The sequence below is a fragment of the Tenacibaculum sp. Cn5-46 genome (genome assembly GCF_022347705.1).
Taxonomy (GTDB): Bacteria; Bacteroidota; Bacteroidia; order Flavobacteriales; family Flavobacteriaceae; genus Polaribacter; species Polaribacter aiptasiae.
Window position 1 is genome coordinate 1 of sequence record NZ_JAKRGD010000011.1, and the last position, 57,671, is coordinate 57,671.

The following is a 57,671-nucleotide window of genomic DNA, read 5'->3' on the forward strand; positions in this document are numbered from 1 at the left end:
TTGTTAACGCCTTCGCTGTAACTGTTAAGTCACCATCTACATAACTAATCGTATAGTTACTTGCTGTAAAGGTTCCTCCGGTTGCTGCTGATAATTGAATCGCATCTGTATACGTACCAACTGCATCCGTAGCAGCTTCTCCATCTGCATAGGCTACTGTTACTGAACCAATCGTTTCGCTGTTGGCTAATCCTACTGAAGTAAAGGTAGTATAACCTGTACCGCCTGTTAAGCTACTTCCGTATTCTTTGTTCTGATCTGTAGCGGTAATTGTTAACGCCTTTGGATCTATTGTTAGCGTAATATCTTTAGTTCCTGAAGTATATATTCCGTTAGCTGCTACAGTTGCTCTTATGGTAACTGTACCAGCATCTCCTATGGTTACCGTTTCATTATTTGTACCTGACAAACTTGTTCCATTAGGTGATCCAACTATAGAATATGTAATTGTACCTCCAGAATTTGAAGTTGCTCCTAAATTAAAATTAGCATCTCCATAAGTAACTGTTATATCATTAAACGTAATTGTAGGATCATCATTTGTAATTGTTCCTATAGCTGTTCCTGTCAAAATACCAACATCAACTGGACTAGACAATGTTACTGTAAAGCCTTCATCTGGTTCAACAGTAGTATCTCCACTCACATTTATTGTGACTACTTTACTTGTTTCTGCTGCTGCAAAGTTTACTGTACCACTTGGAAAAGTTCCTCCAAAATCTGCTGCTGCCGCTGGATTCGCTCCACTTCCCGTTACAACATAATTCACAGCACTTGTTCCACTAGTATCTCCATTACGAGTAACCGTAAAAGTGAATGCTGTAGAACCTGTTGTTCCTTCTGCTTTTACTGCATCTGTTGCTGCTATAGAAACAGAAGTATCATCATCTGTAATTGTAACAGTAGATGTAGCATCTGCTACTTGTGGCTCTACAGAAAGATCATCTAAAATTAAACCTAGCGTTTGTGTTAATGTTGAAGTAAATAATACTCTAGAAGTTGTACCTGTTGCGGTAAATGAAAATGTACTTGAAGTATATTCAAAAGTAGTATTTGTTTTTGTTACTGTAGTACTATTTAAGTTAGTTAGTACTCCTCCATTATTATCTTGAACAGTAATTGTTCCATTAACAGATGCTGGTGAACCTCCTGCAGTTCTTCTTGATGTTATAAAACTTACATCGTAAGTAGTTCCTACTTTTGTTGGAAAATCCTGATATCCTTGAGATAAGCAATCAACTTCCAAAACTTGATTTGAAGCAACACTACCTCCATATACTGTTTCTGCATTTACTTCAAAAGAAAAACTTCCAGCACAGTTCGGCGTTCCCGATACTGTAGTCCATCCTGTAGTTCCATCTTGAAATCCTGCATTTATAATTAAATCTCTTGTAACTTGAACTGTAAAAGATTTATCTGCCTCTATTGTAGTGTCTCCTATAATTGGAATACTAATAGTTCCCGTACTACTACCTGCTGGAATAATTATTCTAGCATTTGCCGCTGGGGCTGTATAATCTACACCAGCTACTGCTGTTCCTGGCACCACGGTATAATATATTGTTGTTCCACCTGATGGTGCTGGTGAACTTAATGTTACCACAACATCTGCATTCGTTGTCCCACTATCTCCTTCTGTTATTGTCGGACTACTAACACTCACTCCTGAGTCATCATTTGTAATACTACCTGTAGCTGTAGCTGTTCCGATTTCTGTTCCTGTTGGATTTGATAAGGTTACTGTAAATTCTTCAGTTTGCTCAAATGCACTATCTCCATTTACGTTCACTGTAATTACCTTACTAGTTTCTGTAGCTGCGAAATTAACAGTTCCAGATGGTAATGCCCCACCAAAATCAGTTGCGTCAGCAGCATTAGCTCCACTTCCAGTTATTGCATAATCTACTGAACTTGTCCCCGTAGTAATTCCAGTACGAGTTACTGTAAAAGTAAAGGCTGTATTTCCTGAATTCCCCTCACTTTTTGTAGCATCTGTTGCTGCTATTGAAACAGACGTATCATTATCTGTTATAGATATTTCCGTGTCTGTATTTCCTAATACTGCATTTACAGGATTAGAAAGTCGGATAATTAATGTTTCCGTCGGTTCAACCTCAGCATCATCTTTTATTGTAATATTAGGAAGGCTAATAGTTTGTGTACTTGTACCACTAGGTGCTGTAAAAGAAGCTGTTCCAGAAGTTGTTCCTGATGCTAAAGTATAATCAGTTCCTAGTTGAGCCGTTCCAGCTATTACTTCCCAATCTACAGAAACATTAGAAGTACAATCTCCTTGAACTTCAACTTCGAAAGAGAATGATACCGCTGTTTCTCCTGCCGCATTTAATGGTTCGTTAAGAGTTGTAGATGCAATTCCACCTAACATAATACTTGATCCATCTACTGTTGCACTTGGTGGCGCTCCAAATCCTGCAAAGTATCCTGCTGCTCCTTTATTACCTGACGCACCTAAAAAGCCTACATTTATGGGATTTGTAGCTCCTACGGACTCATCTCCATTTCCTTTAATATTGATTGAAGTTACTCCAGAAGGAATCTGATATGTATGTGTAAACCATTCTGTATTACCTGTAACATTATTACTACTATTATCAACATCATCTCCTCCATCTGGTCCTATTACAAAAGTTGTTCCTCCTCCTGTAGGTGTTACAGTTGTATTAGTTCCTACTGGAACCGTAATATTTAAATACGCTGTTCCAAACTGTAATGGATTTGCAATAGTTACTTCTGAAACTTCAGAACATAAACTAATTGGCGGAATCAAATTCATACTCGATACATTAGACGCATTTGCTCCATTTGTCGTTTGATATACAAACGAAGGTTTATCTGTTCTAATATATGCATTATCATTACTACTAGTTGCTGTTTGCCAAAGACTGTTTGTACTATTTAAAAGAATATAATCTCCAACATTAGCAAGTGTTGTTACTGCTGTTCCACTTCCATTTAAAAACACTTGTGTATTAGCCTGAGTAGCAACTACTATTGCATATTCTAGTGCTGCAGATCCTTGTCCTCTTACTAAAATAAAATCGCTTCCAGCTTCACTCACTGGTACTAACTGATCATATCCAATATCTCTACCAGCACTTGAAGCATCTGGTCCTGCTAATCCTCCTGAAGCTATCGCAATATCTTTATCTGAAGTTACTGAGATACCATTAAAACTATTTCGTTCTGCCGCTGTATCATAATCAGCATCTGATCCATCTCCATCTACTACTTGAGCTATCACGTAAGTTTCTCCTTGACTCAAAGATTTATTAATTGTAGTTGATGTACCGTGACCTATAAACGTTCTTCCATTAAAATCTGTAAAAGTAACATTGGTAGTACCTGGCTGTGTTGCCATTACAGAAATAAATAAAACATTCTGATCATAAGTATTATTAGCAACTGGACTTCCTGTTATAAAACTTTGACCTAAACCAGCACTTCCTTTTCCTGTTAGGGAACCTCCTTGTGAACCTGAATCATGCCTTAGGTTTACATAAAAGTTATTGGATGCTGTTAATATCAAACCTTGATTACTTGGATCTTCATAACCTGGAGTTACAGAAGCGTTTAAATCTCCTGTAGAAGTATTAATGTCATTTGTTGTCAATACTCCTGTTCCTGCTACTGAATCACTAGAACGAACACCAATTCTAATTACCAATGGATTAGTGGCACTAATAGAAGCAACTCCTGTAGTTGAGTTGTATTGTCCTGGACTGGGAGAACCACTCGTAATAATAGATGTTCCTGCTCCTGCAGCCAATTGACCTGTTGGTAATTTAGTTGTTCCGTCTCCCAATGTAATAGTTACATCAAAAGCAGCTGACTCTAAAGTAGTTAATACTAAATACTGTTCATTTTGAGTATTACTTGCTTGCACTCCAGACACATATGGAGGCACGTAATGTGTATTTGAATATTGTGCATGGTTTTTATGCACAAATAGAAAAAAATTAAAAAATATGAGTAAACTCAGTATAAAAATTTTGTCAGGCTCTCTTTTTCTAGCCTCCTTAGTTTTGGAAAATTTACTAAATAGGGAATCTTTTTTTTTCATGTATGTAAGGTTAATTGTGTTTGTATAAAATGATTCTTGTGGATTTTTCTTGTTTATAAATTGTATTTATGTTTTCATTAAATATTTTTTGGTTATAGTCTTTCGTTGTTTGTTAATTATATCTTTTATAGCTGTTTTAAACTAAGTTTAACTGTATAGAAAATATCTCATCATTAAGCACCTGAATTTTTAGAACTCGTTTAAGTCCTACTTCATTAATTATTATTTTTTGGTAGATTTTATTTTCAAAAGACATTAATTAGAAGAAGTATTTTGTTGCCTTTTGACTTAAAAGAATCAGATTGTTTTTACACCTTTCTTGTTTGAAAGTACTGATTCCAAATATTTGTTTTTGAATTGAGTATTTTTTCCCCATGTTACATAGTGTTTTTCCTGTATCAAATAGTGTTTTTCTTTTACAGAATAGTGTTTTCCCCCTACAACAAATAGTGTTTATCTAATTTCAAATTCACTAAACATTTTAAATAAAAACATATACACTTATTAATAATTTAACTTAACGCAGAACCTCATCTCTTTCACACATTTAAAACAATATTTACTACACTCTTTTTTTGACACAATCACCATATAAAACTCAGAAAAGCTGCACTTTAACTTCATTTTTAATCTCACAAAATTCTGATGCACTCTCATAGCTTTGTAGTAAGTTTTATATCAAAAAAAATCGCTCTCTAAATGGAGAAAAAATTTTAATTCTACTTCTCTCTTTTAAATATAGTTTTTTAAACAAAATGAATTTCTTTGCTATTTTGAAGAGAGCTTAAAAACCAATTTTTATGTCTAAAATTTGTTTAGATTTTATAGCGATTTAGATAAGATATTTCTATTTATTGCTCATTTATTATTTACTTGAAATTTTACACATCAATAATATTCAAATAAATGCTTTGTTTCTTAAATACTAGTTTAAACCAGTTATTACTTCGTTGAATAACAGAAAAGTATCGACGAACGGTTTATAAATTGAATAAAAGGCAACTAATTCGTTTTTCTATCTGAGAAGATGACCTTATAAAACAAGCGAAAAGAAATCTTAATCTAAAGAAACTTTAGACACATTATACGTTTAAAAAAATGCTTCCCATAACAATGTAAATGGCTTTGCTTTAACCTAATAGAACTAGCTACCCAAATCACCATCAACACTTTTAACATTTAAACTGAAAAATTCATTAATTATTAAAACAATAAATATCAAAAAACCTAAATTTTCACATTTTATTTATTGATTAATTAAAAATTAATCAAATCTCAATCTTTCTTTTTTTATTTAGATTAAATACAAATAACTTTGTACCCAAATAAAATGAAGGATGGATTTAAAGTATATCCTATTAGTTCTTGTTTTAACCTTTTCAAGCTTAAGTTATTCTCAAATAAAAGGTACTGTGCTAGATACTGAAAGTAGTCTCCCGATTTCAGAAGCAGTAATAAATATAAAACCATATAACAAATGGACGGTAACTGATAAGAATGGACAATTTAACATTCAAGTTAAAACACTACCTGTAACCCTAGAATTTTCTTTTCTTGGAAAGAAAAAAGTTAGTTTATTGGTTAAGGAATTTAAGTCTGATATAATTATTCGCTTAGCAGATAATGACCTTAAACTAGACGAAGTTATTGTTACAGCTAAAAACAAAGAGGAAAGTACAGGTTCTAATTTAGTATTAGGTAAACAAGCCATAAACTTAGTACAAGCTCAAAGTGTTGCTGATGTAATGCAATTAATACCAGGTAATTCTATTTCTGAATCTAATTTACACGAAAGACAATTATTAAGTTTAAGAACAGCATTTTTTAGTGATGCTTCTAGAAGAAATGTAAACAATGGACTTCTTACAAATAATGATCCATATTTACTTAACAATACTTTTGGTGTTGGTTATGTTATAGATGATGTACCCATAGACAACGATGTAAATTTAAGTGGCTTTAGAGGTCTTAAGTTTGGTGGTTTTAATAATATTACCGAAAACAACACCGTTAACATGGGGTTAGATTTAAAAAACTTAAGTCTAAACAACATAGAATCTATTGATATTGTTCAAGGAATATCTTCTGCTAGATATGGTAATCATACTTCTGGATTAGTAAAAATTAATAGAGCTCATGGAACAGCTCCTTTTTCTTTAAACACAACTTTACGAGCTGGATCTTATAGTGTTTCTCTTTCAAAAGGATACAGATTACCCAAAGAAAAAGGTTTTTTAAACTTAGGATTAGACTACTTAAGATCTGATGCCGATCCTAGGTCAGCAATAGATAAGTATGATCGTTTAACCTTTAACGGTAGTTGGTCGTACAGAAAGCCTAACAAAACACGTAACTTATTAAGTTTTAGTTATGCTCAAAATATAAACTCATATAACACTCAAGAAACAACAACCAGTAGAAGGAAAAGAAAAAACGATAGTAGAAGATTTAGACTATCTAATACCAATACAACTTATTTTAGTAATTTCTTTATTGACAATATTACTAGCACTATTTCATTAGATTATAGTGAAAACAACAGTTTAAATTCTAACTTCACTAGTTATGGTGGTAATCCAATTTTAGGAGCTACAAGTGAAGGTACCTACGAAGCTAGTTATACTCCTATTTCTTATTGGGCTACTGAACAAGTAGATAACAAGCCTTTATCTTTTTTCAGCAGATTAGAAGCTCAAAAAGTATTTGACTTCAACAATACTATTTTTAAAATTGATTTAGGAGCTTCATTTAGTATTAATAAAAACTTTGGTAAAGGAAATACAAGTAGTTCGGACGAACCTCTTATTATTTATAGTGTTTCTAGTGGCGGAAGTAATGGATTTAGAAACATAAATTTTAACGATAATTTCCCGGCAGATAAACGTTTTAGCACTTATCTAACTACGAATATTAACAGCAAAATATTTGGTAAAAAATGGGTCACAGATTTAGGATTAAGATATGATAATTACAACAAACACTCCATCTTAAACCCTCGTATAAACACAAAATTATATTTATCTAAAAAATTAAAATTTAGAACTGGTGCTGGTCTATTTAGTAAAGCTCCTTCTTTACAATCTCTTTATCCTGGTAATCTTTATTACGATTACTTAATTGCTGATTACAGAACTAACTCATATTCGCTAGCTTTAGCTCATACTTTTGTTAGACAGTTTACAAACGAAAACTTAAAACCTTCTCGTACCTTTAAATATGAAGCCGGTATTGATTTTAACACAAAAGCAATAAACACATCTTTAACTTTTTATTACAATAAACTAAAAGACGGTTTTACTAATCAAAGTAATTTTGAAATAGCTCAATTACCAACCTATGATTTTACTTTTTATCCAGACAGAGCTCCTGACTACACTCTTAGCGGACACAAACCAGTTTTATTAAATTACAACTTACCTAGTAACGCTTTAGAAAGCGAAAATTACGGATTAGAATTATTAGTAAATACTGGAAAAATAAAGGAAATTAACACCTCTTTTAATTTAACAGCAGCTTATAGAAACACCTTAAACAATAACCCTTTAAATTCTTTTATTGTAAACAATGATGATTCATCAGATATTTTAATTGGAATTCATGAAGGCAGACCTACAAGGTTTCAAAAAATTAATAGTTCAATATCAGCAATTCATCATATTTCAAGTATAGGACTAGTCATAACCCTTACTGCAGAGCAATTTATTATGGCCAAGCAATCCAATTTCGGCAGATATATTTATCCAATTGCATACTATAATAGAAACCTCAACTACCACACTATTCCAGAAAGCGAGCAAAGCGACACCAAATATAGTGGAGTCAGAAAACTAGGAACTAATAGCGACTCCTCTTCTAATGATATTGATAGAGTTTATGGTAATTACCATTTAAGATTAAGCAAAGAATTTGATAACGGCTTACGATTCTCTTTTTATGCAGTTAATTTCTTAAACCATTTGCCTAAATCCAGAAAACTAAATAGTGATGGTTCATGGAGTTTTAGTCAATTAAACAGACCTATTTCCTTTGGGGGAAGTATATTTTATAAATTTTAGAAAACAATAAACATTAATCAAAAACAAAAAAAATGAAATCTTTTAATAAATTAATAGCTCTTCTTATTGTTGTTACTTTTACAATGATATCTTGTAGTGATGATCCTATAATTCAACCTGTGACTTATGGTATCAAAGCTAACTTTGGTGAGGCATTCAATAATCAATCTACTGCTGGAATTCAAGTAAAATTAAAAAGTATCAATTCTACAGATGAATACATTTCAACTACAGATACTGAAGGAAATGTAAATTTTGACGCTGTAAATCCAGGTACATACAACCTTACAGCTACTGCTAGTTTTACTTCTAATGAATACAAAAACTTTTTTGGTGTAGCCACAACCGAAACTACCGTTAACTTTAGCGGTACATTAGATAATATTGTAATAAACAATAGTTCTGACATGAACAAAACCGTAGTTTTAAAAACTTCTAAAATTGGCGACCTACTAATTAAACAAGTATACTATGCTGGTTCTGATATTTTTAATTCCGCTAGTTTTAGAGATTTATTTTTTGAACTTTACAACAATTCTAACGAAGTAATATACCTTGACGGTTTACACTTTGCTCAAGTATATGGTAGAACGACAAGCTCTGTTAAAACATATACTTTAACAAATGGACAATTCGACTGGACTAAATCTATTGATCAAACAAAAGGTGATAAATCAAATACAGATTACACATATGCTGATCATATTATTAAATTTCCTGGAACAGGAAAACAATACCCTTTAAATCCAGGTGAAAGTACTGTGGTTGCAGGTACTGCAATTAACCACAAACAACCTTTAGTTACACCTACTAAAACTTATCAAGTAGCAAAACCAGAATTGACAATTGATTTAAGTGGTGCAAATTTTGAAGTAAACTTTGTTGATTACTTTAACAGCATTGGTAAAACACCTCTTTCTACTGACATTGACAATCCATCTGTACAAAACATGGATATTGTTTACAACAATTATCAAAGAGAATTAATTTTAGATCCATCTGGTAGAGATTCTTTTGTAATTTTCCGAATAGATGACTTTAATACTTTAAATAAAATACCTAATCCTCAAACTACTAACATTACTTCTAAAACAAGAAAATTTGTACAAATACCTAATAATATTATTATTGATGGTGTTGAAGTACGTAAAGCGGATGCTGCAAAAGCTGCGCCTAGACGTTTAGACTCTTCTATAGATGCTGGACAAATGTTTGTACCTAAAGGACAATACTCATCTCAATCTATTATAAGAAAAGTAGCTCAAACTTTTGGAACTCGTAAAGTATTACAAGACACCAATAACTCTGAAAATGATTTTATCGCAATAGACATTCCTGTACCTGGAGGGTGGAATTAATATAACTCATAAAAAATAGAGAAGATCTTGTTACAAAACTAGATCTTTTCTTTTTAAAGGATATGAAAAAAGCTTTCACAACCATAATAATGTTACTCTCTTTTGCTAAGATAAATGCACAAGATAGTTTAAAAGTTCAACAAAACTTACAACACTTTTACTACGAAAATTTATTACAGAACTTTCATAAAACACCTTTTTTATTCTACATAAGCAAGGTCAACAATTATACTCACACTACCTTATCGTATCAAAATACACAAAACAACAAAGCTAAACAACAACAAGCTATTGAAGAAACAAATATTGATTTACAAACTGAAGGGATTTACAAAAAAAACAATACTCTTTTTACAGGTAATATAGGGTACACCCGTAATTATTTAGATGGTTTAGGCTGGAACACCACAAATCTACATCCATATAAAAACCCTGTAGAACTATCTCCTATTTATAATTTAGCTTATAAACGTGGAAATTGGGACAATCAATTTTATCGTCTCAACGGAAATTTAGTTCTACCTTTAATAAAAGATAAATTATTTACCACAATTAACATAAACTATAAAACACTTCAATTTTTTAGAAAAAAAATAAATCCAATTCCCAAATTAAATTTTTTAGATGTTTTTGTAAAAACTTCACTTTATTATAAAATTTCTCCTCAAAAATATATTGGAGCTTTTGGTGGTTACGGATCTGTAAATAATAAATCAGAAATATCATATTTAGGTGGAGGCCATGAAAATATTCCTAACAATACTGAAATCTACAGTAGAATATCATATGGATATGGACTTATTGAAACAGCTATCTTTTTAACAAACACAGAAAACGATATCAAATACAGCGGAGGTTTAAATTATATTTCAAATAAGAAAAACAAACTATTACACACCGAAATAAGATATGATAATACTACCACAAAATTTAACGCGGTAGATACTTCTGAAGAAATATTATTAGCCAAATACACAGTAAACAAAGTCTCTTCTAAAGTTAATTGGTATAATTTTAATAATGGTCATTCATTTTCTTTAAATGGAAATTATACTTCTGGAAGTAACTTCAAAATATCTACTAATGGTAAAAATTACGACGCTTCTTTAATTGATATTCAAGCAACCTATCAAATCTTAAAGCAAACAGACAATTTAATTAACCACAATTTTGGAATATATACTAACTACTATCAACTAGAAAAGAAGGATTATCAGGCAGTAAATAGTTTCAATTTCGTTAATGCAAGTTTGGGAGCTTTTTATGGTAAAGATTTTAAAATAAAAAACAATAAAATCTACCTAAAAGCTAAAACGGATGTTCTTTTCAATTTTAAAAAAGAAAAAATATTTAGTAATACTAACAGTCGTTTCATTACTGATGTTGCTCTGCCTGACTTTTATTTAAATACCACTAATAAATTAAATACAACATTACAAATTGGATATCAACGTAAAGTTAAATCAGCTACCTACCTTACTTTAGGTACCACCTTACAACAACATTTTTTTTTCAATTTAAACGAGAACATTACCTATAATAAAGGCTTCAATTATGGAGCAATGTTCTTTTTCAATATTACTTATTAATTTTTTAGCATGAGATATAGTATAATAGCTCTTATTATATTTAATTTATTAGCATCCTGTAAACAACAAAAATCAGAATATCAAGCTTTACAAGATATTTATAAAAAGAAACCTTCTGAATGGGTAAAACCGTGGGTAGACAGTACCGTTACATGGAAAGAACTAGGAGTATTACCAAAACCTAACTATCCAAATAATGAGAGCCCCTCAAAAGAACTCTTACAACTAGGTAAACAATTATTTTTTGATTCAAGATTATCACAAACAAAACAATTTGCTTGTGTTAGTTGCCATCATCCAATACAAAACTATACTGATAATAGAGAAAAATCTTTAGGTTTTATGCTTAAAGAAGGTAACAGAAATGCTCCAACTGTATTAAACCTATCTTATAACAAACATTTTTTTTGGGACGGAAGAGCTGCCTCACTTGAAGAACAAGCTTTAGGCCCATTTCAAAATCCTGTAGAAATGAATACACATCTAGACACAGTAGTCTCTAGAGTAAAAAGTATAAAAGGCTATAGAAAAGTTTTCAAAAATATTTTTAAAAAAGAAGATATTATTATAGAAGACATTGCTTATGCAATAGCAATGTTTGAGCGATCGTTAATTAGCCGTAAATCTAAATTCGATAATTTTTTACTAGGAAAAAAAGAACTCGATGAAAACGAATTAAAAGGATTACATTTATTTAGAACTAAAGGTCGTTGTTTAACATGTCATAACGGACCTTTATTCACCGATAATAAATTTCACAACTTAGGACTTACCTATTACGGTAGGAAATTTGAAGACTTAGGTAGATATAACGTTACTAAAAAAAAGGAAGATGTAGGAAAATTCAAGACACCTAGTCTACGAGATGTTATGCGTACAGGTCCATGGATGCATAATGGTTTATTTGGAAAAATGGATGGAATTTTAAACATGTATAGTAATGGAATGCCTAGACCTAGACGAAGAGAGCATCAAAAAAACGACAGTTTATTCCCTACAACTTCACCTCTAATACAAAAGTTAGATTTAACAGAAGAGGATAAAGAAAATATTATTGCTTTTTTAGAAAGCCTTTCCGCTCCTGCTTTTCGAATTTCAACACCAGAATTACCTAAAGAATAAATTTAAACCATATTTATAAAACTCAAAGAAATCCTCTCGGCCCTTAAAAATTGATATAATTTTAACTGAATCATATTTTTCAATATTTTTTTGAAAAAAAAATTAGCACTCAAAAAAAACTCAAGCTTTTAAAAAACAAACAGTTACAAACCTCAAAAAAAAACTTCTCAATTTTTACTCTAAAAAAAAGTGAAAAAAGTTTTTGGCAGTATCAAAAAACCTTCTATATTTGCAGCGCCTTAAAGGAAAAGGCCGATGTAGCTCAGCTGGCTAGAGCAGCTGATTTGTAATCAGCAGGTCGGGGGTTCGAGTCCCTTCATCGGCTCAGAAACAAAAAGCGTTAACTTAAGTTAGCGCTTTTTTTGTTTACATATTTTCCTAAATTTGTCTTGAAAATTTTATCTTAATTAAACTCAATGAAAAATATATTTGTTATCGGTATTGCTGGTGGAACTGGAAGCGGAAAAACTACTGTAGTAAATCAAATAATTAACGAACTTCCACAAGATGAAGTTTGTGTAATCTCACAAGATTCATACTACAACCAAACCGACAACTTAACATACGATGAGCGTACTAAGATAAACTTCGACCACCCAAGAGCTATTGACTTTGATTTATTAGTTCAACACCTAACAGATTTAAAGAACAATAAAATAATCGAACAACCCGTGTACTCTTTTGTAGCTCACAATAGAACCAAAGACACTATTAAAACACACCCACGTAAGGTTGTAATTATTGAAGGAATCCTAATTTTTAATAGTAAAGAATTAAGAAACCTTTGTGACATCAAAGTTTTTGTACATGCCGATGCAGACGAACGCTTAATTAGACGTGTAAGAAGAGACATAAAAGAACGTGGTAGAGACATTGACGAAGTTTTAAGCAGATACCAAAGCACCTTAAAACCTATGCACCAACAATTTATTGAACCAACAAAAAATTATGCAGATATTATAATACCTAACGACAGGTATAATACTGTAGCTATAGATATCGTTAGAACAGTAATTAACGACCGTTTATAAGATGAATTTAAAATCACTAAAAAACAAACCATCCTTTAAAATAGCGACTAACATATATGTTATTATCTTAACAATATTTGTTTTCTGGATGCTTTTTTTAGATGAAAATTCATATCTTACCCATAGAGAGTTCAACAAAGAAATCAAGGAACTTGAAACCTGGATTGACTACCACCAAAAAAAGATTAAGAAAGATAAAGAGACAATCGAAAAACTTAAAGATTCTCTTCAACTAGAACGCTATGCTCGTGAAAAATACTTGATGAAGAAAGAGAATGAAGACATATATATTATTGAATTTGATACCATACAGAAATAATGAGTAATTATTTATTTAATGAATTCAACGAAATTAGCCCTGCAGAATGGAAACAAAAAATCCAAGTAGACCTTAAAGGCGCTGATTACAACGAAACACTTCTTTGGAAAACTAACGAAGGAATTACCGTAAAGCCTTTTTATTCAAAAGAAGACCGAACACAATTAAAATCAAACACTTCTAGTGAAGGCTTTAAAGTATGCCAATCTATCTTCGTTGAAGATGAAAAAAAAGCAAATGCTTTCGCTTTAGATTCATTAAATAGAGGGGCTAAATCAATAGAATTTAAAGCTAAGAGTAAATTCAATTATAAAGTTCTACTGGATAAAATCGACATTCAAAACATTGCTATTTATTTCAATTTAAAATTTTTAGAATCAGATTTCATTATTGAATTATCAGAATTTGTCAATTCTAAAAGCTGTTATTTCAATATAGATATAATTGGAAACCTTGCTAATTCTGGAAATTGGTTTAGCAATCTAAACAATGATCATAAAGAACTAGAAAGAATTATCTCTTCTACCGATAACTCTATTTGCGTAAATGCTTCAATATATCAAAATGCAGGTGCAAATATTACTCAACAATTAGCTTATTCATTAGCCCATGCAAATGAGTATTTAAACCATTTTGGAAGTGATATAATCAATAAAATACATTTCAATTTTTCAGTTGGAAGTAATTACTTTTTTGAGATAGCTAAACTAAAAGCTTTTAGAACTCTATGGGACGCTCTTTTAAAAGAATACAATACTAAAAATCAAAAAGCACATATTTATGTTCAACCAAGCTCACGAAATAAAACATTATACGACTATAATGTAAACATGCTACGTACCACCTCAGAATGCATGAGTGCTATACTAGGAGGAGCCAACACGGTTAGCAACATATCTTATGATGATATTTTTCACCACTCAAACGAATTTGGTGAACGAATTTCAAGAAATCAGCTATTAATCTTACAGCAAGAAAGCGAATTAGCTAACGCTCAAAATTATGCCGATGGCGCTTATTATATAGAAGCAATCACACAACAATTAGCACAGAATGCTTTAGTTATTTTTAAGTCGATAGAACAAGGAGGAGGCTTCTTACAACAACTTAAAGAAGGAACTATTCAACGAAAAATAAAAGAATCAGCAGACAACGAACAAGAAAAGTTCGATTCAGGCGAATTAGTTTTACTAGGAACTAACAAAATTCAAAACGAAAAGGATTTAATGAAAAATGATTTAGAATTATTCCCTTTTGTAAAAACTAGAAACGAAAAAACTCTAATACATCCAATTATCCAAAAACGATTAGCTGAAAAGTTAGAACAAGAACGATTAAGTAATGAGTAGAAAAGACATTTCAAATATAAAACTAGCAGAAAGCCAAGATATAAAAAACAAAAGCTTTCCTCATGAAAATTTCGTTGCAGGGATTGCTCCAAATTTACGTGGCCCATACTCAACAATGTATGTCCGTAGACCATGGACTATTAGACAATACGCCGGTTTTTCAACAGCTGAAGAAAGTAATGCTTTTTACAGAAGAAATTTAGCTGCAGGACAAAAAGGACTTTCAGTTGCCTTTGATTTAGCAACGCACAGAGGTTACGATTCAGATCACGAACGCGTTCAAGGAGATGTAGGTAAAGCTGGAGTAGCTATAGATTCTGTGGAAGACATGAAGGTTTTATTTGACCAAATACCTTTAGATAAAATGTCGGTTTCTATGACAATGAATGGAGCCGTATTACCTATTCTTGCTTTTTATATTGTTGCTGCAGAGGAACAAGGAGTAGAACCTAAATTACTTACTGGAACTATTCAAAATGATATTCTAAAAGAATTTATGGTGCGTAACACCTATATCTACCCACCTACTCCATCCATGAAAATTATTGCAGATATTTTCAAGTATACTTCTGAAAATATGCCAAAATTCAATTCAATATCTATTTCTGGATACCACATGCAAGAGGCTGGTGCCACTGCAGAAATTGAATTGGCCTACACTTTAGCTGACGGATTAGAATACATCAAAAAAGGATTAGAAGCAGGAATGGATATTGACACCTTCGCTCCTCGCCTTTCTTTTTTCTGGGCCATTGGAATGAATCATTTTATGGAAATCGCAAAAATGCGAGCAGGTAGAATGTTATGGGCTAAGCTAGTAAAACAGTTCAACCCTAAAAACCCAAAATCACTAGCCTTAAGAACACATTGTCAAACAAGTGGATGGTCTTTAACAGAACAGGATCCATTTAACAATGTAGCAAGAACAACTATTGAGGCTATGGCGGCAGCTTTTGGAGGCACACAAAGCTTACACACCAACGCTTTAGATGAAGCAATAGCACTTCCTACAGATTTCTCTGCTAGAATTGCTCGAAACACACAAATATACTTACAACAAGAAACCAACATTACCAAAACTGTTGATCCTTGGGCTGGTAGTTATCATGTTGAACAACTGACTGAAGAAATCGCAAACAAAGCTTGGGACTTGATTAAAGAAGTTGAAGAACTAGGTGGAATGACCAAAGCTATTGAAAAAGGGATTCCTAAAATGCGTATCGAAGAAGCCGCTGCTAAAAAACAAGCAAAAATAGACAGCGGTCAAGATGTAATTGTTGGTGTAAATAAATATCAACTAGAACAAGAAGACCCTTTACATATTTTAGAAGTAGATAATGAAGCTGTAAGACAATCTCAAGTTGATAGGCTAAACGATTTAAAAGCTAAAAGAAATCAAACAGAAGTTGATGAGATTTTAACTGAATTAACCGAATGTGCTAAAACAGGCGAAGGTAATTTATTAGATTTAGCTGTAAAGGCTGCTAGAAAACGAGCAACTTTAGGCGAAATTTCCGATGCAATGGAAAGTATTTTCGGACGTCATAAAGCAGTTCACAAAACCATATCAGGCGTGTACAGTAAAGAAATAAAAGACGACAAATTATTTAAAAAAGCTACTGAACTAGCTGATCAATTTGCTGAATTAGAAGGTAGGCGACCTCGAATTATGATTGCCAAATTAGGACAAGATGGACATGATCGTGGAGCAAAAGTAGTAGCTACAGGATATGCCGACTTAGGTTTTGACGTAGACATAGGACCTCTTTTTCAAACTCCAATCGAAGCAACTAAGCAAGCCATTGAAAACGATGTTCATATTTTAGGAATATCCTCATTAGCAGCAGGTCATAAAACATTAGTACCACAAGTTATTGCTGAACTAAAAAAATATGGCCGTGAAGACATAATGGTTATTGTTGGAGGAGTAATTCCTGCACAAGACTACCAGTTCTTATTTGATGCTGGTGCAGTAGGTGTTTTTGGACCTGGAACCAAAATAGCACAAGCAGCTATTGATATGTTAACTATTTTAATTGACAGTATAGAAGAATAAAGCCATGCAAATAAAATTCATTGATAGAGAATCTGGTAACACAATTATAGAAACTCCTCCTGGAGAAGCTTTCTTAAAATTATTGTACAATAACCCATTCGGTAAAATGGCTATTTTACCTATAGCTAAACGTAAATTTTTATCATCTTGGTATGGTAAAAAAATGAACAAACCTAAGTCTACAAAAAAAATAGAAAGCTTTGTAGCACAATTAGGTATTGATATAAACGAAGCTGAAAAATCTATTTCTGAGTTTACTTCTTTCAATGATTTCTTTTATAGAAAATTAAAACCCAATGCCAGACCCATAAATTCTGGTTTTGTCTCTCCAGGTGATGGAAAAATGTTAGCTTTTGAAAACATTTCTGACATCCACAATTTCTTTATAAAAGGTAGGAAATTTACACTTAAAGAATTTTTAGGCAACGAAGAATTAGCAGAAAAACACAAAGATTCTTCTTTGATTATTTTAAGATTAGCTCCTAATGATTATCACAGATATCATTTTCCTTTTGATGGAGTTCCTTCTGAAATGACAAAAATAAAAGGTGATTATTTTTCTGTTTCTCCATATGCTTTAGCTTCCAATTTTACAAAGGTTTTTTGCGAAAACAAACGTGAGTACTGTATCTTATCAACAGAAGAAAAAGGAGACATCGTCATAGCTCCAGTCGGTGCAACAATGGTAGGTAGTATTATTGAAACTTATACTGCAAACACCCCAATAAAAAAGGGTGACGAAATGGGGTATTTTGCTTTTGGAGGTTCAACTATTGTTCTTTTAGTAAACAAAGAAAAATTAGCTATAGATCAAGACATTATAGAGAACACAAAAAACCGTATTGAGACTTTTGTTAAAATGGGAGAAACAATAGGAAAGTAATCTATTTACTTTAACACTCCCCTACCTTTAAAAATGATTGAAATCATAATTTTATTACAGCTTTAATCCGTAAATTTGCGAAGTTTTATACTTATCAGATTTACAGATGAAAAAAGTTCTTAATATTCTTTACTCAACTCGACTAATGGCCGTGTTGTTTTTTGCTATTTCAATTGCCATGGGAGTTGCTACTTTTATAGAAAACGATTATGGTACTCAAACCTCAAAAGCTTTAGTCTACAACACTTGGTGGTTTGAATTAATTATGATTTTTTTCACTATCAATTTCTTTGGAAATATTTTCAGGTACAAATTATACAAAAAAGAAAAGTGGTCTGTTTTATTGTTCCACGTAGCTTTCTTATTCATTTTAATTGGAGCTGGAATTACCCGTTATATCAGTTATGAAGGTTTAATGATTATTGATGAAGGAGAAACTACAAATACTTTTTTCTCAGACATCAATTACCTTAACGTAATTATAGACGACAATCAGTTTCAAAAAGAAACAAACAACAAACTTTTATTATCAGCTTGGGGAAGTAATTCAGCTAGTTTCACAGAATACTTTCAACCTAAAAAAGATGGTAAAAACCATCAAATAGACTTTAAACTTATTGATTATATTCCTTGGGTAGAAAAGAAATTTATTGAGGATGATAACGGAGTAGAACACATCAAATTTGTTGAGAGTTCTAGCGGAAGTAGGCATGAGCACTATATCAAACGTGGTCAAATTCAAAATATCCATAATATTTTAGTTGGTTTTGACGCTAAGGATGGAAATGCTAATATTAATATTTTTAAAAGAAACGATTCTTTAAAAATAATTACAAAATCTGCTGGTAACTATCAAGTAATGGTTACTCAACAAAAAGGTTTTGTTAAACAAGATACTATTCAAGACTTTAAACTACGTTCACTTTACAATGTTTCTGGTTTACCTTTTGTAGTTCCTCAGTACCCTACTAAAGGAGACATTAAAACTGTTAGAGGAAAAAAAGACAATAAAAAATACGATATGGTAATTTTTGATGTAACTACAGATGGAAAAACTGAACGCATCGAATTAACAGGGGGACAATTTAATGTAGATGGACAAAAACAATTTAAAATTGGAGATTTAAATTTTAGAGCTTGGTATGGTGCTAAACAGCGTGTAACTCCTTTTAGCGTAAAACTAAATGATTTTCAGTTAGAAAAATATCCTGGTTCAGAAAACGCTGCTTCTTTTGCTAGTGAAATTACTGTTTTCGATAAAGATGAAACTTTTGATTTTAGAATTTTTATGAATAATATTTTACACTATAAAGGATATCGTTTATTTCAATCAAGTTACTTAAATGCTGGTGAAAAAATTGAACAAACTCACCTTTCTATAAATCACGATTCTTGGGGTACAGCAATAACTTATATTGGTTACTTCCTATTGTTTTTTGGTTTAATCGCTTCTTTATTTGTGAAAAACACTCGTTTTTACGACTTAAAAAAATCGTTAGAAAAAATACGAACTAAAAAGGCTACACTTTCAATTATATTATTATTAATTAGTTCTATAACTTTTTCTCAACACAACACACATAAACCAAAAGAATTATCAGAAGCTCAAATTGATTCCATATTACAAAAATCAATAGTTGATAAAAAACATGCTGATTTATTTAGTCAATTAGTAATACAAGATGCAGGTGGAAGAATGAAACCCGCTCATACTTTTGCTTCTGAATTAGTGCGAAAAGTTGCACATACCGATAACTTTAAAGGTTTAACTCCTAGTCAAATTTTAGTTTCTATAACTGAAGCACCTATGTTTTGGTTAAATGTTCCTTTTATTTATTTAGAAAAAGGAAATACGCAAATTCGTGAAGTTCTTGGTTTACCAAAAGATACTAAATATGCTCGTTTTATTGATTTTTATGACGAAAATGGAACGTCAAAAATTAGTCATTTAGTAATTGAAGCTCAGAAAAAAAGAATACAAAGTAAATTAGAACAAGATGCTATAAAAATAGAACGTAGAGTTTGGTTATTATCTCAGGCTTTAGGTGGTGGTATCTTAAGAATATATCCCATTCCAAATGATGAAAATAACAAATGGGTATCGCAACCTGAAACTTCACAAGCCAATTTTAAAGGAACTGACTCTGTATTTGTTCGTCAATCTTTACCTGTGTATTTTCAATTATTACAAACTTCTAAAAAAACAGGAGATTACACAGAAACTAATAAAATTTTAGATGGTATTAAAAAGTTTCAAAGAAAATTTGGTTCAAAAGTAATTCCTGCTCAAGATAAAATACAATTAGAAATCGCTTATAATAAAGCTAATATTTTTGTTAAGCTAGCTAAATACTATGGCTATGTTAGTTTACTAATGATTATATTCGTTTTCTTTCAAATATTCAACAATAAGCCTTGGATTAATTATGCCATAAAAGCTTTTATAGGAATAATAATCATTCTTTTTATTACGCATGTATTAGGTTTAGCTGCGCGATGGTATATTAGTGGTAATGCTCCTTGGAGTAATGCATATGAAACCATAATTTTTGTCGGATTAGCGTCTATGCTCTTTGGTTTAATTTTAGGTAAGAGATCCTCTTTAACCATTGCTGCTACTACATTTTTAACTGCTATCATATTATCTTTTGCTCATCAAAACTGGCTAGATCCTGAAATAGCTAACTTAGTACCTGTATTAAACTCATGGTGGCTATATGTACATGTTTCTATTATTGTTTCTGGTTATGGCCCCTTTGCCTTAGGTATGATTTTAGGTATATTTTCGTTATTCCTAATCATTTTTACAAATGAAAAAAATAAAAAGAAAATGAAGTTACACCTAAGTGAACTAACAACCATAAATGAAATGGCTCTAACTGTTGGTTTAGTCTTATTCACTGTTGGTAACTTTTTAGGAGGAATGTGGGCAAATGAAAGTTGGGGAAGATACTGGGGATGGGATCCAAAAGAAACTTGGGCTTTAATATCAATTATGATATATGCGTTTGTATTACATATGCGCTTGATCCCTGGACTACGTAGTAAATATACATTTAATCTATGGTCAATTATTGCATTTGCATCTGTTATGATGACATACTTTGGAGTTAACTTCTACCTATCTGGTTTACATTCTTATGCAAGTGGAGATAAAGTAATCACTCCAAATTCAGTATACTACTCTGTATCTTTTGTCTTTATCATTGGTTTAATTGCATGGTTTAAACACAAGAAGTTTTACAAAAAATAATTATAAATAAATAAGAATAACGTACTTTTGCGCGTTGTTAAAAAAAAGAAATTATGTTCAATAAAAATATAAAATTAGTTTTAGCTGGATTAACTGTTATTTGGTCAATATATGAATTTACTCAAGGCCACATAATGAATGGTATATCTATATTACTATTAGCTGGAATATTCATCTTATTTTATTTTAAAAATGAATTTATCTTATTAGCCTTTCTAAAATTAAGAAAGCAAGATTTTGAAGGAGCAAAGAAATGGCTTAGCTATATTAAAAATCCATCAAGTGCTTTAATCAAAAAGCAAGAAGGATATTTCAATTACCTCCACGGTATTATGCTTTCTCAAACAAATATTACTCAAGCAGAAAAATTTTTAAGAAAAGCTGTAAAATTAGGATTAGCAATGGATCATGATTTAGCAATGGCTAAATTACAATTAGCAGGTATTGCTATGACCAAACGTAGAAAACGTGAAGCTACTAATTTAATGGCAGAAGCTAAAAAACTTGATAAGCATGGCATGTTAAAAGAGCAAATGCAAATGATGAAGCAACAAATGAAGAAAATTTAATTTTTTATTTTTTTGTACTTTTAACATCTAACAAATTATCAATGATTAAAAAACTAGTTTTAAAAGCCTTTGAGAAATATGCTTCTCGATGGGTTGTATTAATTATAGATATCATATTGGTATGTATATCTTTTTTGTTAGCATACACTGTTCGTTTCAATGCTAGTTTAAATTTTGATATTCAGAGTTTATATTATCAACTTCCATTTATAACTATTATATCTCTAGTAAGTTTTCTTATTGTTGGATCGTATAGAGGAATTATTAGACATACTGGAACTAGAGATGCTTTTAATGTTTTTGTTGGTGTAACATTACTTTCAATGATTACAATCAGTATTGTTTTAATAAATAATACTTTTAGAATCATTCCTAGTTTTACGATTCCAAAATCTATTGTAATAATTCATTATTTAATTTCTGTTCTTATTTTAGTAGTTAGTCGTTATGTATTTAAAGCTTTTTTTGAAATTATTTCTACAGAGCTAGATACTATTACTAACGTATTAATTTATGGCGCAGGCGATTCTGGTTTGATTACTTATGGTGCCCTAAACAGAGATACTAAAAACAAGTATGAAGTTATAGGTTTTGTTGATGATGATGAAAAGAAAGTCGGAAAAAAAATTAATCGAATTAAAATTTTTGATGGTAGAAGAATAGATCAAAATTTTATAGAATCTAAACAAATTGATGAAATCATCATTTCTATTCAAAATGCTAAACCGGAGAAATTACTCTATTTAACTGATACTTTATTAGCATTGGGAGTTAAAGTTAAAATTGTCCCACCTCTTTCAAAATGGATAGATGGAGATTTGGAAGCTAATCAAATAAAAAGTGTAAAAATAGAGGATTTACTAGATAGAAAACCTATATCAATAGATAACCCAATAGTTAAACGAGAAGTTAGTAATAAAATTATTTTAGTTACAGGAGCAGCAGGTTCTATAGGTTCAGAGATATCCAGACAATTAAGTTCTTATGAACTAAAACATTTAATTTTAATAGATCAAGCTGAATCTGCTTTATATGATTTGCAGCAAGAATTAATACAAAAAGATAAAAAGAAATTTACTTCTATCGTAGCAGACGTAAGAGATGAAAAAAGAATGACTGAGATATTTAATCAGTATAAACCTAATAAAGTTTTTCATGCTGCTGCCTACAAACATGTTCCTTTAATGGAGTTAAGCCCATACGAAGCTGTGAAAATAAATATAGGTGGAACCAAAAACATAGCTGATTTAGCAATAAAACATAATGTTGAACGTTTTGTAATGGTTTCTACAGATAAAGCAGTAAACCCTACTAATGTTATGGGAGCTTCAAAAAGAGTAGCAGAAATGTATATTAGTTGTTTAAGTAAAATTAACAATCATAATACTAAATTTACAACTACTCGTTTCGGAAATGTTTTAGGATCAAATGGTTCTGTTATACCGCTTTTCAAAAAACAAATTGAAAACGGTGGCCCTTTAACTGTTACGCATAAAGATATTACACGCTATTTTATGACAATCCCCGAAGCTTGTCGTTTAGTATTAGAAGCCGGGACAATGGGAAATGGTGGTGAAATTTACATTTTTGATATGGGGCAATCTGTTAAGATATATGATATTGCTAAAAGAATGATTCATTTATCTGGCTTAAATTTTCCCGAAGATATAGATATAAAAATTACAGGTCTACGTCCTGGTGAGAAATTATATGAGGAATTATTAGCTAATGGCGAAAATACTTCACCTACTTATCATGAAAAAATAATGATAGCAAAAAATCAAGAATTAAATTTTGAATTCATCAAAAACAAAATTATTGATTTATGCATAGCTAATAAAAAACATAATAATCAAGAAACTGTACAACTAATTAAAGAAATTGTACCCGAATATAAATCAAATAACTCTATCTACGAAAAATTAGATATTGTTAAAAAAAATTAAATTAGTACTTTCGCAAAAAAATTCAACAAATGCTTAGAGTTATTAAAATATTGTTAGCCCTATTTATGCTAACTATTACCTCATGTGTTTCGAAAAAGGAAATTGTTTACTTCCAAAATAATGAAACAAACCAATCACTCGTTAATAACACATACAAAATTGTTTTTAAACCAAGTGATTTGGTCCAAATAACAGTTTCTGCTTTAGACTTAGAAGCAGTAAAACCTTTTAATTTACCTGTTGTAACTTTCGCTACAACAACAAATAACGTAGTAGGAACCCCACAACAACAATCTTATATAATTGATAAAGAAGGCTTTATTGAATTCCCTCTTTTAGGTAAAATAAAAATAGGAGGATTAACCAGACAAGAAGCAATTACTCTTTTAAAAGAGAAATTATCCCCAGATTATGTTAAAAATCCTACTATCAATATAAAAATCTCAAATTTTTCTGTAACTGTTTTAGGAGATGTAAACAAACCCGGGAGATTTATTATTCCTAATGAAAGAGTTTCTGTTCTTGAAGCTATCGGTTTAGCAGGTGATTTAAATATATCTGGAATAAGAAACATAGAAGTAAAAAGAGAAGAAAACAATACTATTAATACTTATAAATTAGATTTACGTTCTAATAATATTTTCAAATCTCCGGCTTATTATCTTCAACAAAACGATGTTGTATACGTAAGACCAAATAAAGCCGCTTCCCAGTCAGCTTCTTATAATCAAAACACGGGATTATTTATTTCTATAGGCTCTGTAATTATTTCTCTTATTTCTATTTTAACAAGATAAATTAACATGAATAAAGAACAATATTCTCAACAACTTCAAGATAACAATACTATTAACATAAGAGCTGAGTTAGAAAAATATTTAATCCATTGGAAATGGTTTGTTTTAGGTATTATGGTTTCGATTGCAGTGGCTTTTTTATACTTAAGATATAGTACTCCTTTATATAATACAACAGCAACAATACTTATTAAAAATGATAAAAAAGGGAGTCTTCCTGATGAACTTGCTGCTTTTGCAGATCTTGGTATTGGGGGTAGTTCTAGTAAAAACATCGATAATGAAATTGAAATTATTAAATCTAGAAAACTAATACATAGTGTTATAAGTAAATTAAATTTAAACATTGAATATATAGTTGAAGGAAGAATTAAAGAGTCCGAAACTTATAATAATAGGGCAATTTCCTTTGTACCCAAAGATTCTTTATATTCAAAATTCGTTGAATTAGATACTGTTTTAAATATTAAAATTTTATCTGATAAAAAATTTAAGCTACTAGATGAGGATAATAATTTCATTTCAGAAAACTCATTTAATAAAGCTATTAAAAGTTCTAAAATAGGTGAGTTTAAAATTATAAAAAGTGATTTTTTTTTAGATGAAACTACAAATAAAACCATAAAAGTTTTTATTAAATCCATAGATAAAACAATTGATCTATATCAAAAAAAGATAAATATTTCTCCAATAAATAAAAAGTCAAGTGTTTTAATGTTATCCTTGGAATCTGCAATAAAAGAAAAAGCCGAGGATGTATTGGATGAATTGGTTATACAGTATAATAATGATGCTATTTTAGATAAAAAACTCGTTTCAGAAAGAACTAAGGATTTTATTATTGAACGCTTGAGCAGTGTTGGTAATGAATTGGCAGATATAGATGATAAAGTAAAAAAGTTTAAAAACAAACATAATATTACTGATATTCAATCTGAAGCAAAACTAACTTTAGAAACAAACACTTTAAATCATCAAAAATTAACCGAAGCTAATACTGAGTTAAACCTAGCTAAATCACTTAGTAAAGAATTAATTAACGATAATTATTTACCAGCAAACTTAGGTTTAACAGACCCTAATATAGCTAAATCAATTTCTGAATATAATTTATTAATTACACAATTAAAACGTTTGAAAAAAAGTGCTGGAGAAAAAAACACAATACTAATTGAAGTTAGAGATAATATATCAAGTTTAAAAAACTCTCTAAAAAGAAGTCTAGATAATACTGTTAAATCACTTCAATTAAAAGTAAACAGTTTGCAAAGAGAATCAGGTATTTTCAATTCGAAAATCTCATCAATACCAGCAAGAGAAAGAGAATTTTTAGACATAGCTCGTCAGCAAGAAATTATCGCTGGATTATATTCTTACCTACTAAAAAAGAAAGAAGAAACAGCTATCTCTTTAAGTGCTAATGCTGTTCCTAACGCTAAAATTATAGACAGGGCTTATGGTTCTAATATTCCTATAAGTCCAAAGAAAAAAATTATTTACGTAACGGCTTTTTTATTAGGGATAATTATACCTTTTATATTCATTTATTTAAGGGATCTTTTGGATACCAAAGTGCATACTAAAAAAGATATTGAAGAACATACCACAATCCCTTATCTTGGAGATATACCTCATTCTTTAACAAGAGAAAAAATTGTTATAAATTCAAGTGCTCGTTCAAGCACAGCTGAAGCTTTCAGGTTAATTAGAACGAACTTAGATTTTATGCTACCTGAAAAGTCAAAAGGAAAAGGTAGTACTATATTTGTTACTTCCACTACAAGTGGAGAAGGGAAATCATTTACTTCGATAAATCTAGCTGCTTCTTTATCTTTATCTGGTAAAAAAGTTATTCTAGTTGGAATGGATTTAAGGGCTCCTAAAATCACAGAGTATCTTGAAATCCCTGACAGAAAAGGTATTACCAACTTTTTAACTAATAATAATATCACCTTAGACTCTTTAAAATTTTCTATTGATGAAATACCTAGTTTAGACATTATTGCTTCTGGAGCTATCCCTCCTAATCCAGCAGAATTATTGATGTCTAAAAAAATTGGAGATATTTTCACAGAATTAGAAGAAAAGTATGATTATGTTATTATAGATACAGCTCCTGTAAATTTAGTAACTGATACAATGCTTATTTCTAAACATGCAGATTTAGTTATATATGTAACCAGAGCTAATTATTTAGATAAACGTATGCTTATAGTACCTCAGACTCTATATAAAGATAAAAAACTTCCTAACTTAGCCATTATTTTAAATGATGTTGATTTAAAACGTGGATATGGATATGGTTACGGGTATGGTTATGGTTATGGTATACCTGAAGAGGAAGATTTACCTTGGTATAAAAGAATCTTTAATTAATCATTATAAATAAAAAAGGAAGCTAATAGCTTCCTTTTTTATTTATAAGAACTTTTTATTATTGTTTAACAAATGTTCAATTTGCTTTCTTGTTTTAACTGTACCTATTTTATTTAACAACTTAAGATGGTTATGATGATGTGTATCAGTTCCAACAAAATCATACATATTCTCATTTAATAATTTTTGAGCTGTTTTCTGTACCCCTTTTCCGTATTGTTCAGTCAATGATAATAAGTTTAATTGAAAAACACATCCTGCCTTTTTTAATTTATAAAAATTCTGAAAATCTTTATGATAAAAATTGTAGCGCTCAGGATGAGCTAAAACGGGTTTGTAACCTTTTAACTGAATTTCAAATAAAACATCATATAAATTATAAGGAGCATTGAAATATGACATCTCTACTAAGATATAATTATCTTTTAGAGTCAGAATATCGCCTTCTTTTAATCTTTCAACGAATTGTTCGTCCATCATATACTCTGCTGCTGCATTAATCTTTATATCGTCAAAACCTTGTTTTTTTAACTCTAACTTAACTACTTCTAGTTTTTCTTGAATTACCCTAGAGGAATTAGGATATACATCTCCTAAAACATGTGGTGTAGTAATAAAGTTTTTAATTCCATAAGAATACATCTTAGTAATCAAAGAAATTGAATTTTCTAAATCTTTAGCTCCATCATCAATTCCAGGAAGTAAATGAGAATGAATATCTATAAACCCTTCAGGAAACAGTTCATTTAAAGGAATCTCTTTTTTCTTAAAAAACAACATATTTTATTTTATCTCTTAATTATTTTACAAATTTAAACTAATAATACACCTTAGCTAAACAAAAATTATACCTTTTTTTATTACGAAATCGATTGAGATTAATACAGCTATTGTGCAACTAATTTTGATAGTATATATTTGAGCAAAACTAAATAAAATATAATGATTTTAATAGCTGATGGTGGTTCTACAAAAGCAGATTGGATTGCTTTAGATAATAATAAAGAAGAAGTTTTTAGAGTAAGAACTTTAGGTTTAAATCCAGCTGTTGTTGCAAAAGAAGAATTATTAAATAGAATAGAAAATATATTTCAGCTAATTAATATTAAAGAGTCAGTTGAAGCAATTCATTTTTATGGAGCTGGTTGCGGAACAGCCATACCTGTTAAAATTTTACATGACGTTTTAAAGTCCATTTTTATAAATGCGTCTATAAACATATCAGAAGATATGTTAGCTGCAGTATATGCTAGTTCATCTAAAAGCCCTGCCATTGTTTGTATTTTAGGAACAGGATCTAATAGTTGCTATTATGATGGAAATGATATGGAAATGATTACTCCTTCATTGGGTTACACAATAATGGATGAAGCTAGTGGTAATTACTTTGGCAAACAATTACTGAAAGATTATTATTATAAACAAATGCCTCAAAAAATAGCTAAATCTTTCGAAAAGGAATTCAATGTTGATGCAGATCATATAAAAATGAATCTATATAGGAAACCAAATCCAAATATGTATTTAGCCACATTTGCTAAATTCATGTTTGACTATAAGGATAAAAAGTACATTAAGAAAATCATTAAAAAAGGCTTTCAAGAATTTTTTAAATACAGGATATTACCATACCAGAAGGGAACTGAAACACCAATTTACTTTATAGGATCTATAGCATACTACTTTATAGATATATTAGAAAATGTGGCTTCTAAGAACAACCTAATTATTACTGATGTTATCCAACGTCCTATTGATAATCTAGTTAAATTTCATATGGAAAATGATATTTAACATAACGGCAATGTATTCTCTAAAGCAATACCTCTAGAACCTTTAATTAAAATTGTGCTTCCTTTAATAGGGCTATCTTGAAGATATTTTTTTAACTCATCTAAAGTTTTAAACTTTTGATAATTTGTTTCTGTTTGGAAAAAATTCTTTCCAACTAACAAAACTCTATCAAATTTAGCTTTAGAGACAAAGTTTACTATTTTTTGATGTTCTAACTCACTATAATCTCCAAGTTCAAACATATCTCCTAAAATAACCGTTTTATGATTAGATTCATATAGTACAAAACTATCCAAAGCAGCTTTCATACTTGTAGGATTCGCATTATATGCATCTAAAATTATTTTGTTATTTTCTGTTTCTATAATTTCTGATCTATTATTAGAAGGTATATAGTTTTCAATAGCTTTTTTAATTTCTTTTTGCGGTACTTTAAAATAATTACCTATTGTAATTGCAGCAGATATATTAGCAAAATTATAACTGCCAATCAATTGACTATATATAACATCATTATTAAAACCTAGACTAACAAATGGATTTGCGCTAATAAATTTAATTGATTCTTCAAATCTTATAACATCAATTTCTTTAGTTTTTTCAACTTGAATTGGATCTTTTGAGTTTAAAAAAACCTTTCCTTTAGAATCTCTAATGAAATCATATAATTCAGATTTTCCTTTAATTACTCCTTCTATAGATCTAAAACCTTCTAAATGAGCACTACCAAAATTAGTAATATAACCGTAATTAGGTTCGACAATTTTAGATAAAAAAGCAATCTCTTTTTGATGGTTAGCTCCCATTTCAACTATTCCAATTTCAGTATCAGAATTCATTGAAAGTAATGTTAAAGGAACTCCAATATGATTATTCAAATTACCCTTTGTAGCTGTCGTTTTAAATCTACAAGATAGCACTGCATTAATCAATTCTTTTGTGGTAGTCTTACCATTACTACCTGTTAAAGAAATTATTGGAATATTTAATTCATTTCTATGATAATTAGCTAAATCTTGTAATGCCTTCAACACATTATCAACTAAAATTATATTATCATTAGTTTTATATTCAATTTCATCAACAACTGCATATTTAGCTCCTTTAGCCAATGCATCGGAAGCAAACTTATTCCCATTAAAGTTATCACCTTTAAGTGCAAAAAACATCGAATTGTTTCTTATTTTTCTTGTATCAGTATCAACTAAACCATGTTGAATAAACAACCTATATAATTCCTTTATATCCATGTTGTAAAAATAAAAAACCTCATTGAAATTCAATGAGGTTTAATTTATAATTTAAAAGATAAAACTATCTTCTTCTTTTAGCATACTTTGGCGTTGCAGTCTTTCTCTTGTTCATCATCATAGGCCCCATTTTATCAGTAGCGCATCTAAATCCAATAAAGTTAGTTGCCATATATTCTGGGAAGTATCTTCTTTGAGCTGGATCTAACCAATACTCTCTATCTGCCCAAGAACCACCTTTGTAAACTCTAGATTTATCACTAATTAAAGTTGTTCTTGTTTTAGCGTCATACTTATAGTTATTGATAACATTTCCTAAAGAATCTTTTTCTGATTCAGGTTTTTGTGGCGAATTATACATTCTAGATTTAGGATCTAATTGATCTTTGTCTAATCCATAATTCTTAGAAGAAGCCTGATCTCCATCACCTAAACTAGAGTTATTAGCAAGATTATAGTTTCTTCTCATGTAAGTATCTTCTTTTGTAATTGGAATATACTTTACACTTCCTGGTAAATCTTTAGGTACAATTCTACCGTTTTCTAAAGTATCATATTCAATATCACCTATTTCATCTCCAACGATTACAACTTTACCATCTTGATCTATTAACTTTTTTGTGAATATGTTTCCTCTAAAATAGTTAAAATCATTTGCTTCTGAATCAATAATAGGACGATATACATCTTCTACCCATTCAGCAACGTTTCCTGACATATCATATAATCCGAAAGCATTAGGAGGGTAACTTCTAACCGCGTTTGGAATATCAGACATATCACTACTCCATCCAGCAATACCACTATAATCTCCTTTTCCTTGTTTGAAGTTAGCTAATTGATCTCCTCTTCTTCTTTTATCTCTATCTCTAGTATACTTTCCATTCCAAGCATACTTCTTTCTTCCTCTAATATTATTGTATTCTCTATTTTCAAACATTGCTTTAGCAGCGTACTCCCACTCTACTTCAGTTGGAAGTCTAAACTTTTGAGATAGGATACCATCAGAAGAAGTAACTTGTCTTCCTGAAAACTCATCTTTACCAGGCTTAGGATCTCCTTTTTTTCTTGGCACAGGAATTCCTTTCTTATAAATTGTTGAATCCCCATCAAATAATGCATAAGGATTAGTTAAATAAGTATCTGTATCGAAATTGTTTTTCCCTTTAAAACTTAATGAATCCTCTTTAAAAATATTTTTAATTACACCTTTATCCATTAAAATCTTTAAGTTAACAGCATTTGTACGCCACTTACAATATTTAGTTGCTTGTAACCAACTAACACCTACAACTGGGTACTCTGCATAAGATGGGTGTCTTAAATAACTTTCAGATAATAAATTTGTATTACCTAGTCCTTTTCTCCAAACTAATGTATCCGGTAAAACTGATTTGTAAATATTTTTAAACTGAGGTTCTTCTGGAGGAAACACTTTTTTAGTGTATTGCATAAATGCTCCATAAGCAGAATTAGTTACTTCCGTTTCATCCATGTAAAACGAACGAACATGCATCTTTTTAGGAGTAGTGTTCCAATCAAACATTACGTCATCTTGAACTAGCCCCATTGTAAACGTACCTCCTTCAATATGAACCATATTCATAGGAACATCTTTATTAGGGTTATAAGATCCTTTTATTATATTTCCATAATTATGATCATTAAATCTCCATCCTGTAAAAGGATCTACATCACTAGAACCACCTCTATTGCTTTTACAAGAAGTAATTAATAAGCTAGTGATAGCCAACAAACTAAATAATTTTAAGGTACTTTTCATGTATTTTTAACTATTTTAAGGGTGCCGCAATTTACAATATTTCTAATTTCTTACAACTAATTTATCTACAATTTCTCGTATTAGAAAGTTGCTCTTGCAAGATTACAAACGATCATTTTTTAAGTTTAGTATTACGAATCTAAGAAAAAGATTAAATATCTAGCATTAATTTTTATTATTTTATACAATAAATATCTAAGGCTCTCACTTTCAAAAACAAAAAAAAGGTAGAAATAAAATATTTTAAAATATTTTTAACTATTCTTCAAAAAAATGTAATAATTTTATCCTATGATCGTTAAGATAGTGGTTAAAATTTAACAGATTTTAGCATTTTTTTAAGAAAATCATATATTTGCCGAACTAATAATCAAATTTTTACATGAAAAAATTATCAATTTTATTGTTTTTTGCATGTTTTGCCCTTCAAATCAAAGCACAATCAACATCAAGTGGAATCACAACAGCTACTCCATTTTTATTAATTTCATCAGACGCTCGTGCTGGCGGTATGGGAGATGTGGGTGTAGCTACATCATCTGATGCATTTTCAATCTTTCACAACCCTGCAAAAACCGCTTTTAACCAAAACAAAATAAGTATTGGTTTAAACTATACTCCTTGGTTGCGTAATTTAACAGATGATATATTTATAGGAAATGCTTCTTACGTAAATAGATTTAAAGAAAATGCTGCTTGGGGTGTTGACGTTAAGTATTTCTCATTAGGTAAAATAGAACTTACAACGGATTTAGCTCAAAGTTTAGGTTATACAAATCCAAGTGAATTTGCTATTACTGGTACATACTCAATGAAATTAAGTGAAAAATTTTCAATGGGTATTGGATTAAAATATATAAACTCAAATTTAGATGTTACTAACAATAGTATTGATGCTGTTAACTCATTTGCAGTTGATATTTCTGGTTATTACCAATCTGATGAGAGAAATTATGGGAGTTTCAATGGTCGTTATCGTTTAGGTTTCAACATTGCTAATATTGGTCCTAAAGTTGAATATACACCTGGACAAGAAAACTTTATTCCTACTAATGCTAAATTAGGTGGAGGTTTTGATTTTATTTTTGATAGCCAAAATACGTTAGGTTTAAATTTAGAATTCACAAAACTTTTAGTCCCTTCAAGTAGTACTCAATCTACTAGAGGATGGTTTGAAGGAATGTTTACTTCTTTAGGAGATAGAAGTTTTGGTGAGGAATTAAAAGAAGTAACATGGGCTTTAGGAGCGGAGTATTTATACAACAATGCTTTTGCAGCAAGAGCAGGTTATTTTCATGAAAGTGAAGAAAAAGGTCAACGTCAATTTTTCACTTTAGGTGCAGGGTTTACAGCTAAATCATTTACTTTAGATTTATCATACTTAGTTAATACTTCTGCAGTAAATAACCCATTAGAAAATACTTTAAGATTCTCTTTATCATTTGATTTAGGAGAAATCTACGAAGATTACTAAAAATTAGTATTTTTTTTTTAATTTCGTAACATAATTTAAAAGCAGTCTTGACGACTGCTTTTTTTGACCAATACTATTTCTTATGGAAAAAATAGAAGTAAAATCTTCAGCTATTATTTATAATAGTATAGAAGAATTATCTCAGGAAGATAGAATGCTAATGGATAAAGCTGTTGAAGCTAGAGCTAAGGCTTATGCCCCTTATTCTAAATTTAATGTTGGCGCTGCTTTTTTATTAGAGAATGGAGAAATTGTTTTAGGAAATAATCAAGAAAACGCTGCATATCCTTCTGGTATGTGTGCTGAAAGAGTCGGGATTTGGAAAATTGGCTCAGAATTCCCTGGAATAAAAATCAAAAAATTAGCTATAACAGCTGCTTCAACCCAAACAAAAGTAGACAAACCTGTTGGGCCTTGTGGTGCTTGTAGACAAACATTATCTGAATATGAAATCAACCAAAAAGAACCTATGGAGATTCTTTTTATGGGAGAGGTTGGTAAAATTGTAAAAACAGAATCATTACTGTCTTTATTGCCTTTTTCTTTTGATAGTTCATATTTATAAAAACAACAAACACAGAAAAGCTCTCTTTTTTTTGTTAAATAAATAATTATTCAAGCCTTTTTTAAGAATTCGACAATTCTTAAAAATAGACTGATAATTAAGGTATTAATGTAATTAAAAATGCTTTATTTGTATTCTTTAACCCTTAAAGAATTCTAATGACAACATCAGTAATTACAGGTACAGGAACATATATTACCTCAATTCAAAAAACAAATGCAGAATTTTCTAATCATCAATTTTTGAATGAAGATGGTTCTGATTTTCCTAGTACAAATGATGTAATTATTGAAAAGTTTAAATCAATTACTGGGATTGAAGAACGACGCTATGCTAAAGATGAATATAATGCTTCTGATTTAGGGTATTTTGCTGCTCAGAAAGCTATAAAAGATGCTAATATAGATCCAGAAGAACTAGATTATATAATCTTAGCTCATAACTTTGGTGACGTAAAGAGCAATGCAATTCAAAGTGACATCTTACCTAGTTTAGCCACTAGAGTTAAATATAAATTAGGAATAGAAAACCCTAACTGTGTGGCTTACGACATTTTATTTGGTTGTCCAGGTTGGGTAGAAGGAGTTATTCAAGCGCAAGCCTTTATTAAAGCTGGAATAGCAAAAAAATGTTTAGTTATAGGAGCTGAAACACTATCTAGAGTTGTAGATCAAAACGACAGAGACTCTATGATATATAGTGATGGTGCTGGAGCTTGTATAGTTGAAGCAAAAGAAGGTTCTGAATCTGGAATTATTAGTCATGCTAGTCAAACATTTACTAAAGAAGAAGCCTTCTATTTATTTTTCGGAAAATCTTATAATAAAAGTCACGATAAGGATGTTCGATATATAAAAATGCATGGTCGTAAAATTTATGAGTTTGCTTTAAACAATGTGCCAAACGCTATGAAAATAGCTTTAGATAAAAGTAGAATAGCAATAGATGAAGTAAAAAAAGTTTTTATCCATCAAGCAAATGAAAAAATGGATGAAGCAATTATTAAACGTTTCTTTAGACTATATAAAAAACCTATTCCAGAAGGTATTATGCCAATGAGTATTCATAAACTAGGAAATAGTTCTGTAGCAACCGTTCCTACATTATTAGATTTAGTTTTAAAAGGTAAAATAGAGGATCAAAAGGTAGAAAAAGGAGATGTAATTATGTTAGCTTCTGTTGGCTCAGGAATGAGTATTAATGCAATCGTTTATCGTTATTAAAAAACTTCAAAAAATCTAAAATCAAATACAACAAATCTAAAATCTAAGTACTATTTTTGCACATGCAACAACACAACGTACTTATATTAGATTTCGGATCGCAATACACGCAATTAATTGCGCGCCGAGTAAGAGAATTGAACATTTATTGTGAGATTCATCCGTATAACAAAATACCAGAAAATTTAAACAATTTTAAAGCTGTCATCTTATCAGGAAGTCCATCATCTGTTCGTTCTGATGAAGCACCTCATCCAGACTTATCAGAAATTAGAGGTAAAAAACCTTTATTAGCTGTTTGTTATGGAGCCCAATATTTAGCTCATTTCTCTGGTGGACTTGTAGCTCCTTCAAATACCAGAGAATATGGAAGAGCCAATTTATCATTTATTAAAAAAGAAGAAGAATTTTTCAACGAAATTTCTGAAGGAAGTCAAGTTTGGATGAGTCATTCAGATACAATTAAAGACTTGCCTAGTAACGGAGTTTTATTAGCTAGCACGCATGATGTAAAAAATGCAGCTTATAAGATTGAAGGAGAAACAACTTATGCTATTCAATTTCATCCCGAGGTTTATCATTCAACAGATGGAAAACAATTATTACAAAACTTTTTAGTTAATATAGCAGGGGTAGCTCAAACATGGACACCTTCTTCTTTTGTAGATGAAACGGTTGCCAGCATAAAAGCTAAAGTAGGAAATGACAAAGTTGTTTTAGGACTATCTGGAGGAGTAGATTCAACAGTAGCTGCTGTATTATTACATAAAGCTATTGGAAGTAATTTACATTGTATATTTGTTAATAATGGATTATTAAGAAAGAATGAATTTACCGACGTATTAAAACAATATGAAGGTATGGGCTTAAATGTAAAAGGAGTTGATGCTTCGGCACGTTTCTTGAATGAACTTGCTGGATTAAGTGACCCTGAAGCTAAACGTAAAGCTATTGGTAAAGTATTTATTGATGTTTTTGATGATGAAGCTTCTCAAATTAAAGATGCAAAATGGTTAGCTCAAGGAACTATTTATCCAGATGTTATAGAATCTGTTTCAGTAAATGGAGGCCCTTCAGCAACAATTAAAAGTCATCATAATGTAGGAGGATTACCTGACTTTATGAAACTAAAAATAGTTGAGCCATTACGAATGATATTTAAAGATGAAGTTCGTCGTGTAGGAGCATCTATGGGAATTGATAAAGACTTATTAGGACGTCATCCTTTTCCTGGCCCTGGTTTAGCTATTAGAATTTTAGGTGATATTACAGCTGAAAAAGTTAGAATATTGCAAGAAGTTGATGCTATTTTCATTAATGGATTAAAAGAAGATGGATTATATAATAAGGTATGGCAAGCTGGAGCAATTTTATTACCTGTAAACTCAGTTGGAGTTATGGGAGATGAAAGGACTTACGAAAAAGTAGTAGCTTTACGTGCTGTTGAAAGTACCGATGGTATGACAGCTGATTGGGTAAACTTACCTTATGAGTTTTTACAAAAAACATCAAATAAAATAATTAATAATGTAAAAGGTGTTAATAGAGTTGTTTATGATATTAGCTCTAAACCACCTGCAACAATTGAATGGGAGTAATTCCTTAAAAATAAAAACAACCTAGATGAAGAAATTACAATTTTTACTTTTAATTTGTATTTTAACTTTTGCCGTTTCCTGTGGCCAGCAGAAACGATATGTCTCTTACAAAGTAAAAGATGGTGAAACAATGCGTGACATTGCGAAACGTCTTGACATGAAAACCAAGGATCTACTTCGTTTAAATCCAGACGTAAGTAGAAGACCTGACCCAAACACGGTAATTGTTATACCAAATCCTGAAATTAAAAAAGGAATTTCTTCATCTTCATCAGAAAGCACAGAAGAACAACCTATTACCACTGAGACAGAAACTGTAGAATCAGAATCTACTGAAAATAACAATGAAAATACAGAAGAAGTATTTCAACAAACTGTTTATGAATATGAAACACATACAGTAAAAGCTGGTGAAACTGTATATAGAATTACTAAAGAGTATAATATTTCTAAAGATGATTTAATTAAATGGAATCCAGAATATCCTGGTATTAAAAACAATGACTTAAGCATTGGTCAAGTTTTAAAAGTTAAAGCTACTGAAAGTGTTATAACTATTGATCGTGAGGAAGTTTTAGAAAAATTTTTAACTCATACGGTTAAAAGTAAAGAAACTGTATATAGCTTAACACGTTTTTATAATATTTCTAAAGATGATTTAATTAGATTAAACCCAGAGTTCCCTGATATTGTTAACAACAACCTTTCCATTGGTCAACTTTTGAAAATTAAACCTATAGAAGAAGTTAACTCAGATGAAAACTTTACTTTTTATAAAGATACTATTCAAGAAAACACCTCTATAAACTTAGCTATTTTATTACCTTTTAAAGCAAAAGAATACGATTCTCTATCTGCAAAAGATATTTTTAGTAAGAAAAAGAATAAATCGGCTTCTTTAGCTAATATGGTTACTGATTTTTATATGGGAGCTGAAATGGCTATTGACTCTATAAAAAAACAAGGAGTAATGGTTAATTTAAATGTTTTCGATACTGGAAACAGAGGTAGTAATGTTAGTTCAATATTAGAAGAAGATCAATTAGATAATAGCGATGTTATCATTGGCCCTTTTTATTCTAATAAAGCAGAAATAATTGCTCGTAAAGTGAGCGCTCCAGTAGTTTTTCCTCATTTTTCTAGTAAGCAACAGAATTTTTCTTCTTCTAAATTGGTTAAAACAGCTCCTGAAAAAGATAAATACACTGACTTTTTAATTTCTTATTTAAAAGACAAATATAATGGTGAAGAGGTTTTTGTTGTAGGTGATGGCAAATCGAATTCAAACTCTAGTATAACAAAAATTGCTGGCAATTTAAAAAGTCATGATTCAATTAAAAACGTTCATATTTTAAAACCAAAAGACGGTTATATTAAAAGAGAACGCTTTACTGAAAAAATGAATCCTAAAAAACACAACTGGGTTGTTATTACATCTGATGATAATGTAGCCATTGCTGATGTTTTAAATAGTATGATTGGTTTACCTGATGATATAACAGTTCAAGTATTTGCAATTGAAAAAAATAAAGCATACGATAAAATAGAAAACAATAAACTAGCTAGTATTGATTTCACATATGTTTCTAATGTCTTTGCTGATGATTCTTCTAATGATGTAAAGGTTTTCAACAAAAATTACTTTGAAAACAACAACACCATACCTTCTGATTATGCTATCAAGGGGTTTGATATTACCTATGATGTTTTAATGAGATTAGCTTCTGGAAAAAGCTTAACAGATACTTTTAAAGACGGTGTTTCTCTTCGTTTAGAAAATAAATTCGATTATCGTAAGAAAACTTTTGGAAGTACAAGTAATAGAGGTTTATTTATTGTAAAATACAACAAAGACCTAAGCTTAGAAAGATTAAAATAAAAATAAAAGCCGATGTAAATTTACATCGGCTTTTTATTTTACTAGTTCTTAATTCTATCTCCAGATCCTTTTCCTCCAACAGTTGCAAAAATATATTGAAAATATTTTTTTACAGTCAAAAACTCTAACATTTCAGCATCCACCTCAGCCAACTTTTTAGGTGTTGACATATCAATTTCATTAATTTGGGCTAAACCTGTAATTCCCGGTAAGAAATTATAAACTCCTTTTTTACTCCTTTCTTTTATTAATTCTTCTTGATTAAAAAGGTTTGGTCTTGGACCAACTAAACTCATATCCCCTTTTAAAACGTTAATCAACTGTGGTAATTCATCTAATTTTGACTTTCTTAAAAAAGCACCCAATTTTGTTACAGAACTACTGTTTGCCAAATGTGTTGCCATAGATTTAGTATTTACTCCCATTGTTCTGAACTTTATTAGTGTAAATGGCCTTTTATTTTTACCTACTCGTTCTTGTTTGAATATTGGTGCCCCTGTATCAAATAAGCCTAATACATATACAATCAGACCTAATGGCCATAATACCAAAATTCCCAAAAAAGAAAATATAAAATCAAAAAAACGTATCATATACTATATATTAAAACTTTTTATAGTTAATTGTATCCCTTTTTCAACAGCTAAAGGCATCTTTTTCCCTAAAGCCTGCTTAATTTTTTTATTAGAAACTACATAATTACTAGTTAGTTTGTGAATTTTCTCAGTATTTATTGGGAAAGGGATTATATTCCCAATTTTACCTAAGAAATTGATTATAATTTTAGGTGTATTAAAGATTATTACTTTCTTATTTATAGCCTCTCCTATATTCATTACTAACTCTTTTGCAGAAATTGATTGATTATCTGCGATGTTATATACTCCAGATCTAACATCTTTATTTTTAATCAACTCTTCAATAACAAAGCACAAATTGTGGACTGATAAAAAAGAGCGTTTATTTTCATATCTCCCAAATGGATAAGGCATCCCTTTTGAAATAAAACTGTATAATAAATTTAAGTTTCCTTTATTATTAGGTCCATGTATCATGCAAGGTCTTAAAATATAAACTCTTTTATCTTTTGTTAATTTTTTATCCAAAATATACCTTTCCGCGGCCAATTTTGATTTCCCGTATGCTGTTAACGGATTGGGTTGAGCATCTTCTGTAAGCACTGTTTCTACTTCATCAGTAACAGCTTTTACCGAACTCATATAAATAAAAACCTGACAATCACTCTCTAAAAACTGATCGAATAATTTCTTTGTAAGTTCTGTATTTGCTTTAAAATACTCAGAATCATCAGAAGTTTTTTTTAAATCGTGAGCCTTACCTGCTAAATGTATAAAGGCTTTTGATTCATTGAGTAAGGATTTTTTCAAGTCACGGTAAGAAATTAAACCCTCTGAAGTTTTTCTTGATATTCCTTGAATTAAAAAATCTTCTTTTAAATAAGTACGTAAATTAGTTCCTACAAAACCTGTTAGTCCAGTGACTAAAACTTTCGTAATATTAGATAAATTCTTATCCAAATCAGACATAATATAAAATTAACTATTGTACATTTCAGAATAATACTTCTGATAGTCTCCACTAGTAACATTATTTATCCAAACTTCGTTTTCTAAATACCACTTCACAGTTTTTTCGATTCCTTCTTCAAACTGTAAAGATGGCTCCCAGCCTAATTCGTCTTTTAGTTTAGAAGAATCAATAGCATAACGATAATCATGTCCTGCTCTATCCGTAACATAAGTGATTAAATCTAACGATTGTCCTTCTTTTCGTCCTAATAGTCTATCTACTGTATTAATCAAAATCTTAATTAAATCAATGTTTCTCCATTCATTAAATCCACCTATATTATAAGTATCACCTATTTTACCTTTATGAAAAATAACATCAATTGCTTTTGCATGATCATTAACAAATAACCAATCACGCACATTTTCTCCTTTGCCATACACCGGTAATGGCTTATTATTACAGATATTATTAATAAATAATGGAATTAATTTTTCTGGAAATTGATAAGATCCATAGTTATTTGAACAGTTCGAAATCACTGTTGGTAATCCATAAGTGTCTTGGAATGCTCTTACAAAGTGATCTGAAGAAGCTTTTGAAGCTGAATATGGAGAGTGCGGATCATATGGAGTTGTTTCCGTAAAGAAACCATCATCTCCTAAGGTTCCATAAACCTCATCGGTAGAAACATGGTAAAATAATTTTCCTTCAAAATTTCCATCCCATTTCTTTTTAGACGCTTCTAACAAACTTAATGTTCCCATTATATTTGTTTTAGCAAATGAAAACGGATCTTTTATAGATCTATCTACATGTGATTCAGCTGCTAAATGTATAACTCCATCAACGTCATATTTATGAAAAATTTCTTCCATTAGTTGATAATCACATATATCAGCTTTAACGAAAGTATAATTAGGTTTATCTTCTATATCTCTTAAATTTTCAAGGTTCCCTGCGTAGGTCAATGCGTCCAAATTGATAATATTATAATTTGGATATTGATTAACAAATAATCTTACTACATGTGAACCAATAAATCCCGCTCCACCTGTTATTAATATATTTTTCATTTTTTTATTTTTCTAGTTCTTTAATACACTTCTTTAATGAATCTTTCCAATAAGGAATTTCAATTCCTAAATCTTTCTTTATTTTTGATTTATTCAATAATGAATAATTAGGTCTTCTTGCTGGAGTTGGGTAATCTTTTGTTTCTATTGGAGAAATATTACAATTAATACCTCCAATTTCCATAATGCTTTTAGCAAAATCGTACCATGAAAGTACTCCTTCATTTGAGTAGTGATATACCTCCTGTTTTCCTTTAAAGTTAAGGTCTAACATTTTTAGGCATACCTCAGCTAAATCTTTTGCATACGTTGGAGAACCAACTTGATCAAAAATTACATTAAGTTCATCACGGTCTTGACCTAATCTCATCATAGTTTTCACAAAATTATTGCCATAACTCGAATAAACCCAAGCCGTCCTTATAATTGCTCCTTCAACTTTCGAATTTAAAAAAAACTCTTCTCCTTCTCGTTTTGTTCTACCATATACTCCAATTGGGTCAATTGCATCATCCTCCTTATAAGGAACGTAATTTTTTCCATTAAAAACATAATCTGTAGATATATGAATCAATTTCCCGTTTCTCTGTTCGAGCCCTTTTGAAATATTTTTTACTCCTTCGACATTTACTTTCTCTGCTGCTATTTCTTCTGACTCAGCTTTATCTACATGAGTATATGCAGCACAATTGATAACTATATCAATTTCTTTTGATTGAATATATGCTTCTACTTCCTTAGCATCTGTAATATTCAATCCTTCCGAACCTTCAAAAAAATATTGATGATTTGGAAAGTTGACAGATAACTCTTTAATTTCAGAACCTAATTGTCCGTTTGCTCCGGTAACTAATACTTTCATTTTATATTAATACGTAAATGGGCTTTTGAAATCTTTAAAAGCAATTAAATTTTTATCTTTTTCTGATAAATTCACATCACTTACATCAATATTCCAATTAATGTTTAAATCACTATCATCCCATTTAATTCCTGAATCGTGATTAGGAGAGTAATAATTATCTACCTTGTAAGAAAAGATTGCTTCATCTGATAACACGACAAATCCGTGAGCAAAACCTCTAGGAACAAATAATTGTCTTTTATTATCAGAAGATAACTCTACTGCTACATGCTTTCCATAATTAGGTGAACCTTCTCTAATATCAACGGCAACATCCAGAACTTTACCTTCAATACATCGAACCAATTTTGCTTGTGCAAATGGTGGTGATTGAAAATGTAATCCTCTTAATACTCCTTTTACCGATTTTGACTCATTATCTTGTATAAAATTAACAGTTCCGATATTACTTTCGAATTCTTTTTGATTATACGATTCTAGAAAGTACCCTCTATTATCACCAAAAACTTTTGGCTCTATAATAATTACTTCAGGGATTTCTGTTTTAGTAAAATTCATAAATACTATTACTTAATAAGATTTAAAAGGTATTGACCGTAATTGTTTTTCTTAAGTTTTTCTGCTAACTCTTTCACTTGCTCTTTATTTATGTATCCCATGTACAATGCAATTTCTTCCAAACAAGCAACTTTTAATCCTTGACGTTTCTCAATGGTTTCAATAAATTGTCCTGCTTCCATCAACGAGTCGTGAGTACCTGTATCTAGCCATGCATATCCTCTTCCCATTAACTCAACTTTCAAAGAATCTCTGTTTAAATATTCTTGATTTACAGATGTTATTTCTAACTCTCCTCTATCTGAAGGTTTTATTCCTTTGGCAATATCAATAACACTATTCGGATAAAAATACAATCCAACAACTGCATAATTAGATTTTGGATTTTCAGGTTTTTCTTCAATTGAGATAACATTTCCTTCTTTATCAAAATCAGCAACACCATATCTTTCTGGGTCATTTACATAGTAACCAAATACAGTAGCTTTATTTTCAGACTCGACATTGCTTTTCGCTTTTTTAAGCATACTTGTTAATCCGTGACCATAGAAAATATTGTCTCCAAGAATTAAACAAACATCATCATTTCCAATAAACTCTTCTCCAATGATAAAAGCCTGAGCAAGTCCATCGGGAGATGGTTGTTCTTCATATGATAATGAAATCCCAAGTTCTTCACCTGTACCTAATAACTTCTTAAAATTAGGTAAATCATGTGGCGTAGATATAATTAGAATTTCTTTAATGCCTGCTAGCATTAATACCGATAACGGATAATAAATCATTGGTTTATCATAAATCGGTAATAATTGTTTTGAAACTCCTTTAGTAATTGGATACAATCTTGTACCCGACCCACCTGCTAAAATTATTCCTTTCATAATTGTTTTTAAAATTAGATTATTGATTATTTTTAAAAAAAAGAGCTTCATAATCTCTTACAATATTTTCCCAATGGTAACCTTCTTGTAGTGATTCTGAAGGAGTAAACTTTGTAAGATCCTTAGTGTCTATTAAAATTTGACTTAACTCATCGAAATCTTTGTAAAAGCCACACTCATTATTTAGGGTAAATCTGTTTTGAGGAATATCAATAGATAAGATTGGTCTACCTGAAACAACCATTTCTACAAGTGAAGGAGCTGTTCCACACAACGTGTGTGTGTGTATATACGTTGCACATTTTCTTCTTACAAGATCTAACTCAGGTTTATTATAAAGTCCATCAATCAGTGTGATATTCTCATAACCTGAATATTTCTTCATAACCTTCATTCCATAATCCGATCTTGATAAATTAGAAATGAGTACAAGTTTTTTATCTAAATTGATAAATGTTTCACACAGCTCTGCAATCATATTATCTTTTAAAGATCGACTAATTGATAGGAAATATTCTTCTTTTAAGAAAGGATATTTTTCGACCATTTCTTTCGTGACGGTCAAAGAATTATTAATTTCTCCTCCGTAAGGAATAACTCTATAATCTGCATTACCTCCTTTTGGAATGAACTGTTTATAGTGTTCATTATCTAAAATTAAAACACTTCTTTTCTTTGCTAACCTAAAGCAGTACCTAAAAAATGCCTTGATAATTTTATTATACTTTGGCCTTTCCCATTCTATTCCTCCAATATTTGTAACTATTGCTTTCTTTTTAAAAATTGATAAAAAAGGAATAATAGGCATTCCTTGAGCTCCTAATAAAAGTAAACCATCAACTTTATAATAACATAAAAGAATAGAATAAAAATCATAGAAAAAGCCCTGATAACCAGCAGCTTTAAAAATTAACTTTTTTACTTCTACGCCTTTTGGAGCAGGTTTAACATACTCAGTATCTGCAGAATTAAAAATAATATACTCAATATTATCTGCTTTTTTTTCCGCTAGATTATTAACTAATTGGTCCCATCCTCCATACTTAGCATATAGACCATGGGAACCAATAATGGCTATTTTTTTCTTCTTTATTCTATTCATATTTTTGTAAGATTATAAATAATCTTGGTAGTAATTATCGATATACTCTTTTAATGCAGCTTTCCAATCTTGCATTATATTTAAACCACGGATATCTAATTTTTTGTTAATTAATCTTTCATTAGGAGGTCTTTCAGCAAAATAGATATCTTTAAAGTGATCAGATTTTACAGCTGTAACTTTAATTTCTTCTTGTAAGTTTAATAATCTTAATAATTCATTAGTAACTTCTAATCTACTAGTTTGTCCACCACATACTAAGTTATATAGTCCCCAGTATTCTTTTTCGATTAATAATTTTACATTCTTAGCAAAATCGTGAGTGTAAGTTGGAGTTCCATCTTTATCATCAACGATGAATAACTCTTTGTTACCATCTTTAATTTGCTTCATTAATTTTTGAATGAACTTTTTATCTTTTTTAGGTCCAGACCCCATCATCCATCCTGCTCTACATACTAAGAATCTATTAGCATTTTCGCAAACATAACGCTCACCCATATATTTAGATCGAGCATAAACTCCTAATGGATTAGGTAAATCCCAATCATCATAAAGTTCTTTCTTACCGTCAAAAATACCGGCTGTACTGATATATAATAATGGAATATTTAAACTATTAGCTATTCTAACAGCATTTTCAACTGCTAATGTATTTGTATTGTAAGTATCATCTTCGTTTTTCTCACAAAACTCTAAATCTGTGTAAGCTCCAATGTGAAAAAGGTAATCAGGATTAAATTCTTTAACATCTTTTTCATAAGCCTCAGCATCTCTGAAGTCTAATAAATTCAACCAATCTTCATTTATATCTTTATCTGTACATTTTAAATCAAAATCACCTTTGAATTGAGTATAAAATGCTTCTCCTAACATTCCACCACATCCTGCTATGTAAATCTTTTTTTTCATTTTTTTTTATTGTTTATTCGTCGTTTCTGTTTTTAATTATTTTTGCTGGTATCCCACCTACTATTGAATATGGTGGTACGTCTTTAGTTACTACGGCTCCAGCAGCAACTACGCTATTTTTTCCAATGGTAACTCCATCTAAAACTCTTGCTCCACTTGCTACCCAAACACCGTCTTCAATAATAATTCCTTTTCGAGATACTCCTTGCTCGTTTATATATTTAGTTACATCGGCAAAGTTATGATTTTCAGAGAATAAAGAAACTCCAGGGCCAAAAATCACATTATTTCCTATAGTTACTTCTCCGCGTACCTGAATAAAACAATTCTGGGCAATTCCTACATTGTTACCAATTATTAAACTTTCACCTAAATCATTAATTACTCCTGTACATTCAATAATTGAATTTCTATGGATAGAAAAGTTATCTCCAATTGTAATTCCATTTGCTGACAGTGCATTAATCTCTACATTATCACCAATAAAAATAGTTTTACCTACGGATATTTTATGCTTAAATTTAATCTTTGCTCTTCTCGCTACAAAGACAAGTCCCTTTGACTTTTTAAGTTGTAGTTTAAGTAGTAATCCTCTAAATATTTGAAAAAATTTAGACCAAAAGATTAGAAACAAGTCATAACTAGATAGCTTGTCATCCAACTTATAATCTTTCTTTCCTAAAAGATGTATTATTTTATTTAGAATACTTTTCATTTAAGTTATCAAATATATTTATTAATCGGTTATAATGCTTTGATTTATCGCTATAATCTTTAATCCAATTATATGAGTTTTGCGATAGTTGATTATAACTCTCTTCACTTACTAAAAACAACGATTCAATTTTATCTGCTAAACTTTGAGAATTATTATGTTCAAAAGCAAAACCATTTTCCCCTTCATTAATTAACTCACCTAAACTTCCTACATTTGAAACAATCACCGGAATACCGTTGATACTGCTCTCGATTAATGAGTTTGGCATATTATCATACCATTTCGAAGGTATTATTGAATAATGATATTTTTCAAAAACTTCATTAATTGTACTTGCCTTTACATAACCTTTAAATTCAACATTTTTCAGGTTTAATCTATTAACCGTTCCTAACTGTTCTCTAGCGTATTGATTATTATTATCTCCGTAAATATCAACCTGAATATTCAAGCTTTTATCAGAAAGTTTATGAATTGCATCAATAAGGATATCAATTCCTTTATCCTCTGCAATTCGACCTACATAGCAAAACTTAATAATATCATTCGTATTGTAAGATCTATCCTTTATTGCTAATTCTTGAAACTTATCAATAAAGGTAGGTACGTGATAAAACTTTGAATTCTTAAATTGTTTAGATTTTTGAATTGTATCTTTAGTAAACTTTGAAGGAGTTATAAAGGCATCTATTTTATCCTCAAATTTTCTGAGCTCATTATATTTTTGAGTTAAATAGTAAACAAAAGACTGGGCAAGACTTCCATGTACACATTTATGTTTTACACTCTTAAATTTATTATTGATACATTGCGTACAAATTTCTCCATCTCGGTAGAATATGTTTTTTGAGCACAATAAATTAAAATCACTTAATCTTAGTACAACTGGTAAATTCTTTTCCTTGCATGCATCAAAAATAGAGGTAGATAATTTATTACCATATTGTAAAACATATGCTAAATCGGGCTTTTCTATCTCTAAAAGTTCTGTTAGTTTATTATATACCTGATTATTGTAAAAGCTATTTTTGATTATTTCTAATTTATCAGAAAATGACAAACTAGATTTTGCTTTATCAACGTGGAAATGTTCAACGACTGGCTTTGCAAAATACTTTGAATATTCACTACTTCTATTTTCTTTAAAATCTAAAGAAAATGGAATTACTTCATGTCCATTATCCTGTAAAAGTTTTGTGATATTGAACAAATACCTCTCTGGACCACTTGCTTCGTAATATCTATAGTGAATTATTACTATTTTCATTTACTCTCTTTAATATTATACACCTTATTTTTCCCAGAAAAATTTGTACATGGTATGATGATCGGACGCGACAAAAGCGTAAAATATTACCAAGTGCAACATTACTAAAAAAATAAAAGTTAAAAAATTATATTTATTCCTCTGTTTATTTTTCCATAAGTACAAAAACAAATAAGAAGTCATTATCAATTGAAAAAATGTAAAGAATCTTACTGGTCTTTGCATTAGTGTGTTATTATAAAACAAAAAGGTTGTTAAAGCTCCAATAAAATATATGTTGTAAAAAAGTCTAAATTTCTTTGGCTCGAAATAACTCTTCATTCTACGACTATATAAAATGATTATAATATTAATCAAAACTGGAAAATAATAACGAGCTCCTTTACTATATTCATGCTCAAAAACCGCCATTCGTTCTGCAATACTTCCATATCTATTATCATAACCAGCGAAAACAATAATCTTTTCAATATACGATAACCAATATGTCCAAACATTAAAACTACTTAACACTACCGCCATAAACAATGCTATGAGTTGTATTTTAGTGCTCTTAAAGAAATCTCTATCTATTCTGAAAATAAAGTAAATCGGAATAAAAATTAACGCAGATTTATGAATTGTATACGATAAAAGAAAACAAAGTAAATACTTAATTAAATTCCTTTCGAGAATGAATCGTGTAGCAAACAAAAATATACAAACAACAATACCTTGCCTTATTTCATTCATTAAAGTAAAGTAAATACCTCCAGTCATTAATACAAATGATAAATATGACAATACTCTTTTCTCCGTTTCAAAAGCCTTTGTAATAAAATAGATTTGGACTAAAGAAGTAATAAAGAAAAACCAAAAGAAGTGTGCCTCAAAAGCTGCTAATATCTGCATCATACTTTTGAATCCTATCTCAAACTTAACAGATTTACTATCATTGTATTTGGCTATATCATCGTAGGATCCTAAATAACTGAAGTAATCTACACCAACATCATATCGTAAACCACATATAATAGCAAAAGCCATTATCAAGAAAAATATTTCTACCTGAAATAAGAACTTCACATTTCTCTCCTGAAACTTGGCAGAAATGTTAGAAAATATCATCATGAAAATGGTTAAAAAACCGTAAACTATTACACTCTGTAGCATTGGTGCTGATATAAATTACAAATTACTTTATCTATTTTTAGATATAAATAATAACGAGTTCAACATATTGTATTTTATCATATAAAACACAAGTTTTTGTTTGAATGGCATTTCTTGAACAGGATAATCCTTCATAGAATTCCAAACATCATCTTTACAGATTCTTTTTAATATTTTCAGTTTCTCTGAATAGTTAATTGCCGCCTTCGATAATCTTACAATTGTATAACGAGCATAACCAATTAAGAAACGATCAACTCTATTTTTATATACACTTTCTTTATATCCTTCAACTTTAAATCTTCTTAGTAATTCTTGATGCAAAATTACCGATTTCTCGAACCTGTCTTCTCTAAAAGTTTTGGTTAATGAATCTTCATTATAACAATAGTAATAGAAAGAATCTGGAATAAAAGCAATTTTATTTGCTTTAGACAAATAATCAATATGATAAATAATATCTTCTGAGATAAACTGTCTTTCTGAACAAAATCTTATTTTATTGTTCTCTATTAAATCTCTTGAATAAATAGCATGCCATACAGACATTCTATATTTTCTTTCTAATGGAGAAGATGGTTTACACGCTATCATGTCCAATAACACTCCATTAACTTCATCTTCAGTACTAAAAATCGTTAAATCATCAACTTCACTAAACGAATGAACCTTTAATTCATCATCCAAATTATTATAACCACAATACACTGTATCTAGGTTATTCTTTTTTGAAGTGTCATATAACTTCTTAAACATGTTCACATCAACATAATCATCAGAGTCGATGTAAGCAATAAACTCTCCTATTGCAATTTCAAGACCTGAATTTCTAGCAAATCCTAATCCTCCATTTTTCTTTTGAACTAATTTAATGCGATCATCTTTGGCAATATACTCCTGATAAATCTCCTTACTATTATCCGGTGACTCATCATCTACCAATATAATTTCAATATCTGTTAATGTTTGATTCACCAAAGAATCTAAACATCTTCTTAGATATTTCTCAACATTGTAAATAGGAACAATTACACTTACTTTAGGTTTGCTTGTTACTGATTCCATATTAATTCATATTTTTTTGCTACACTATTATAGTTATGAAATTCTTTCGCAAAATCGTAACTCTTCGATCCAATTTCAGGAATAAGCTCTTGATTATTTATCAATCGTTCGATTTTATTAAATATATCTTCGCTATTAGGTTTAATATTTTGAACAGGACAAGAATTCCCTAGTAGTTTCTCTACAATTGGTTCATTACCGCTTAATACTACTTTAGAATTCCCAAGACCTAATAAAGCATTCATTCCATAAGAATAAGAACAAGCTTGATCAATAAAAATATTACATTCATCAAATAGCGTAATATATTCTTTGTATGGAATTTTTTCTACAATTGTTATATCTACTTTTTCTGGATAAACAGTTTCAACCTTCTTTAACGCTTCCAAAATATATTCCACTCCTTTTAATGGGCGCCTACTTCCAATTCCAAAAAAGATTTTAACCTTATCCTTTACGATATTTTCCTTTTTGTCTTCCCTTACAATTGTAGGCATTGGAATGTATCCCTTATAGTTTTCAAAAGTATGATATGCATTATGGTAAGTAGAGTTACTAGCTATAACACCATCTAGAGAATCTACAATTCTCTTAGAGTTAAAGTATTCAGACTTTTTGCAGAAGTGAAACAATCGCCAGTTAAGTCCAGCTTTTATTTCATTTTGAAAAGGAGAATATTCTTGTTTAATAAACCCTAGTATTACAAAAATATCATCTCCACAACTATTTAGGTATATTTTTTTATTCCTTTTTCGTAAAATGTTCACGAAATATCGTCCAAATCTTCCTCTTGGAATTACTAATTGTGAAATAGCAACTAGTTGAACCATATCATATCCCTTTAATTTTCTCAACAACCAGAATAATGATAATTGAAAACTTATAAAATTGATATACTTATTCTTAAATTTATTTGGATTGATATTAATATCTCCAGCTAAACTCTTAAAATCATCACCAAAAGAAACCATGGTCACTTCATGTCCATTTTCCTCAAGTCCTTTTTTCAAATTTGTGTGCAAACCACTAAATTCCCCAAATAAGAGTATTTTCATTTTGATTTTCTTAAATGTTAATTTTAAAAATTATTTTTCTAAAAAGAATTGTTAGAATTATAAGGTTTGTTACATAAACTATAAAATTCGCATAAATTAAACCTATAACACCTAACTCATTAAAAAGCATTATCCCTGCCCCTATTCTTAATATTGCTAATGATATTTGTATTATTATAAACTCTTTTGTCATTGCTTTAGCCAGTAATAAATAACCAATCATGAATGAAAAAATCATAAAAAAGTCTCCTATTAACTGAGCGGGCAATAAATCACTCATTATATTAAATTCTTCTGAGAACAAAAGCAGAATTATCCAATCCTTAAAAATTAAAATAAAAAGCGCCAAAAGAAATGTTGCTGGTAGTATTATTTTCATCCCAAACAATAACTCCTTTCTTAACTCTTCATTTTTCTTAAGAGAGGATAGTCTAGGCAAATAATATACACCTAAAGCAACAGTAATAATTTGTGTATAATAACCTGACAACCTTTGTACTCCTTCCCAAATTCCAGCTAAAAAATCAGAAGAATTTGCTATAATGTAACTTCGAAGAAAAATCTGAACTAAAGGCTTCAATAATGTAGAAGTTATAGCCATCAAAGTAAAGGCTAAAAGGCTATTTAATACTCTTTTATCATACTTCTTAAAATCAAAAGAGAAATAATTTCCTTTAATCTTATAAATAATAAGGATTGATACTAAAAAAATTACGGAAGTATTAATTGCTTGAGCAATTAAAGCTCCTTTAATTAAAAAGTACCATGCAAGAAAACCTGAGATTAAAAGTGCTATTAAACTATTAGTTACTTTTATCTTAGTTAAAATTTTATAATTTCGAAATCCATTGATTGTAGCTAATAATAAATTATTGAATGCAAAAAAAGGCAATGTACAAGCGAAAATTATAAAGACATAATAATATTTATTTGTTCCGAATAGAAGATTAGATAAACTATTCGATAAACTCATAACAATTATGCTAATTGTCACACTAAAAAATAAGGTAAAAATGTTTGAAGTGGCCAATACTTTTTTGTTTTCCACTTCTGAATCCGCAATATATTTTGTAACACCTTGACCGAAAGAACCATTAGCTATATTAGTTACTAATTCTTTAAAATTAGTAAACTGTCCCATTAGAGCCACCCCATTCGGTCCAATTGTTATAGCTAAAATTTTGTTTATGATAACACCTACAGCCATTTGAATAATCGATGCAAAAAAGGAAGTAGATAACGCAACGACAAATTCTGATTTTAAAATTTTATTTCTAATAAAATTACTAATCCCCATTAAACTTCAATATATTTTACAACCACAGCAGGATTTCCTGCTGCAATGCAATTTTTTGGAATATCATTTTTTACTACGGAATTTATAGCTACTATACTATTTTCACCTATTGTAACTCCCTTTAAAATTTTACAATCATTGCCCAACCAAACATTACTTCCAATTTTCACATTTTTTATGGAGTAATTATCAGACAATCTACTTTTAGGATCTATAGAGTGAAAATCCGAGTCAAATATTGAAACGTTATTTCCAATTAGTGTTTTTTTCCCAATTTCTATTTTCCCCCCAGCACTTGATACGCTAAAATTATTGTTTATTATAACATTATCACCAATCGTTAATTCTGATGTATCTTTTCTTAGATTCAAATAAGTTATTGAATCAAAAAAACCTTTTCGAAAAGGAATACCAAACTGTACTCCTTTTCCACAATTAATTATCCCTTTTCCGGTTCTCAATTGTGGTTGATGAATAATGTAATCTTGACCAATAATATTAATATCAGATGCTACATTAAAAATCATTCTTTTTAAGAATATATAAATTTTTAAAACGATTCTGAACGCAATTCTAATCATAATTAGATTTTGTTCATTATCGTTACTACCTTATTAATTTCCTCTTCAGACATTACAGGACTTACTGGTAAACTTAAAACCTCTTCATGAATTCTTTCTGTTATAGGAAAAGTCAAATGATTTAAATCACTATAAGCCTGTTGCTTATGCGGAGGAATTGGATAATGAATTAGTGTTTGAATATCATTCTCAAGTAAATATTTCTGTACCTCGTCTCTATTATCCGTTCGAACCACATACAAATGCCAAACATGATTCGTTTTTCCATTTTGTATTACAGTTGAATTTGGTAAAACAAACTTTGAGTTGGTTATGTTTTTATTATAGAATTCAGCAATCTCAATTCTGCGTTGATTATCTTCATCCAACCTTTGTAGTTTTAGATTAAGAACCGATGCTTGAATTTCATCTAACCTAGAATTTAACCCTTGATAAATATTAACATATTTCTTGTTAGAACCATAATTTGCGATAGCACGAATAGTTTTTGCAAGTTCTTCATCATTTGTTGTTACTGCACCTCCATCACCTAAAGCACCAAGGTTTTTACCTGGGTAAAAACTATGTCCAGCAGCGTCACCCAGATTTCCTGTTCTAACATCGCCGTAATAAGCTCCAGCAGCTTGTGCATTATCTTCTACTAATTTCAGATCATATTTATCGATAACCTGCTGTATGTCAGCAACCATTGCGTTTTGCCCATATAAATGGACAATCATGATTCCCTTAGTTCTATCTGTTATTTTTTCTTCTAATTTAGAAGAATCGATATTATAAGTAACTTCGTTAGGCTCTACGAGAACAGGGATTAAGTTATTATCGGTAATTGCTAAAATAGATGCTATATAAGTATTTGCTGGCACAAGAATTTCATCTCCTTCTTTCATTACTCCCATTTGAATATAGGCCTTAAAAATTAATCTAAGTGCATCCAATCCATTTCCTACTCCAATACAAAAATCTGAACCGATATAATTCTTGTACTCGTTTTCGAATGCCTTAACTTGGTTTCCTAACAAATACCAACCAGATTCTACAACCTCTTTAACTACATTTGATAACTCAGGTTCAAAGCTATGATTAATAGCTTTTATATCAAGAAATTTTACCATTATTAATCTTCTTTTACTCTTTTATAAAACTTAGCAGGACTTCCTATATGAATTTCGTAATCAGGAATATCTCTTGTTACTAATGAACTTGCTCCTGCCACAGCATAGTTACCTATCTTTCTTTTCTCTAAAACTCTAGCTCCTAACGTTACATCAGAAACTCTTCCTATTTCAACATACGAACTTGTAATTGAACCCACAGAAAAATGACATAAAGGACCAACTGTTGTATTATGACCAATCATTGAATTAGCCATTATTAAGCAACATATTCCAATTTTAGCTGCTGGTCCAATGTAACAATTAGACATGATAAAAACACCCGGCTCTAATATTGCATTATCAGCAACAAAGGCAGTTTTGTGAACTACAGTTGCAAATCTTTCCTTTGGAATGTTCATTTTTAAGAAAACTTCTTCACTTTTCACATTTCTACCAATCATATGAATAGCATATATAAAGTAATAATCCTCTTTTAAGAATTTCTCAATATCATCGGTACCACCAACTACATCATATCCATTAATTTTTTTTCCTATTTCATAATCATTAATAAATCCGGCAACTTCCCATTCGTAATCATTGAATCTATTTCTATTATCTTCAATACAAGAAGCCACAACACCTCCATTACCTTCACCTCCTATTATAAGAACTTTTTTATTCATTATTCTTATTCTTTTGTTTTATTAAGTTAGATCTATTTATTACTTTTTTTGCTGCTAACACCATTGGAGGACCAATGAATTTTCCATTCATTAAAGCTACTCCTTTTCCATCTATTTTAGCCTTCTCATATAACCTAAGCATTTCTTCAGCGTTTTCAGTCTCTCTTTTTGAAGGAGAAAAATAGCTATGTACTAATGGTAACTCTTTCGGATTAAGAACTAACATTCCTTCAAAACCTAAGTTTTTAGAAAGTTTCAAGTTATATTCTAAATCTTCCATGTCGTGCACATTAATATGAACTGTATCAATAGGTATTACGTTATTAGCTCTTGCCGCCATTGCAATTATAGCTCGTGGAGTAAATAAACTTTGGTGCTCTCTATCGTGTATTCCTTCTAAATCACTAATAAAATCCTCACTTCCGTAGGCAATAGCAATTACTCTATCAGATGCTTTACAAATATCTTGAGCATTCAATACTGCAGCTGAAGTTTCTATTAAAGGAATTAGTTTAAATTTTCCTTTCGGAAATCCTTTTTCGTACTCGATTGTATCCAATAATTTATCAATAAAATAAACGTCTTCTCCAGTATAAGATTTCGGATACATGAAACCATCTACTCCTTCAATAGAAAGTTGCATTAAATCTTTAAGCAGTTGTCCACTCTCCCTATCATTAATTCTAGGAAAAACCATGTGGTCCTTAAAGACTCCATTGTTGATCCTTTCAACTATTCTATCTCGTGCAATTTGTTTATTTGAAATTGGCTGAACAGAATCTTCAATATCTAACAATAATACATCTGCATCTGATCTTGATGCGCTTTCCAGTAATTTTTCATTATGCCCTGGAACGAACATTAAACTGCGTAATAATATATTGCTCATTAGATTTTCTTTTTAATTAATACTCTTCTTCTAAAGCTTAATATTTTCTCACCATGCTGATTCACAGCTACTGTTTCAACATAAACAATACCTCTATCATTCTTACTCTTTGATTCTCGTTTTTCAAGTATCGTTGTACTTGCGTAAATAGTATCATTAATAAAAACTGGTCCAAGATGGTTAACACTTTCATATTCTAAATTAGCAACAGCTTTCCCACTTATATCTGGTACTGTCATACCTACAACAACACTAAATACTAATGTACCAACTACTAATACTTTTGCATGTTGGTTTTTTTCTGCGTAATCACTATTTGTATGAATCGGATGATGATTCATTGTTAGAAGACTAAAAAAATTATTATCACTCTCAAAAATTGTTTTGGAAAGTGTATGATTTATAGTTTCCCCTACTTTAAAATCTTCGAAATAATTCCCTAATTTACTCGCTTCCATGATTAGTTTTCCAATTTAATATTTTTAAATACTCTTGTATATGTGGTGGTTCAACTGCTTTTCCATTGAACACAAAAACAGATGGTTGATTTAAACGTTCAAATTCATCTATGATTTCTTGGGCTTCTTCTATCTCAAGATCAGAATATATTTTATGATTTTTGATTAGATTTAATTGACGTGGATGAATTGCAAATTTAGCTTCAAATCCCATATCACTCGCTAATTCCAACTCCTTTAGAAAAACCTCATCATTCTTTACATCCATACAGGCAATATCAATAGCAGTTAGGTTAAAAGCTTTTGCCATACTAGAAATATTAAATCTTGGTACGGTTAATAAATCTAAATCATGCTTTAACCCAGTTTCATTGCAATAATCCTGACTCCCAAAAGCTAAACCTACCAGATTTAATTTTGTTTGAAGTATTAATTCTTTTAAAAAATGATAAGCTTTTGGATTTTCTATAAGTAAAATTATCTTTTCATCCGTAATTGATAAATCACTTAAAGTATTTTTAACTTTAAGTAAATCATCAATTGTTTCAAATTTTGGAATAATAAAATTCCTAAAGCCAAACTTCAACAGATCTTTCAAAGTCTTTTCTAAAAACACATCTTCTTTGAATAACCTTGGCCTTACGAAGATTGCTTTATTCTCTATTGTTTCAATTTTCTCAAGAACATTAACAACCTCATCTTCTCCAACAGAATCTTCTAAATCTATAATCAGCGTATCAGCTTTTATAGAAATTAATTTCTCCTCTAATTTTGGATGATTTCCTGGTATGAAAAAATATGACTTCATTATTTTTCTCTAAATTTAAGGAAATCGTCATAATTCCTTAGGTAATCTTGCTCGTCATAAAAATGTGACGCTAAAACTAAACAAATGGCTCCTGATGAGAAATTGATTTCTGAAGCCCAAATTCCAGGTGGAATATGTAATCCTTTGTATGGTTGATTTAATTGAACAATTCTTTGCTCTTTTCCATCATCTAGCTTCACCTCAAAACTTCCTGAAGCTGCGATTAAAAACTGATGACAGTCAATATGCGCATGTGCACCTCTACTTTCACCTCCTGGTATATCGTATAAATAAAATACCCTTTTAATATCAAAAGGTATTTCTTTATTGTTCTCAACTGGTGTTATATTTCCGGATCTACTCTTTACGCGTGGTAAATCAATTAACTTACAATCAGATATAGATATATTAACTTTCATTTCCCTTCATTTTTAAATACTCATCTTTATCTCTGATGTAATCATTCTCATCATAACTTGTACTTGATATAACTAATGCTAACGTATTTGTAGCAAAATTTTCCATGTGTCTCCAAACACCACTTGGTACATATAAACCGTAGTATGATCTATTTAATGAAAACTTTTGTTCCTTTTCTCCATCAAAAACTATTACATCAAGACTTCCTGATAATACAATAATAAATTCCTTTTGTTCTTTAAAAGCATGACCTCCTCTAATTTCTCCACCTGGTACATCATAAATCCAAAAGGTTCTTTTAATTTCAAATGGAACATGGGAATTAGACTCAAGAAAACTTAGATTTCCTCTTTCATCTAAAATCTTAGGCAATTGTAATATTTCTACTTTCTCCATCTCAATTATACCTTATAATAATTTTTATACCAATCAATGAACTTTTTAACTCCTTCATTTATTTTAATCTCTGGCTTATAATTATAATCTTTAATTAACTCGTCTACATTTGCCCAAGTTTTCCTAACATCCCCTGGTTGCATAGGTAAAAAATTCTTCTCAGCTATTTTATCAAAATTAATTTCCAACTGTTCAATAAAATCCATTAATTTAACCGAACTACTATTCCCTATATTATAAATCTTGTACAGGTCAATCTCTCTAGGTTCTGACACCAAAATCCTTCTTACACCTTCTATAATATCATCTATAAAGGTAAAGTCTCTTTCCATGTCTCCATTATTAAAAACCCTAATAGAACGGTTACTAGTTAGAGCATTGGCAAATAATATCGGAGCCATATCCGGCCTTCCCCAAGGTCCATATACTGTAAAAAAACGTAATCCAGTAGTAGGCATATTATACAAATGACTATACGTATGAGCCATCAACTCATTACTTTTTTTAGTTG

47 protein-coding genes and 1 tRNA gene (1 of these 48 running past the window's edge) are annotated in these 57,671 nt (G+C 30.2%); 21 read left to right on the forward strand and 27 right to left on the reverse strand.

The annotated features are described in order from the left end of the window. On the reverse strand, nucleotides 1-4,081 hold a 4,081-nt coding region (locus tag MHN29_RS17865), incomplete at its 3' end, for a Calx-beta domain-containing protein (protein ID WP_239176083.1). 1,337 nt (nucleotides 4,082-5,418) lie between these two features. Here MHN29_RS17865 and MHN29_RS17870 point away from each other — a divergent pair. The 15 genes from MHN29_RS17870 (at nucleotide 5,419) to MHN29_RS17940 (ending at nucleotide 26,784) form a co-directional block, all read left to right on the forward strand. Beyond that, complete coding sequence (locus MHN29_RS17870; protein ID WP_235276058.1) at nucleotides 5,419-8,136, forward strand: TonB-dependent receptor domain-containing protein; 2,718 nt, start codon at nucleotides 5,419-5,421, stop codon at nucleotides 8,134-8,136. Between the two features lie 32 nt (nucleotides 8,137-8,168). Further along, the gene (locus MHN29_RS17875; protein WP_235276059.1) at nucleotides 8,169-9,494 is read left to right on the forward strand and encodes a DUF4876 domain-containing protein; all 1,326 of its coding nucleotides are present in this window, start codon (nucleotides 8,169-8,171) and stop codon (nucleotides 9,492-9,494) included. A gap of 62 nt (nucleotides 9,495-9,556) precedes the next feature. Next, nucleotides 9,557-11,083 carry a DUF6850 family outer membrane beta-barrel protein gene (locus MHN29_RS17880; protein WP_235276060.1) on the forward strand — a complete coding sequence of 509 codons (1,527 nt, stop codon included), beginning with the start codon at nucleotides 9,557-9,559 and terminating at the stop codon, nucleotides 11,081-11,083. 9 nt (nucleotides 11,084-11,092) lie between these two features. Further along, the gene (locus tag MHN29_RS17885) at nucleotides 11,093-12,205 is read left to right on the forward strand and encodes a cytochrome-c peroxidase (protein ID WP_235276061.1); all 1,113 of its coding nucleotides are present in this window, start codon (nucleotides 11,093-11,095) and stop codon (nucleotides 12,203-12,205) included. 251 nt (nucleotides 12,206-12,456) lie between these two features. Beyond that, nucleotides 12,457-12,530 (forward strand) — tRNA-Thr (locus tag MHN29_RS17890). A gap of 100 nt (nucleotides 12,531-12,630) precedes the next feature. Then, nucleotides 12,631-13,236 (forward strand): uridine kinase, encoded by a 606-nt coding sequence (gene udk / locus MHN29_RS17895; RefSeq protein ID WP_150901394.1) that lies wholly within the window; start codon nucleotides 12,631-12,633, stop codon nucleotides 13,234-13,236. 1 nt (nucleotide 13,237) lies between these two features. Beyond that, a complete protein-coding gene (locus tag MHN29_RS17900; RefSeq protein ID WP_150901388.1) occupies nucleotides 13,238-13,555 on the forward strand; it encodes a septum formation initiator family protein in 318 nt (105 codons plus the stop codon). Further along, nucleotides 13,555-14,904, forward strand: coding sequence for a methylmalonyl-CoA mutase subunit beta (locus MHN29_RS17905; protein WP_235276062.1), 1,350 nt, complete (start codon nucleotides 13,555-13,557; stop codon nucleotides 14,902-14,904). Before MHN29_RS17900 ends, MHN29_RS17905 begins: the two co-directional genes overlap by 1 nt. Beyond that, nucleotides 14,897-16,960, forward strand: a complete 2,064-nt coding sequence (gene scpA, locus MHN29_RS17910; protein WP_235276063.1) for a methylmalonyl-CoA mutase — start codon at nucleotides 14,897-14,899, stop codon at nucleotides 16,958-16,960. Before MHN29_RS17905 ends, scpA begins: the two co-directional genes overlap by 8 nt. Before the next feature lie 4 nt (nucleotides 16,961-16,964). Continuing rightward, a complete protein-coding gene (locus MHN29_RS17915; protein ID WP_235276064.1) occupies nucleotides 16,965-17,843 on the forward strand; it encodes a phosphatidylserine decarboxylase in 879 nt (292 codons plus the stop codon). Between the two features lie 106 nt (nucleotides 17,844-17,949). After that, a complete protein-coding gene (ccsA, locus tag MHN29_RS17920; RefSeq protein WP_235276065.1) occupies nucleotides 17,950-21,096 on the forward strand; it encodes a cytochrome c biogenesis protein CcsA in 3,147 nt (1,048 codons plus the stop codon). Nucleotides 21,097-21,149: 53 nt separating this feature from the next. Next, the gene (locus MHN29_RS17925; protein WP_235276066.1) at nucleotides 21,150-21,665 is read left to right on the forward strand and encodes a DUF2892 domain-containing protein; all 516 of its coding nucleotides are present in this window, start codon (nucleotides 21,150-21,152) and stop codon (nucleotides 21,663-21,665) included. Nucleotides 21,666-21,706: 41 nt separating this feature from the next. Then, nucleotides 21,707-23,611, forward strand: a complete 1,905-nt coding sequence (locus MHN29_RS17930) for a nucleoside-diphosphate sugar epimerase/dehydratase (protein WP_235276067.1) — start codon at nucleotides 21,707-21,709, stop codon at nucleotides 23,609-23,611. Between the two features lie 29 nt (nucleotides 23,612-23,640). Then, nucleotides 23,641-24,408, forward strand: a complete 768-nt coding sequence (locus MHN29_RS17935) for a polysaccharide biosynthesis/export family protein (RefSeq protein ID WP_235276068.1) — start codon at nucleotides 23,641-23,643, stop codon at nucleotides 24,406-24,408. A 6-nt stretch (nucleotides 24,409-24,414) separates the two neighbouring features. Then, on the forward strand, nucleotides 24,415-26,784 hold the full coding sequence (locus MHN29_RS17940) for a tyrosine-protein kinase (RefSeq protein ID WP_235276069.1): 2,370 nt from the start codon (nucleotides 24,415-24,417) through the stop codon (nucleotides 26,782-26,784). A 42-nt stretch (nucleotides 26,785-26,826) separates the two neighbouring features. Here the strand turns inward: MHN29_RS17940 and MHN29_RS17945 are convergent, their stop codons facing one another. Then, nucleotides 26,827-27,564: a tyrosine-protein phosphatase gene (locus MHN29_RS17945; RefSeq protein WP_235276070.1), complete on the reverse strand. Its 738-nt coding sequence runs from the start codon at nucleotides 27,562-27,564 to the stop codon at nucleotides 26,827-26,829. Nucleotides 27,565-27,726: 162 nt separating this feature from the next. Here MHN29_RS17945 and MHN29_RS17950 point away from each other — a divergent pair, with 162 nt between their 5' ends. After that, entirely contained in the window at nucleotides 27,727-28,578 is an 852-nt protein-coding gene (locus tag MHN29_RS17950; RefSeq protein ID WP_235276071.1) for an N-acetylglucosamine kinase, read from the forward strand. Here the strand turns inward: MHN29_RS17950 and murF are convergent. Then, nucleotides 28,575-29,828 (reverse strand): UDP-N-acetylmuramoyl-tripeptide--D-alanyl-D-alanine ligase, encoded by a 1,254-nt coding sequence (murF, locus tag MHN29_RS17955; RefSeq protein ID WP_235276072.1) that lies wholly within the window; start codon nucleotides 29,826-29,828, stop codon nucleotides 28,575-28,577. The genes MHN29_RS17950 and murF overlap by 4 nt on opposite strands. 64 nt (nucleotides 29,829-29,892) lie before the next feature. Beyond that, nucleotides 29,893-31,611: a gliding motility lipoprotein GldJ gene (gldJ, locus tag MHN29_RS17960; protein ID WP_235276073.1), complete on the reverse strand. Its 1,719-nt coding sequence runs from the start codon at nucleotides 31,609-31,611 to the stop codon at nucleotides 29,893-29,895. Nucleotides 31,612-31,993: 382 nt separating this feature from the next. Here gldJ and porV point away from each other — a divergent pair, with 382 nt between their 5' ends. The 5 genes from porV (at nucleotide 31,994) to MHN29_RS17985 (ending at nucleotide 38,350) form a co-directional block, all read left to right on the forward strand. Beyond that, nucleotides 31,994-33,085, forward strand: a complete 1,092-nt coding sequence (gene porV, locus MHN29_RS17965; RefSeq protein ID WP_235276074.1) for a type IX secretion system outer membrane channel protein PorV — start codon at nucleotides 31,994-31,996, stop codon at nucleotides 33,083-33,085. An 82-nt stretch (nucleotides 33,086-33,167) separates the two neighbouring features. Beyond that, on the forward strand, nucleotides 33,168-33,650 hold the full coding sequence (cdd, locus tag MHN29_RS17970) for a cytidine deaminase (protein ID WP_235276075.1): 483 nt from the start codon (nucleotides 33,168-33,170) through the stop codon (nucleotides 33,648-33,650). Nucleotides 33,651-33,808: 158 nt separating this feature from the next. Next, nucleotides 33,809-34,873, forward strand: coding sequence for a 3-oxoacyl-ACP synthase III family protein (locus MHN29_RS17975; protein WP_235276076.1), 1,065 nt, complete (start codon nucleotides 33,809-33,811; stop codon nucleotides 34,871-34,873). A 62-nt stretch (nucleotides 34,874-34,935) separates the two neighbouring features. Further along, nucleotides 34,936-36,471, forward strand: a complete 1,536-nt coding sequence (gene guaA / locus MHN29_RS17980; RefSeq protein ID WP_235276077.1) for a glutamine-hydrolyzing GMP synthase — start codon at nucleotides 34,936-34,938, stop codon at nucleotides 36,469-36,471. 25 nt (nucleotides 36,472-36,496) lie between these two features. Then, on the forward strand, nucleotides 36,497-38,350 hold the full coding sequence (locus MHN29_RS17985; protein WP_235276078.1) for a LysM peptidoglycan-binding domain-containing protein: 1,854 nt from the start codon (nucleotides 36,497-36,499) through the stop codon (nucleotides 38,348-38,350). Between the two features lie 41 nt (nucleotides 38,351-38,391). On the opposite strand, the gene MHN29_RS17990 is transcribed toward MHN29_RS17985, so the two are convergent. From MHN29_RS17990 to MHN29_RS18100, 23 genes are all read right to left on the reverse strand, one after another. Then, nucleotides 38,392-38,943, reverse strand: coding sequence for a sugar transferase (locus tag MHN29_RS17990; RefSeq protein ID WP_235276079.1), 552 nt, complete (start codon nucleotides 38,941-38,943; stop codon nucleotides 38,392-38,394). 3 nt (nucleotides 38,944-38,946) lie between these two features. Beyond that, nucleotides 38,947-39,897 (reverse strand): NAD-dependent epimerase/dehydratase family protein, encoded by a 951-nt coding sequence (locus MHN29_RS17995; RefSeq protein WP_235276080.1) that lies wholly within the window; start codon nucleotides 39,895-39,897, stop codon nucleotides 38,947-38,949. 9 nt (nucleotides 39,898-39,906) lie between these two features. Then, nucleotides 39,907-40,956 carry a dTDP-glucose 4,6-dehydratase gene (gene rfbB / locus MHN29_RS18000; protein WP_235276081.1) on the reverse strand — a complete coding sequence of 350 codons (1,050 nt, stop codon included), beginning with the start codon at nucleotides 40,954-40,956 and terminating at the stop codon, nucleotides 39,907-39,909. 4 nt (nucleotides 40,957-40,960) lie between these two features. Continuing rightward, nucleotides 40,961-41,818 (reverse strand): dTDP-4-dehydrorhamnose reductase, encoded by an 858-nt coding sequence (gene rfbD, locus MHN29_RS18005; protein WP_235276082.1) that lies wholly within the window; start codon nucleotides 41,816-41,818, stop codon nucleotides 40,961-40,963. A 6-nt stretch (nucleotides 41,819-41,824) separates the two neighbouring features. Next, nucleotides 41,825-42,379 (reverse strand): dTDP-4-dehydrorhamnose 3,5-epimerase, encoded by a 555-nt coding sequence (rfbC, locus tag MHN29_RS18010; protein WP_235276083.1) that lies wholly within the window; start codon nucleotides 42,377-42,379, stop codon nucleotides 41,825-41,827. 8 nt (nucleotides 42,380-42,387) lie between these two features. Then, entirely contained in the window at nucleotides 42,388-43,260 is an 873-nt protein-coding gene (gene rfbA, locus MHN29_RS18015; protein ID WP_235276084.1) for a glucose-1-phosphate thymidylyltransferase RfbA, read from the reverse strand. A gap of 19 nt (nucleotides 43,261-43,279) precedes the next feature. Then, on the reverse strand, nucleotides 43,280-44,362 hold the full coding sequence (locus MHN29_RS18020; RefSeq protein WP_235276085.1) for a DUF1972 domain-containing protein: 1,083 nt from the start codon (nucleotides 44,360-44,362) through the stop codon (nucleotides 43,280-43,282). A 12-nt stretch (nucleotides 44,363-44,374) separates the two neighbouring features. Then, a complete protein-coding gene (locus MHN29_RS18025; protein ID WP_235276086.1) occupies nucleotides 44,375-45,274 on the reverse strand; it encodes an NAD(P)-dependent oxidoreductase in 900 nt (299 codons plus the stop codon). A gap of 13 nt (nucleotides 45,275-45,287) precedes the next feature. Further along, nucleotides 45,288-45,989 (reverse strand): acyltransferase, encoded by a 702-nt coding sequence (locus tag MHN29_RS18030; RefSeq protein WP_235276087.1) that lies wholly within the window; start codon nucleotides 45,987-45,989, stop codon nucleotides 45,288-45,290. After that, nucleotides 45,970-47,259: a glycosyltransferase family 4 protein gene (locus MHN29_RS18035; protein ID WP_235276088.1), complete on the reverse strand. Its 1,290-nt coding sequence runs from the start codon at nucleotides 47,257-47,259 to the stop codon at nucleotides 45,970-45,972. The genes MHN29_RS18030 and MHN29_RS18035 overlap by 20 nt, the downstream gene beginning before the upstream one ends. Before the next feature lie 24 nt (nucleotides 47,260-47,283). Continuing rightward, a complete protein-coding gene (locus MHN29_RS18040; RefSeq protein ID WP_235276277.1) occupies nucleotides 47,284-48,369 on the reverse strand; it encodes an EpsG family protein in 1,086 nt (361 codons plus the stop codon). Between the two features lie 69 nt (nucleotides 48,370-48,438). After that, complete coding sequence (locus MHN29_RS18045; protein WP_235276090.1) at nucleotides 48,439-49,476, reverse strand: glycosyltransferase; 1,038 nt, start codon at nucleotides 49,474-49,476, stop codon at nucleotides 48,439-48,441. Next, nucleotides 49,464-50,531, reverse strand: coding sequence for a hypothetical protein (locus MHN29_RS18050; RefSeq protein WP_235276091.1), 1,068 nt, complete (start codon nucleotides 50,529-50,531; stop codon nucleotides 49,464-49,466). The genes MHN29_RS18045 and MHN29_RS18050 overlap by 13 nt, the downstream gene beginning before the upstream one ends. Before the next feature lie 10 nt (nucleotides 50,532-50,541). Further along, on the reverse strand, nucleotides 50,542-51,828 hold the full coding sequence (locus MHN29_RS18055) for an O-antigen translocase (RefSeq protein ID WP_235276092.1): 1,287 nt from the start codon (nucleotides 51,826-51,828) through the stop codon (nucleotides 50,542-50,544). Continuing rightward, entirely contained in the window at nucleotides 51,828-52,409 is a 582-nt protein-coding gene (locus tag MHN29_RS18060; RefSeq protein ID WP_235276093.1) for an acyltransferase, read from the reverse strand. Before MHN29_RS18060 ends, MHN29_RS18055 begins: the two co-directional genes overlap by 1 nt. Nucleotides 52,410-52,411: 2 nt before the next feature. Further along, nucleotides 52,412-53,521: a DegT/DnrJ/EryC1/StrS aminotransferase family protein gene (locus MHN29_RS18065; protein WP_235276094.1), complete on the reverse strand. Its 1,110-nt coding sequence runs from the start codon at nucleotides 53,519-53,521 to the stop codon at nucleotides 52,412-52,414. Nucleotides 53,522-53,523: 2 nt separating this feature from the next. Beyond that, nucleotides 53,524-54,189, reverse strand: a complete 666-nt coding sequence (locus MHN29_RS18070) for a hypothetical protein (protein WP_235276095.1) — start codon at nucleotides 54,187-54,189, stop codon at nucleotides 53,524-53,526. Then, a complete protein-coding gene (locus MHN29_RS18075) occupies nucleotides 54,182-55,078 on the reverse strand; it encodes a CoA ester lyase (RefSeq protein ID WP_235276096.1) in 897 nt (298 codons plus the stop codon). The genes MHN29_RS18070 and MHN29_RS18075 overlap by 8 nt, the downstream gene beginning before the upstream one ends. After that, the gene (locus MHN29_RS18080) at nucleotides 55,078-55,536 is read right to left on the reverse strand and encodes a MaoC family dehydratase (protein WP_235276097.1); all 459 of its coding nucleotides are present in this window, start codon (nucleotides 55,534-55,536) and stop codon (nucleotides 55,078-55,080) included. Before MHN29_RS18080 ends, MHN29_RS18075 begins: the two co-directional genes overlap by 1 nt. Beyond that, complete coding sequence (locus MHN29_RS18085) at nucleotides 55,523-56,344, reverse strand: CoA ester lyase (protein WP_235276098.1); 822 nt, start codon at nucleotides 56,342-56,344, stop codon at nucleotides 55,523-55,525. The genes MHN29_RS18080 and MHN29_RS18085 overlap by 14 nt, the downstream gene beginning before the upstream one ends. Further along, the gene (locus MHN29_RS18090) at nucleotides 56,344-56,763 is read right to left on the reverse strand and encodes an FdtA/QdtA family cupin domain-containing protein (RefSeq protein ID WP_235276099.1); all 420 of its coding nucleotides are present in this window, start codon (nucleotides 56,761-56,763) and stop codon (nucleotides 56,344-56,346) included. The genes MHN29_RS18085 and MHN29_RS18090 overlap by 1 nt, the downstream gene beginning before the upstream one ends. Next, nucleotides 56,753-57,160: an FdtA/QdtA family cupin domain-containing protein gene (locus MHN29_RS18095; RefSeq protein ID WP_235276100.1), complete on the reverse strand. Its 408-nt coding sequence runs from the start codon at nucleotides 57,158-57,160 to the stop codon at nucleotides 56,753-56,755. The genes MHN29_RS18090 and MHN29_RS18095 overlap by 11 nt, the downstream gene beginning before the upstream one ends. Before the next feature lie 5 nt (nucleotides 57,161-57,165). Next, nucleotides 57,166-57,671: the 3' end of an NAD-dependent epimerase gene (locus MHN29_RS18100; protein ID WP_235276101.1), read on the reverse strand. 508 nt of this gene lie beyond the right edge of the window; the window shows 506 of its 1,014 coding nt (coding positions 509-1,014); its start codon lies beyond the right edge, outside the window; its stop codon occupies nucleotides 57,166-57,168.

Excerpts from the sequence above, each read along its gene's own strand:
- MHN29_RS18050 (WP_235276091.1), bottom strand. The coding sequence starts at position 50,531 with ATGAAAATACTCTTATTTGGGGAATTTAGTGGTTTGCACACAAATTTG.
- MHN29_RS17915 (WP_235276064.1), top strand. The coding sequence starts at position 16,965 with ATGCAAATAAAATTCATTGATAGAGAATCTGGTAACACAATTATAGAA.
- rfbA (WP_235276084.1), bottom strand. The coding sequence starts at position 43,260 with ATGAAAGGAATAATTTTAGCAGGTGGGTCGGGTACAAGATTGTATCCA.
- MHN29_RS17935 (WP_235276068.1), top strand. The coding sequence starts at position 23,641 with ATGCTTAGAGTTATTAAAATATTGTTAGCCCTATTTATGCTAACTATT.
- MHN29_RS17900 (WP_150901388.1), top strand. The coding sequence starts at position 13,238 with ATGAATTTAAAATCACTAAAAAACAAACCATCCTTTAAAATAGCGACT.
- MHN29_RS18045 (WP_235276090.1), bottom strand. The coding sequence starts at position 49,476 with ATGGAATCAGTAACAAGCAAACCTAAAGTAAGTGTAATTGTTCCTATT.
- MHN29_RS18035 (WP_235276088.1), bottom strand. The coding sequence starts at position 47,259 with ATGAAAATAGTAATAATTCACTATAGATATTACGAAGCAAGTGGTCCA.
- MHN29_RS18020 (WP_235276085.1), bottom strand. The coding sequence starts at position 44,362 with ATGAATAGAATAAAGAAGAAAAAAATAGCCATTATTGGTTCCCATGGT.
- MHN29_RS18090 (WP_235276099.1), bottom strand. The coding sequence starts at position 56,763 with ATGAAAGTTAATATATCTATATCTGATTGTAAGTTAATTGATTTACCA.
- MHN29_RS18040 (WP_235276277.1), bottom strand. The coding sequence starts at position 48,369 with ATGATGATATTTTCTAACATTTCTGCCAAGTTTCAGGAGAGAAATGTG.
- MHN29_RS18060 (WP_235276093.1), bottom strand. The coding sequence starts at position 52,409 with ATGATTAGAATTGCGTTCAGAATCGTTTTAAAAATTTATATATTCTTA.
- MHN29_RS18065 (WP_235276094.1), bottom strand. The coding sequence starts at position 53,521 with ATGGTAAAATTTCTTGATATAAAAGCTATTAATCATAGCTTTGAACCT.
- MHN29_RS18055 (WP_235276092.1), bottom strand. The coding sequence starts at position 51,828 with ATGGGGATTAGTAATTTTATTAGAAATAAAATTTTAAAATCAGAATTT.
- MHN29_RS17945 (WP_235276070.1), bottom strand. The coding sequence starts at position 27,564 with ATGTTGTTTTTTAAGAAAAAAGAGATTCCTTTAAATGAACTGTTTCCT.
- MHN29_RS17925 (WP_235276066.1), top strand. The coding sequence starts at position 21,150 with ATGTTCAATAAAAATATAAAATTAGTTTTAGCTGGATTAACTGTTATT.
- cdd (WP_235276075.1), top strand. The coding sequence starts at position 33,168 with ATGGAAAAAATAGAAGTAAAATCTTCAGCTATTATTTATAATAGTATA.
- MHN29_RS18085 (WP_235276098.1), bottom strand. The coding sequence starts at position 56,344 with ATGAAGTCATATTTTTTCATACCAGGAAATCATCCAAAATTAGAGGAG.
- MHN29_RS17875 (WP_235276059.1), top strand. The coding sequence starts at position 8,169 with ATGAAATCTTTTAATAAATTAATAGCTCTTCTTATTGTTGTTACTTTT.
- MHN29_RS18095 (WP_235276100.1), bottom strand. The coding sequence starts at position 57,160 with ATGGAGAAAGTAGAAATATTACAATTGCCTAAGATTTTAGATGAAAGA.
- scpA (WP_235276063.1), top strand. The coding sequence starts at position 14,897 with ATGAGTAGAAAAGACATTTCAAATATAAAACTAGCAGAAAGCCAAGAT.
- gldJ (WP_235276073.1), bottom strand. The coding sequence starts at position 31,611 with ATGAAAAGTACCTTAAAATTATTTAGTTTGTTGGCTATCACTAGCTTA.
- guaA (WP_235276077.1), top strand. The coding sequence starts at position 34,936 with ATGCAACAACACAACGTACTTATATTAGATTTCGGATCGCAATACACG.
- MHN29_RS17940 (WP_235276069.1), top strand. The coding sequence starts at position 24,415 with ATGAATAAAGAACAATATTCTCAACAACTTCAAGATAACAATACTATT.
- MHN29_RS17870 (WP_235276058.1), top strand. The coding sequence starts at position 5,419 with ATGGATTTAAAGTATATCCTATTAGTTCTTGTTTTAACCTTTTCAAGC.
- porV (WP_235276074.1), top strand. The coding sequence starts at position 31,994 with ATGAAAAAATTATCAATTTTATTGTTTTTTGCATGTTTTGCCCTTCAA.
- rfbB (WP_235276081.1), bottom strand. The coding sequence starts at position 40,956 with ATGAAAAATATATTAATAACAGGTGGAGCGGGATTTATTGGTTCACAT.
- MHN29_RS17975 (WP_235276076.1), top strand. The coding sequence starts at position 33,809 with ATGACAACATCAGTAATTACAGGTACAGGAACATATATTACCTCAATT.
- MHN29_RS17880 (WP_235276060.1), top strand. The coding sequence starts at position 9,557 with ATGAAAAAAGCTTTCACAACCATAATAATGTTACTCTCTTTTGCTAAG.
- MHN29_RS18070 (WP_235276095.1), bottom strand. The coding sequence starts at position 54,189 with ATGAATAAAAAAGTTCTTATAATAGGAGGTGAAGGTAATGGAGGTGTT.
- MHN29_RS17930 (WP_235276067.1), top strand. The coding sequence starts at position 21,707 with ATGATTAAAAAACTAGTTTTAAAAGCCTTTGAGAAATATGCTTCTCGA.
- ccsA (WP_235276065.1), top strand. The coding sequence starts at position 17,950 with ATGAAAAAAGTTCTTAATATTCTTTACTCAACTCGACTAATGGCCGTG.
- MHN29_RS17990 (WP_235276079.1), bottom strand. The coding sequence starts at position 38,943 with ATGATACGTTTTTTTGATTTTATATTTTCTTTTTTGGGAATTTTGGTA.
- MHN29_RS17995 (WP_235276080.1), bottom strand. The coding sequence starts at position 39,897 with ATGTCTGATTTGGATAAGAATTTATCTAATATTACGAAAGTTTTAGTC.
- rfbD (WP_235276082.1), bottom strand. The coding sequence starts at position 41,818 with ATGAAAGTATTAGTTACCGGAGCAAACGGACAATTAGGTTCTGAAATT.
- MHN29_RS18025 (WP_235276086.1), bottom strand. The coding sequence starts at position 45,274 with ATGAAAAAAAAGATTTACATAGCAGGATGTGGTGGAATGTTAGGAGAA.
- MHN29_RS17885 (WP_235276061.1), top strand. The coding sequence starts at position 11,093 with ATGAGATATAGTATAATAGCTCTTATTATATTTAATTTATTAGCATCC.
- MHN29_RS17985 (WP_235276078.1), top strand. The coding sequence starts at position 36,497 with ATGAAGAAATTACAATTTTTACTTTTAATTTGTATTTTAACTTTTGCC.
- murF (WP_235276072.1), bottom strand. The coding sequence starts at position 29,828 with ATGGATATAAAGGAATTATATAGGTTGTTTATTCAACATGGTTTAGTT.
- MHN29_RS18080 (WP_235276097.1), bottom strand. The coding sequence starts at position 55,536 with ATGGAAGCGAGTAAATTAGGGAATTATTTCGAAGATTTTAAAGTAGGG.
- rfbC (WP_235276083.1), bottom strand. The coding sequence starts at position 42,379 with ATGAATTTTACTAAAACAGAAATCCCTGAAGTAATTATTATAGAGCCA.
- MHN29_RS17905 (WP_235276062.1), top strand. The coding sequence starts at position 13,555 with ATGAGTAATTATTTATTTAATGAATTCAACGAAATTAGCCCTGCAGAA.
- MHN29_RS18030 (WP_235276087.1), bottom strand. The coding sequence starts at position 45,989 with ATGAAAAGTATTCTAAATAAAATAATACATCTTTTAGGAAAGAAAGAT.
- MHN29_RS17950 (WP_235276071.1), top strand. The coding sequence starts at position 27,727 with ATGATTTTAATAGCTGATGGTGGTTCTACAAAAGCAGATTGGATTGCT.
- MHN29_RS18075 (WP_235276096.1), bottom strand. The coding sequence starts at position 55,078 with ATGAGCAATATATTATTACGCAGTTTAATGTTCGTTCCAGGGCATAAT.